The organism is Microcoleus sp. CAWBG27 (genome assembly GCF_020883145.1).
Lineage (GTDB): Bacteria > Cyanobacteriota > Cyanobacteriia > Cyanobacteriales > Microcoleaceae > Microcoleus.
Window position 1 is genome coordinate 1 of the sequence record NZ_JAHREU010000018.1, and the last position, 57,671, is coordinate 57,671.

Genomic DNA, 57,671 nt, shown 5'->3' on the forward strand with positions numbered 1-57,671 from the left:
CGTAAAGTAGCAACAATGCTTGGATTGGATCTAAGTGGAGTTGGTAGAGGTGATTTGTCAGCACCTATAAGACTTAAATTGTGGTCTTGTGAATCCCCTCGCCTTTAGGCATGGGGAGATGTCAACTACCTGATAATCCACCTCGATCGCACTTTCATGTTTTTCGACAATAATCTGACGGGCGATCGCGTAGCGTGGCCCAGGCATATCGCCAATCCGAATCCGGTGCCTTTTCCCGCACCTTTTGTAGCAAACAAACTGCATAATTCCAATGCTACCGGATTTGATCTTATCTGCCGTTGAAAAACAAATCCCTGGCTTTGCGCCAGGGATTACTAATACTAGGAGACAACGGAAGCTACTTTTGCAGCAGTCCGAGGACGACGACGACCTGTTACTGCATTAGCCGGGACTGGTACTGGGGATGGCAATGATGGTGATGATGATGGTGATGATGATGATGCTAGCTTAGGTGCTTCAATCGAAAGCTGAGCTCTTTGCACAAATTCCGATCGCACTGCTTCTTCAGGAATTTGCATCAGGAATACCAGCATCGGATTGCTTTGCAGTTGGCGGCGCAGCACTCGCCCAATTGCTTTTTCGATTTGGGTTTGAACTCCTACCCAGTCAACATTAACTGGCGATTCAGCAGTAGCAGGTAGGACAAATTCCGACCAGCGATCGCTCAAAACTGTTTCAATGGTTTGATTGATTAGTCCGATCGTTTCCGCGCGATCGGCGGATGTCACGACACCTTTTAAGTGGACTTCTGGCTTAGCGACTAACTTGCCTTCCCAGTTCAAAGCTGCCGCTACCGTTACAGCGCCATCTCCGGCTAACTGCTGGCGTTCCTTGAGGACGTTTGCTTTGACTACGCCCGATCGCGAAGAGTCTACTAATTCAACTCCTGAAGGCACTTTACCGCTAACTCGCATCGAATTTTCGGTCAACTCTACGACATCGCCATTGTCGATAATCACCATATTGCTGGCGGGAATGCCCATGCTTTGAGCAGTCTTGGAATGCTGAACCAGCATCCGGTGTTCGCCGTGCACAGGTAAGAAGAACTTGGGACGAGTCATGTTAATCATTAACTTTTGGTCTTCTTGACAGCCGTGGCCGGAAACGTGAATTCCTTTGTCGCGCCCGTAAACTACGTTTGCGCCCAGCATCATCAATTTGTCGATCGTATTTACCACTGCGATCGTATTTCCAGGAATCGGATTAGCCGAGAAAATGACTGTATCGCCCTTTCTAATTTTCACTTCGTGATGTTCGCCGTTAGCAATGCGAGTCATCGCCGCCATCGGTTCGCCTTGGGAACCCGTAGTCAAAATCAAAACCTTGTCATCTGGCAAATTGCGGATTTCTTTCAGCGGTTTGAACAGGCTATCTTCGCATTTGATGTAGCCAAGATTGCGACAGTGAGCGATCACGTTCAACATTGAGCGACCAACCACTCCGACATACCGATTGTTTTTCTTAGCCAATTCTAAAACAATTTGCAATCGGTGTACCGACGAAGCAAAAGTCGTGATCATCACTCTTCCCGTTGCTTGAGCGATAATTCTGTCTAAATTCGGAGCGACAGAACGTTCTGAAGCGGTAAAACCAGGAACTTCCGAGTTAGTAGAATCGCTGATCAAGCACAGCACGCCTCTTTCGCCGTACTCCGCCAGCTTTTGCAAATCAAAATGCTCGCCGTCTACGGGAGTGTGGTCAATTTTAAAGTCTCCAGTGTGAATAATAATTCCGACGGGAGTGTGAATTGCCACAGTGAAACTGTCGGCCATCGAGTGAGTGTTGCGAATGTATTCGACTAAGAAATTCTTGCCAATTCTGACCGTATCCCGCGGTCTAACTGTCCGCAATTCTGTGCGGTGAGACACTCCGGCTTCTTCCAATTTTCCGGCGAGCAAAGCCATCGCCAAACGCGGCCCGTAGATGACTGGAATTTCAAATTCTTTGAGGTGATAGGGGATACCACCGATGTGATCTTCGTGACCGTGAGTCACGATCATACCTTTAATTTTGTGGCTATTTTCCCGCAGGTAAGTCATGTCTGGGAGGACAATATTTACACCGTGCATTCCATCTGTGGGGAAAGCTAAACCTGCATCTAAAAGAATTATTTCGTCGCCGTACTCGAACACACAAGTGTTTTTACCGATTTCGTGCAGCCCGCCGAGGGGAATAACTTTTAGAGCTGATGCAGTTGTATTTTTGATCATGCGTATCCTTTGTTAGTTATTTTTGTTATGAGTCTGTTGTCTTTTGTCTGTCGTCTTTTTTCGGCTGTTGGTTAGTAGGGCGATTTTTTTCCACATATTTATGATGAAAAACTCCCCCGCGGGTTTTGCGAACCCGTACAGTCAGTTGTCTTCAGTCTTGAGTCTTTTATTCCCAGTCTTTAATCCTTGACAGTCAGTTACTTACTAACAGTTAATGACTAATGACTGATGACGTTCGCGAGTTCCGAGGCTCGCACTACTGACCGATGGCAACTAATATTCAGTTGTCTGAAAACTCGTTCTCGCCTATCTAGCTAGCAGATACTGCGGCTAGCTGACTCAGTACGTCCTTTAACTTTTGAGTTACCTCAACGGGCGGAGCGCACAGGGGCGGACGGGTGGAACCCACATCCCAGCCTTGAAGTTTAAGAGCTGCCTTAACAGGAATGGGATTTGTGGTGAGAAAAAGAGCTTTAAACAGGTCAAAAAGTTGCAAGTGAATCTGGGTAGCGACTTGAACTTGACCGGCCTCGAAAGCTTTAATCATCTGTTGCAGTTGCTCTCCTACCAGATGGCTGGCTACGCTAACTACACCAGATCCTCCTACCGCCAACATTGGCAAAGTTAGGGAATCATCTCCAGAATAGATCGCAAATTCCGGTGATGTCAAGCACCGAATTTGACTTGCTTGATCTAGGTTGCCACTTGCTTCTTTGACTGCCACAATGTTGGGGATTTCTGCCAATCGAGCTACTGTCTCGGGCAACATATTCTGGCCAGTGCGACCGGGGATGTTATATAACATTATAGGCAATTCTGGAGAAGATTGCGCGATCGCCCGAAAATGATTGTACAAACCTTCTTGCGGCGGCTTGTTGTAATAAGGAACTACCTGCAGACAGCCGTCTAACCCGAGTTTAGCTGCTTTTTGCGTAGCTTCGATGGCTTCTGAGGTCGAATTCGACCCGGCTCCTGCGATTACCAAAGCTTTACCGGCTACTGCCTTTTGTACCACCTGGAATAATTGGTACTCTTCATCCCAGCTCATAGTGGGAGATTCGCCCGTAGTTCCGCACAGCACTAAGCTATCCGTACCGCGATCGGCTAAATGAATTGCCAATTGTTCTGCTACCGCATAGTTAACACTGCCGTCTTCCTTAAACGGCGTAATCATTGCAGTCAGAACCCGTCCAAACTTTACCACACTTTCTCCGATTTTAGACTGTTGATTTTTGATTTTAAATTTTTGATTTCAGATGCAAGATTTATCTAAAATCTTCATTTCAATTGCCCTATTGTCAGATTAAGTCGATTTTAGATGTTAAATTTTAGATTTTAAATTGACTCCACAGATGAATCTGGGTTCTTCAACTAGGCTCTAAAATTTTGAAATCTCCACTCCTGACGTAGGGGACTTGCATCTATTTTTTTGGCCCAGTCGCCCTAAGTAGAAATAGCCGCTGCTTGTTGGATTTGCAGCAAACCTTTGTCTGCTAGCAACTCAGCTATTTGCACCGCATTTAAAGCAGCCCCTTTGCGAATTTGATCGCCGCTCAGCCACATCTCCAACCCGCAGGGGTGAGAAATATCTTGGCGAATCCTGCCGACTAGCACTTCATCCTTACCGCTGGCCTCGACGGGCATCGGGAAATAATTAGCTTGCCAGTCTTCTACCAGCTTAACGCCGATCGCCTCTTTTAAGATTTCCCTAGCGTCGATCGGGCTAAAAGGCTCTGCAAACTCCAGATTAATCGCCTCCGAATGGGCGCGGAGTACGGGAACCCGGACGCAAGTCGCACTAATTCTAATCTCGTCCGTACCAAAAATCTTCCGAGTTTCGTTGACCATTTTCATCTCTTCCTCACAATACCCTAAATCGTTAATTGGTGTATTGTGCGGAAACAAGTTAAAAGCCAAGGGGTAGGGAAAAATATCGGTTTTGGGAATTTCCCCTGCCAAAATTGCTCGGGCTTGATCTTTCATTTCCTCCATTGCCCTGGCGCCCGCGCCGCTGGCAGACTGGTAAGTCGCTACAACTATGCGCTTGACTGGTTTAACTTTATGCAGCGGCCAAACGGCAACTGCCATCAAAATCGTGGTGCAGTTGGGATTAGCAATGATACCTCGGTGAGTTGCCGCAGCTTGGGGATTGACTTCGGGAACAACTAGAGGTACCGTCGCATCCATACGGAAAGCGCTGGAATTGTCGATTACCACGGCCCCGGCTGCCACTGCTTTCGGAGCCCACAGTTTAGAGATAGAACCGCCGGCGGAGGCGAGAACTAGATCTACATTATCGAACGATCGCTCCGATACAGCTTCGACCGGCAACATCTCGCCGCCAAAGGGCAAAGTTGTGCCTGCTGAACGTTCCGAAGCCAGCAGCTTCAAGTCTGAAATGGGAAAACTCCGGCTGTGCAGGAGTTCTAGTAACTCGGCACCGACAGCGCCGGTGGCTCCTAAAATGGCAACTCGATAGGATTGAGACAAATTAGTTTCCTCCACAAATTAGAGTCTAAACGATCGAAATCTAAAATTTAAATAACTGCAATACTGAATAAGCTTTTGTGCGTCTAGCTAGATTGTTTGTGGTGATTGAGGGCGAGAGGGCGAGAGGGCGAGAGGGCGAGAGGGCGAGAGGGCGAGAGGATTTTTGATCGGTCTAGGAAATATACAATTTAAATCCACAATAGTTAATTAAACTCAATTAATTTTATGCCACATCAGGGCGCGAGCAGATGGCAAGGGTGCAAGTAACCGAGGTGGTCGATCGTACTCAATCTTAGTTTAGCATCTTTTGCCATCTGCTCCCGCCCAATCCACATCTAGTTGGTTTTGGGATACCTGAATTTTAGCAAACGCATCCATTAAAATCGATCGCCCGCTCATGCCGGTCGGATTGACATTCTAGGGCGATATATGCTATGGTGCATCGGCAATTAGTGGACTTAACCTCCACATTCCTACCAGCGAAACCTAGTATCCTCAAACCAAAACAATTTGGCAAGAGCGAAAAAACTAGCCAGAAACGAGTTACAGTCTCATCAGGTAGAGGTGTTGGTAATTATCAAAAATTTGGGTCTAAAACCCCGTCGCGCGGCGAAGCCGAGGACGGCTTGGCTCCGAATTAGGTATAAGCCCAGCGTACAATATAAATAGTCAAGGTGAAACTCGCAATGCTAAGAGTGAAACAGTTGAGGACACACTTTTAAGCATAAACCGAGGGACAAAGAGCAGCAAAAACTCTATAAACAGCTAGGGATTAAAGAAAATAACATCCCATCACCAGAGAACCTAATAATTTGACCGAACACATAGGGCGGGGCACGCCCGAATGCTAGGCTCGTATCCTAGTACGTTTGGGGAGATTGACTCTCTGGGCTTCACCAAGTTAAGCTCGTCAATTGGTGCGATCGCACGGTTGAAAGGTTTAAGCACTGCTCGCCAGTGGATGGGGAATCTTAAAGTCGATCGAAGATCCAAGAATCCCCGTGCGTTAACGCCGGAGAGTGTCAACAAAATTGTTAAATATCACAAAAGCCGGTCAGAAACTCAGGGAATCAACGCCACTGAGCTTGTAAGAGAAATCTTTCACAAGCTATTCTGACGGGCCTAAGTCTTAACTGACTACGTTATTTGAGTCACGATACCGGAGAATGCGACGCTAGTTTTCCGCTCTATCGCTAGTGGTTAAACAGTTTTAAAGTCACTGAAACAGTGCTACTAGCCGAACAAGCTCTTATAACATTGGCGAAGCGAACATTACCCCGCAAGGGAGGCTCCACAAGAGCGACCATTATGCGTACAGGGCTGCGAGGTTTGAAATGGTAATTGTCCCATCGAAAGTACATTACAAAAGTACACCGAACCCTTACAGCTCCAAGGCGGTAATGGGAAGATTTAAGGCGATTGAAATCGCCGAGTCGTTTTCCACGAGCGGGCTAAAGCCGCTGAGTTTCCCACTTACCGAGTGTTTTTTATGAAAGTAACCCAGGAAAAACTTCCAGCCAGTCAAATTGGTTTGGAAATCGAAGTGCCATCAGAAAAATCAAAACAAGCTTACGAGCAGGTAATTAAACAATTCGCTCGCGAGGTCAATATTCCTGGGTTCCGCAAAGGCAAAGTTCCCCGCCAAGTTTTGCTACAGCGCCTGGGCCAGACTCGCTTGAAAGCTACAGCTTTGGAAAATTTGATTAATGATTCACTGCAAAAAGCTCTCGAACAAGAAAAAATTCCGGCAATAGGCAGTTTTGAACTCCGCACTGAGTTTGAAGAATTGCTAGGAAAGTTCGATCCAGAACAGCCTCTGACTTTTTCGGCTAAGGTTGATGTAGAACCCGAAGTAAAAATGGGTCAGTACACCGGCTTGCAGCTTCAAGCAGAAGAAGTTAAGTATGATGAGGCTCAGGTAGATGAGGTACTGGCAAAATATCGATCGGACAAAGCGACTTTAATCCCCGTAGAAGGCCGGTCAGCTCAATTGGGAGACATGGCTTTGGTTGATTTCGCAGGTAGATTTGCCGAAGCAGCCGAAGGTGAAACTCCCGCAGAAATTCCAGGTGGCGATGCCGAAGACTTTCAAGTAGAATTGTCGGAAAATCAGTTTGTACCGGGCTTTATCCAAGGCATGATCGGGATGAATCCGGGAGAAACTAGAGAAGTTTCCGTCCAGTTCCCTGATGAATATAGCAGTGAAGAATTGGCGGGAAAACCAGCAGTATTTACGATTACTCTGAAGGAACTGAAGGAAAAGGAATTGCCGGAGTTGGACGACGACTTCGCCCAAGAAGTTAGCGAGTTTGAAACTTTAGCAGAACTGCGCGAATCCCTCGAAACTCGGTTTAAAACAGAGCAAGAAAACAAGTTATCAGCTAATAAGGAAAAAGCCATATCAGCAGCACTGGTTGAACTAATAGATGTGGAAATTCCCGCAACTATGGTCGATCGCGAAATCGATTATTTGCTCAACCAACAAGCCATGCAGTTGAAAAATTATGGCATAGATATCAACCAACTGTTTACCGAACAAAATATCGGCCCGATGCGGGAACGCTCTCGTCCGGAAGCAGTAGAAAGGCTCAAACAGACTCTAGCTCTGGCAGAAGTAGCCAAGCTGGAATCCTTATCTGTTGAACCAGCAGAAGTATTAGCAGAAGTAGCAAAAGTCAGAAAGCAGTTTCCCAAAGGGAATTTTGACCCTGAAAAGTTGCGGGAATTTGTAGCAGAAGACTTGCTAAAACAAAAAACCCTGAAATGGTTGGAAGAAAAAGGGACAATTGAACTCGTACCTGAAGGCTCTTTGACTCCAGCAGCAGAGGAAGAAGCAGAAGAATCAGACGCCGAAGAGTCTGATGAAGCAGTCACGAGCGCCATCGACGTGGAAGTGGTAGGCCAAGAGTAAAACCTTCTAGTTTTGCTTCTAGAAACTACCAGCGTAGGGTGCGAAACGCGCAGATTTGTGCCAAAAAGCACGTCAAACGCAGTTATAGATTGTTGTTTCATGGTCTAGCCCTGCTCCCCCCCTAGCCACCATGATAGTCGGGGGGACAAGAAGCACTCAAAGTCAACCCCTACTCCCCTTATTAAGGGGGATTTAGGGGGATATAGCCTAGGGGGTAAACGATATTTATCAACTCTTAAGCTTAAATTGACACGAATGTGGCACACCTGATGCTTGCTGCAACAGGGCTGGCGCGCAGGGGCTAGAAACGTTTTTATGTAGGTGTCTCGCCCCCAAAACAAGTTTTTGCAACAGAAACCGGGTTTCGGTTGGCGCGCACTAAAAACAGCCACGATTGGTGAGTAAGTCTTTTAACTCATTCACTCTACCAACGTTACGCCGAGCACAGCCATCAATCTCCCTCACTCCTAACTCCCCATTCCCCCCATCTGGGTTCAGAAGAGGCATAATAGTTAAAAGCTGGCGGCTTAATTTAAAGCTTTCAACAGCAGCAAATTGTCTAGAATCCTTGACTGGTGTCTTATGGTGGTATCTCAATCTTCCAATTACCTAATTACAAGCTACAACGATTTTGATGTCAGCTCTAGCCCCAGCAATGTAGTGCCGATGGTACTAGAACAGTCGGGGATGGGCGAGCGGGCATTTGACATTTACTCGCGCTTGCTGCGGGAGCGCATTGTGTTTTTAGGAACTCCCGTAACCGACGAAGTGGCTGACTCGATCGTAGCTCAGCTATTGTATCTAGATGCCGAAGACCCAGAAAAAGATGTCCAAATGTACATCAATTCCCCGGGTGGCTCGGTAACGGCGGGTATGGCAATTTATGACACAATGCAGCAAATTCGCCCGGATGTGGTGACGATTTGTTACGGTTTGGCTGCGAGTATGGGCGCATTTCTGCTGACAGCAGGAGCTCACGGGAAACGGATGTCTCTTCCTAGCTCTCGGATTATGATCCACCAGCCGCTCGGAGGCGCTCAAGGTCAAGCAGTAGATATTGAGATTCAAGCCAAAGAAATCCTTTATCATAAGCGTAAGCTGAATCAATTGTTAGCGCACCATACCGGTCAACCGATCGACAAATTAGAGGCAGATACAGAACGCGACTTTTTTATGTCAGCCGATGAAGCCAAAGATTACGGATTGGTCGATCGAGTTATCGCAAAAGAAAACCTTCCGGCTGCGGGAGAAAACGTCACTGCACTGAAATAAGAGGCTGTTATGTCTAAGTACGACTCCCATCTAAAATGTTCGTTTTGCGGCAAGTCTCAAGAGCAAGTGCGAAAGTTAATCGCAGGCCCCGGGGTTTACATCTGCGATGAATGCGTTGATTTGTGCAATGAAATTTTAGATGAGGAGTTGTTTGATTCGAGTGCTGTGCCCGCAGCGGCGGCGGTTCCGAAGCAGGAAACAACGCAAAAACGCCGCGCTACCTCGGGCAAAAGTATCTCGATGAGCCAAATTCCCAAGCCGAGGGAAATTAAAAATTATCTCGACGAAAATGCGATCGGTCAAGAGGAGGCGAAAAAAGTCCTCTCGGTGGCAGTTTACAACCACTACAAGCGCCTCAGCTTTATCCATGCCAAAAATAGCGGCAAGCACCCGCCGGAAGAAGTAGAACTACAAAAATCGAATATTTTGTTAATTGGGCCGACGGGCTGCGGCAAAACTCTCCTGGCTCAGACTTTGGCTGATATGCTGGACGTGCCGTTTGCGGTGGCTGACGCGACAACGCTGACGGAAGCGGGCTATGTCGGGGAAGATGTGGAAAATATTTTGCTGCGGCTGCTGCAAGTGGCAGATATGGACGTGGAAGAGGCCCAGCGCGGAATTATTTATATTGATGAAATTGACAAAATTGCCCGCAAGAGCGAAAATCCTTCGATTACGCGGGATGTCTCTGGGGAAGGAGTGCAGCAGGCTTTGCTGAAAATGCTGGAGGGGACGATCGCCAATGTACCACCTCAAGGCGGCCGCAAGCACCCGTATCAAGATTGCATCCAAATTGATACGAGCAATATTATGTTTATTTGCGGTGGCGCTTTTGTCGGTTTGGAAAAAGTGATCGAGCAGAGAACGGGTAAAAAGTCAATGGGTTTTATTCAGCCGGGAGAAGCTCAGCCGAAGGAAAAGCGGGCCGCTGATGTGCTCAAGCAACTGGAACCGGACGATTTGGTAAAATATGGGATGATTCCAGAGTTTATCGGGCGGGTGCCGGTGGCGGCGGTGTTAGAGCCGCTGGATGAGGAAACGCTGATGGCGATTTTGACGGAGCCCCGCAATGCTTTGGTGAAGCAGTATCAAAAGCTGCTAAAAATGGATAATGTACAGTTGGAGTTTAAGACGGATGCGATTCGGGCGATCGCGCAAGAGGCATACCGCCGCAAAACAGGAGCGCGGGCACTGCGGGGAATTGTCGAAGAATTAATGTTAGATGTGATGTACGAGTTGCCGTCGCGCAAGGATGTGACGCGGTGTACGATAACTAAGGAAATGGTTGAGAAGCGATCGACTGCCGAATTGTTGGTGCTTCCGTCTTCGCTACCAAAACCCGAATCAGCTTAAAAGCTCAAGTTTTTAGCCAATTGGTTCGTAGTGAGGACTTCAGTCCTCAGGAAGAAGGACTGAAGTCCTCACTACGAACCTGTGAGAGTTCCAGCGAAAATGATATTACCTAAGTTTAGCCAGATACATTTAACCCGGCAAATCCAGGACTAAGCCTGATACTACCGTGTATGGCAATACAGAAAAAGCTGCAAGCTCTCCTGTCAAGGAGGTATCTCTCAAAGCTTTCAACAAGATATTGAAAGCGCCATTTGAATTTCTGTCCACACTTTGAACGGGTTTTTGATGTGTATTCTTCCGTTATGCCTACTACAAAACTGCCATATTTAACAGCAGCTTGATGCTTCAACATTTGCTGGAAATGATAATGACTCTAAGTGACCATGGTCTTAGCTGTTTTAATCGCTAAAGCATTTTTTTTTCTCAATCTACACTACCAGCTTTTACCTAATTATTCAAGAATTTTCTAGAAAATCATTTACTTTGTATCAACAGTTATGGAATCTCGCATTCAATCATACCTGCGCTTTGCAGCCAGCCAGCAGCGCGACACCCAGCATATCGGGCCTTTCCTCGCTACCTTCAGCCCCCACAGCACCAACCCTTACCTCAATTATGCGATTCCCGAAGATGGCGCCACACCTTCCCTCGCCGATGTTAACGCACTTATTGCTGCGTACTCTGCGCGCGATCGACAGCCACGTTTAGAATATGTCACAAAACTCGCGCCCGCTGTCGAAGAAGTCCTGATATCCGCTGGTTTCACCGTTGAGGGACGCTTACCGCTGATGGTTTGCACTCCGGGCTCGGAGAAATTGCTGCCGATTCCGCCGGAAATCGAGCTAATTCTGCCAGTTTCCGATGAGGAACTTTTGGGTACTGTGGCGGCGCAAAACGAGGCTTACGGAGCGGCTGCACCCAGCCCTGAAGATGTTGACAGTCTTCGGAAAACTCTGGCGGCGGGTGGGATTGCGGTACTCGCCCGCATCGCAGCCACGGGCGAACCTGCGGGCGCTGGAATCTGCACTCCCCCACAAAACCAGACGACGGAAATCGCGGGAATTGGCGTGCGGGCTGCTTTTCGGCGGCGGGGTATCGCAGGGGCTTTGACGGCGCGGTTGGTGCGAGAGGCTTTTGAAGCGGGTGTTACGGTGGCTTTTTTGATGACGCTACACGAGCAGGAATTTCGAGTTTACACGAAGGCGGGATTTTGGGCGATCGACGAAATTCTCCACATTTCGCTCCCGCTTAAGTAAAACGCCTGTCAAATAGGTTTGTAGTGAGGACTTTAGTCCGCATCTAAATTAGCGGACTAAAGTCCTCACTACAAACATCTTGATTGAACTCCCAAAATCAATCGATTACCAATCGATGAAATCATCTTCATCAATCTCAGAAGATAACTCAGGAAAATCCGGCTCAGATTCCAATCTAAAAGTTTCCGAATCCCAAATCTCTAAATCATCCGACAAATCAACTACTTGCCCGTCAAACATATCAGCCCATTGCCTGCTCGTATTCGCGACAGCTTGAGCATCAGCCCGTACCGCTACAGCCTGAGCATTTAACTCATTCTGAGAGTCTGTAGAAGTGTTGCCCTGCCGCAAAGGTGCAGAAACATTTTGCACATTAGTGGCAGTATTTTCGTCCGCCCAAAAGTGTTTTTGCTCTTCTCCTCCGTCCCCCAAAAAATCATCTGCCATCTCAGAATTACCCGGGTGTTCTACCTGTTGACTCTCATCGATCGCAGCAGGAGAATTCCGAGGAGTTTCGGCAACACGTTCGTTAGAATTGGGCAAATCCTGGGCGCGGGAACTATTAGTTGCAGCGGGATTTGTTAAAACTACTTTTACTGCTACTCGACGGTTAAACACTTGCAAAAAAGCTTCTTCAATATTAGGTACTTTGTCTTTAACCATATTGAGCAACGGCTGCGAACTAATCTTAACATAAGCCGTATCATTGCTAAACATTACTAGCTGTCCGTGTTGCCGGAGTAGCGATTGAGTTCCGTGAGGCCGCACGCGATCGAGTACCTGTTGCCACACTTTCTCTAAATCAATTTCGCTACCTAAATTAGTCGGTGAATAATTGGCTTGACTGGTTTCAGCAGTTGGTATAGATGGGGGAATTGGTGCGGAAGGTGGGGTTTCTGTGCGATCGACAACAGGTTGCGAAGTTGGCGCAATATTGGGCGAATTGGGAACAGAAGATTGTTCAATAGGAGCTGTCTGGCTCCCCCCCGATTGTAGGGGCGGTGCCCCCGTGCCCGCCCTGGACTGGGGGGGGTGAATTTGTGGGGAAGCAACTATTTCCGCTTGTTTACCTGCTGGTTGTGGCTGAGTTCTAATGGCTGAAGGCAACAATCCCAATAGCGTTACTTCCAGCCACAGTCGCGGCTGAGTCGTGTTTTTAATTTGTACTTCGTGGGTTTGCAAGTGTTTCTGACTTGCTAAAATTAACTCGGCATTCCAAGTCTGTGCAAAAGTGCAAAGTTTTTCCCAAGTTCCGGCGGTTAAAGCTACTAAATTTGACCGTTGTGGTGCTGCTTTGGCTATGAGTAAATCTCGGTAAAAGCTGGCGAGGCTTTGCAGCACGATTAGCGGTTCCCGTCCGCGATCCATGAGGTGGCGGGTCATATCTATTAATGCTGTAGCGTTATCCGTATCAATAGCTTCTAGCAGTTCCATTAAGTCATTTTCTGGGACGGCGCCGACTAAATCCCAAACTTTTTCGACGGTTATTTGACCGGGAAATAAGCTGAGTTGGTCGAGCAAACTTTCTGCATCTCGCAGCCCTCCTTGAGCGATTTGAGCAACCATTTGTACGGCATCGCTGGCAATATTGATATTTTCTAATTGGGCGATTTTGTGTAAATGAGCGGTCATTGAGTCGAGGGGAATCCGGCGGAAGTCAAATTTTTGGCACCGAGAGATGATGGTTGGCAATACTCTTTGGGGGTCGGTGGTGGCGAGAACGAATACAACGCGATCTGGCGGTTCTTCTAAGGTTTTTAATAGGGCATTGAACGAGGCCACAGTTAACATATGGCAGTTATGTGTACAGAGTCCATTTGCCACAAAGTTGTGATTGTCTTCTACTTCAATATCATAAACCCTCTCGATTCCACCGACTTTTACAGATTCGACCGTCTCCGAACTTGTAATCCATTGTAGGGATTGCATACTGTTTAAAGTTTGACACCCATTTTCTACTGGTTTCAGCGCCCATGTGTATGTAAAGGTCGGAATTTGCCAAGAACTTTTCGGTTCTTGCATCCCAAATTCCATGTCCTTTTTTATATGGATGTCGCTGCCAATAAGACTGAATGGTATTAATTCCTTTGCCTTTTTTTTGTAAAAAGTCTGGTATTTCGAGTTGTTCTCCACAGCCACACGGACAGATAGGTCGGAGGGCTTGAGCCTGTTCGAGAATAGAGGCAATGTCGTAGGATTTTTGTCCGTAGGTATTCCCGTAAAATTGATGTCTTCTGGCAAATCTCCGCAAGCGTCCATCTGTCCCAAATTTGTAAATGACGGTGCCGCACCCACATTCACAGGGGATAGTATCTTCATTCCTTCTTTTACGTCTTTTGCTAGTATCCATCCCTGTTCTGTCCTGATTGGATGATTGCTGGTACATCTAATTTCTCGGTTGGCGGTTTTAATCAAAAGTGTTTGTTTCTCACCCCGTTCTAACCATCTCAAAACTTTTTTAAATTCCCAAATTTCTGAACTTTCGTTATAGCTGAGAACTTGTTTTCCTTTGATGTTGGGATCGTCGATCCGCATCAGACCTTCGCTAGTTTGTACGTGAGAATCACCGCTCAAACATTCGTCGATTACATATACTTTATAGCGACACTGTACGGGGGCAAATTGCGCTCGTTCGATCAAGTCCCGAATGTTGTCTACTCCGGTGTTGCTGGCGGCGTCAATTTCGATGACATCTAGTGTGGAACCTCGGGCAATTTCTTGACAAACGTTGCATTTGCCGCAGGGTGTCGGGGTAGGGGCGCCAGTAGAAATACAGTTGAGGGATTTGGCAAAAATTCTAGCACTAGAGGTTTTACCGGTGCCTCTGGGGCCGGTGAATAGATATGCTGGTGCTATGCGCTGTTGCAGGATGGCGCTGGTGAGGGTTTGGGCGATCGCCTCTTGACCGACTAATTCGGCAAATGTCTGAGGGCGATACTTGTGATGCAGGGGTTCGTAGGTCACGATCGAATATTTGTGGTATTAGCTGTAATCTTAGCTAAGGAGACGTTGTTCGATCGCACGATAGCTCTACTCTCACAGCCAGCCGCCCGGTGAGCTGGCAGGGCGGGAGCGATCGAACAGTAGTAATTAGCACCCGATAGGAGAGTCCGCTTCTCGATCGGTTGTTCTCTAGAAGTGTTTTTGGCGATCGCTGGAGAGAGTTAGTATTGATTTATGTGTACTTATTTTTCTTTTTCTAGAAACGGAGGCTGCGGAACAATTTTTTTTTTGACCTATATTGGTATAATCTATCACAGACTATTCACCATTTCTTTTTGCCAGTGCCAGCGCGGGATTTTCCGATATTTCGGAAACCTGCTTGCAGTTAAAGATAAAGTATTAATTAGAGGGTGCCTGTTCGAGTTGTAGAAATCCAGTTATACCAAGATGGTGGTGGAATGATGTCAATGTTGGTCTATCGAGTTATACTGCCAGCTCTACTCTGGAATCCTGTATAAATATAGCGTCAAAATTTACCCTTTAAAAGCCCATGTCAACCCAAATCATCCTTGTAGAATCAAGGTTGGCAGTAGCCTCTCCCAAACCTAAACAGGCTAAACCAGGATCTCCGTCCCCCGACCAAATCTTGATGGGAGCGTCGGGATTACTGTTATTATTGCTGCTCGGTTTAGCGGTATTTACCAAGCTAAGACTAGATGATTTGAGTAAGAAGCTCAAATTTGAAGAGTTTAGAAATAGAGAACTCCAGAAAAAATACAAAATGGCTCTGGAAACCATATCAAAGATGGAAAAAAACCCCGACCTCATTCACTCGCGAGACTTTAATTTAGACTACCTGAGAATGCGGATGGCGGAAGAAGTCTTTCACTTTGCCATTGTCAACCAGATTAAAGTAAAAGTCAAAGACAAAATTAGTATTGCCCTGCGCCCGACTCAGAGTGCAGTAGGAGATAAAAACGGGACTGCTGGCAGTGGCAGGCAAGTAGATTCGATGTTTGATATCGAATACGAAACTGGCGATCCAGCCGTAAAAATAGAAAGGCGAGTCCTGTTTCGGATTCAAATTAAGCTGATGAAACTGCCGACTCAGGCAACATCGGCGACAATTAATCAAATTATTGATTGTTTGGAAACTTATCTGAGTCCTTCAGACGATCATGATAGTTGGCAGCCAACTATTCAAGGTCGCATCGTTCACATTGAATGGGATCAAAAAGCGAAGCCGACGCCGATGTTGGTGCTGGAACAGTCAAATGAAGGGGTGAATGTTACCTTTAGGACTACGAGAACCCCTGCTGGCAGACCGGCCAATGAAAATGAGAGCCAGTTGGCAGGAGCTAAGGGTCAAAAAAGTGCTAAAAGTAGTTCTAAAAGTGCGGCAAAAGGTGGAACAAAAAGTCCTACGAAGGTAGGAGCAAAACGTCCCGGCTCTCGGAAATAAGTTGAGGTAAATTACAATTATTGTCCTGAAAAAACGTCAGTTGCAGCGGGTGTTTGTCTGTCTTGTGCTAGGTGGTCGTTTTCTATAGCATTTCGAGTTCTCATATGAGGTACAACTTAGATTTTAGATTTTAGATTAGGAGATTGGAGAATTTGGGGATTTGGGGATTTGGGGATTGCGGGTTTGGGGATTGCGGGTTTGGGGAATTGTTTATGAATTGGTAAATACCTCATGTAACTGGGAACCGCGGCGTTGCTGATTTACAGTATGAACCACTCAATAGTGAAAAAATTCAATGTGAAAAAATGAAATAAGCCAGTCAGTCAATATAGCTGAACTTTCAAGCGATCCATTTTCATGCCCGGATTAAGCAACGCCGTTGCTCTCAACTGTCAACTGTCAACTGTCAACTGTCAACTGTCAACTGAATGAACTATTTAGGGTAATCAAACAGTACCTCGGTCATGTAATGTTCTGCCCAATCTTGGCCGAAAGCTTTTTCGAGTACGCGGCGGGTTTTGTCGTTTTGCTGCTGTTGGGTGCAGTAGTAAATTTGAGCGTCGAGAATTTTTGATGCTTCGGCGGCAGAGACTGGTTCGCAAGCGACTGCGAGTTTGCAGTGAATTTCCACGTAGGATTCAACGATATCCAGAAATCGGCTTTCTTCTTCCTGTGAATCGGGGCGGACAAATAGGCAAAACTCTGAGAAAATATCGCCCCAGTCGGGAATTTGGCGGGGACAAGAAAACTGGTTGACGGGCAAAGTTTGCAGTCGAGTGCGGTAGGTTTCCGACAAAGTTCGATCGGGATTGAGGGGAGAAAGGTCTGCGATCGCGGCGCTAATTTGACCTTTGCCTGCTACGATGTCTGTGCCGAACATCGGCAAAGCATAATTCGGTCTGGGAAACATCACGCAGTGGAGGATATCCAGCAGCGGCCCGACTTTAGCCAGTTCCAGGTGTATTTTGCGGAATTGGGGAGTTTGATAGCAGCGATTTTCTATGATCAGCTTTTCTCCTTCCAGCCGCCCTTCCACGTATCCCAACTCAGCGGGGAGGTGGTAGGGTTCGAGGTCGAGGTACCGACGCCATACTGATTCTATCCGATCTGCTAATTCGCGGATAAGGTAGTGCTGTTGGTCGCGCAGGGAAGGCTTGGATGTTTCTAACATTCTTATTTATCGGGCGATCGCTTAATAAAACTTCATTCTACGGTTGCAGGATGCAGTAAACAAGGTAGATACTTTTAAGGATATCAGCAGTTCGACGTGCGATCGAGTAAGTTTTACAAAAAAATCTGCCCAAGATAGAAAGCCCTGTGACATTAGTCTAGGTATTCGCAGTGGCACAGAGCAATAAATTGCCATAAAAACCCGAGTAATGAGTAAGATTTGCGGAAACTCTCCGCTAAAATAAGTGCACTAGCGGTAATTCGCAGGGAAAAAGCAAAGTAGGTAAGCGCGGAGATTTTGTATGTTTGGTCTGGGATTGCCCGAATTGGGCATTGTTGCGGTAGTCGCCATTCTAATTTTCGGCCCCAAGAAAATTCCTGAGTTGGGAAATGCTTTGGGCAAAACGCTGCGGAGTTTTAAGGAAGGGGTCGGTCAAACTGATGATGAATCTACACAGAAGGATAAGGATCGGGACAAGGAGGAAGAGCAAACCCTAGGAAAGTAATTTGCTGAACTTCCTGCAAATAGAAGCAGCAACGCTCTGTCATCGTATATGTAGAGAATGTTTTATTGGGCAGTGTCGATATTTCCCAATAATAAGGCGCTGGCAATCAGCTCGATCTCCTTCAAAAATACCCTGATTTGGACTGTATTTATAGCTAATTTTTGTTGTAGTTTTTTGCAGATAGTTCGTCAGTTTTTGGCAATTTTTCCCTATTTTTGGGCGAGCCTTCGATAATATTTGGGGGTATTTTTTGAGGCTTGTATTTCTGATTGTCGGTTGCCTAACTGTTTGTTGGAAGAGATATACTGAAATTTCCCTAGCTTGATTTTCGCCTTTTCAGGGAAACTGGCAGTTGTATTTTTTTACCGTTGTTACTAAAGCTCGGAAACGTCGATACTCCTAAGTCAAACCTGTAGATTTTCTAACGCCACGGCACAAGGGAGGGAGTTTGAGTTCTAGTTTGATGGCGTATCGGAGTGCGTCGGTTCGGTGTCAAGGTCTGAGTACATTTGAGATTTTACCGTTGTCAGCACAGGAATGGTGCCGATCGCCGTTGCGATCGTCCTGGATGAGAGCCTCCGCAATGTCCGCGCGATCGCCCAAAGCGAATTAAGCCGCTATCTACGTAGTGTCTCTGGGAAAAATTGAGGAGCGATCGAGAACGACTCGAAGTACAGTCCGCTTAGAAGGTGGCTGGCCCGAATCAAGTTCTGATGCTGCGAATCTATTGTGGTAAATGCCTCCCGCGAGGGATGCCGCTGCTCCCAAAATCTGCAATTAGATAAATGGCGCACAAGATAGATTTGGTGGTAAAATCAAATATGGTAACCCCCATAGGTGCCAAAGTTTCGGAAAACGTCAAACTGGCCAGTCCATAGGGCTGTCCCTTCCGATGTAAAACCCAAAGTACGTTACTGCAAACAGGCCATATTTTAAGCAAGTTACACTGCGCAGGAGAACTGACAAATGCTACAGCGCAAAATCTATCAACTCTGTTGTGATGGTCGTGAGGTTTCTATTTTTCTTCGAGATCAGCAACGTTGGATAGAGCGCGCTCGTATCCTAGATATTGAAGGGGATCTAGTCACGCTGCGCTACGAAACCGACGAAGAAGACGAAATTAGCTCCTGGGAAGAAATGGTGCGTCTAGAAAGTATTGGAGCTGTGTCCCAGAAGTTGGCTTCGGTGTCGAGAACTAACTGCGAACCCCTAGTTTCTGACGATTGTCCCGAAGCCGAGCAAATTCGCAATCACTACCCGGACTCGAATTTAGAATAGTTTCGATCTAGAGCTTGAGGCACAAAGAATAGTTGGGGGAAAAGAAAACGACTTTTCTCCCTTTTTTGTCGAGGAATGGGGCAAAACTCGGGTTTTGCCGAAAAATCTGCTGGATTGTCACCAAATAAGCTATTTGGATCAAAATTTGAGTTCGATCGCCCGTTTTCGCCTCTGAGCCACCAGAGCAGTCACAGACGCAGAACCAACGAACAACAAATACTGCGATCGCTCTCATCAGAAAGCGCCCTAAGCTGTCGATCGCCATGACAACAATAGGTTTATTCCGCATCTAATTCCTCATCTATGAAAAATTCAGACTCCGGTATCGCTTCAAACACCGGACAGAAACCGTCGGGAGTGACTTTAAAGCCAAACAAAGCACTGGACTGGTTCCAACAGCGCTGGCCGCGGTAGTGCTGGCAATTGCCGCAGCATTCGAGGTTTGCCTGAACGGCGTTGCCTTGAAATAGCAGTTCCCGCTGGGAGATGCCGCGCAGTACCAGTTCTTCCCCTTGCCAGCGCGCTTCTACCAAACCTGTATCGGCAAAATTTGCCCACCGAGGATCGGCTGTAATCGGACTCGGCAAGCTAATTGCTACCTCTGTCCCCAATTCGCTGAGTTCTCCCTCATAGTTAGTTTCGGGGATAGCGGGCTGCAAAAACATTTCTCCGATCGGCAATTCGACAACTGTTCCTACCGCCGGAGTGTGCAACTGGTAGCGGTTTCGCAGCTCGTCCAGGTTAGCTAAGTCAGCCAAATATGCAGGGGAACCGTGCACTAAAATTACGTGCTGCGGACGCAAATTGTGGATGAGCTGGGTAGTTCCCGGCCCGTCGCAGTGTTCGGCTAGCAGATAAGTTTCAATGAGCCGAACTCCTGATTCCTGCCAGTTGGCAAACCATTCCCTGACGGGATATCCGGGTTTTTGAGGTGCGAGTAAAATCCAAGGATTTGTGCGATCGGCAGCGTACAAACCCAAATCAGCAATTTGGTCGGTAATTACAATACACGGGGTTTTCCCCAATTCGGAGCGCTGTTCGGCAGACAGCCGGCGCACGCGGGGTTTCACCCTTTCGTCCCAAAACAAAGGTTGGTGGAGAGCAAAGTTTTGAACGGCGGTGGGAAAATGGGGCAGTAGTTCCAGATAAGCGTCGCACCCGTCGGCAACAGTGCCGTCCACCCAAATATCCAAGTCGCGCCCGGTGAAGTAGTGGTGGCTGCGGAGCAGCATCAGCAGTTCTTGACCCAAACCGAGGGCGGGTGCGGGTAGCAGTACCGAGTATCCGTCGGCGATCGCGCGGTGGATGCGATCGGCTAACTGATTTTCCAGTTGTCGGCGGTGAGGGTGGCGCGCCGTGCCGTAACTACCTTCCACAATTAACACGTCGGGCTTCATGCCCCGGAGTTCTCCCAGCGGCAAACCTTCCACCAAACGACAATTGGACAGAAAAAAGTCGCCGGTGTAAACCAGGGTGTAGGTGCGATGGGGGGCTTCATAGGTCAAGAGTACAGTCGCCGCTCCGGGCAAATGGCCCGACGGGAACAACTGCACGCTCAGTCCCCGGCGCAGTTCGATCGGCGACTGCCAGGGTAGAGCCTCACAGAAATGTGACTCTGGCTGCTGAGACTGGGCCGGCCAGTTAAGCGGTAGCAGTCGCGCTGTGACTTCGCTGGCGTAAATTGGCAACAGCGGGAAAGCCTGGTGGAGTGCTAGCAAACCTCTGGCGTGGTCGGAGTGGGCGTGGGTGCACACTACGAAATCGGCTGGGGGCGATCGATCTACTGTCGCTGACAGGGGTGCGACATTTTCTATACCGCAGTCGAGTAAAATGCGGTACGGCCCCATTCGCACTAGCAGACAGACCCCTTCCTGGGCGTGGCCTGCGCCGTAAGGTAAACAATCGAGATCCATCACTGCCGTTAGCTCCCTGTACAAGCGCGCAACTTGCAGTATCGCAACATCTAACTAATTGTTGGCTGCGACTGCATTCATTCGATCGAGTTGAGTGTTGGACGCAAAAACCAGGTTTGATGGAGGAAAAGACTGTGTTTCTGTCCTCGTTGTCGGTCAAAAAACCGTCGCTCAAAGTTCTGGTGCGTCAGCTTTGGACTTAAATTTTTCCTTTACACCTGCGGTTCCCGTCGTGCAAGCAAAGTAATTGCATTTAAAATTTGATGAGTGAGATCGACAAGGAAATCGATTTTCCGAAGACACCGGCAGAAATAGGCCTGCTGCCTTCAACAAAGTTAATGCTAGTGGTTCTTGCATCAAAAGTTACATTTGATGGCACCTTGTCAGAGTAACGAATTCCATCTCACAAGCTGAGTTTTAAATTTTTTTTCATAATTGCGCCTGCTAGAAGCTCGTCTTTTTTATGAGAAGATTTTAAGTCAACAGCCCCAAGATGTTGACAAAACATTACAAATCTTCATCTTTCGGGTGTTGAGAGCGGTGTGTAGCCCAACAATTCAAGTTTGAGTAAGCAGGCTCAAACAAGCTAAGTATTTCTGTCAGGCAGATGGTGGCTTTATGAGTGCGATGTTTTTTTTGTAAAAGTTTGATACATTTTTCTAAGCAAACCTTGTGGCGATCGAGGAAACAGTTTAAATATGTACACTGAAAACGATCGCCCACCTAGCGTCGAAAACTTGAGGGCGATCGCTTTTCTACCCAACCCCGCTTGGAGCGGGGCACGATTTTCCTATGATACCAACATCAAAGCCCAAATTAAACTCTCATCCCTGGTGTATAGCGGTTTTCACAAAGATGAGGTACGTTGTTGGGCTTCAGCCCTCTTGATTTCAGCGGTTATGTAAGCTGTCAGCCATACCTCATCTTTTTGAGAAAGGCTATATCGTGCGGCAATTGCCAAATATGCAGCGATTGGTGGTTGCTCGATTTCACCGCCGGGGCGATGCAGAGGGATACATCCAAATTTTACGGCGGTTAGTACCCGCGACTAAACAGGCGATCGTCTTTGATACGACTGGGGCCGAGAAATTGCCGGAAGTGCGATCGACTCAGATGGATCGAATGCTTTAACGGATAAGTGCGATCGCCCTTTTGTGTTTCAATTGACAAGCGATAAATTGTGAAGGGCGATCGGCTTTGGTGTCTTCATTAGTTTGCGATCGTACTTTTTGTCAGAAACCGGGTTTTTTACGACAATTTTTCGTTGGATCGTCTAGATAAAGTAAAAAACCCGGTTTCGAGGAGTCTTAATGCGTAAATCCTGTTCGCGATCGCTTAAAAGGCGATCGATCGACCAAAGAGGCATCTAAAAATTAATTGCACAATCAAACCGCTCGATATTATTGCATTACAATATATCGAGGTAAAGTTGGAACGGTAGTTGATGAATGCGATGCAGAATTTGTTGAAGTTGAGTTTAGCGATTTGCAAGATTGTACCTACGCGCTAGAATCCCTTAAAAAATCGCAGTTAATGATTTTGAATCACAGTCCGCTTGCAGAAACCCAATGGTTAAAAAGTCAGCCATCATTACAAAAACCAGTTTTAAATCGCTAATAATCCCCGTGCAGCTAATAATTAGCCGTTGCCAACTAACAAGATAAGCATTTTTTAGATTGACTGTTTGCGATTTACTTATTATAATTACCAGGTCAAAAATAATAAAAATCTTACGCCTAACAGTTTTTCTCAAATAACAGGTAAAATATTCTAAGTTTGCGCGTACCGAACGCCGCAGGCTCAAACTATTATCTGTTAAGGATTCGTCCTAATTCTTAGGAGCGGGATTTTAAAATATGCATCTCAGCGAACTGACTCATCCAAACCAATTACACGGCCTGTCGATTCATCAACTCGAACAAATTGCCCGACAAATTCGAGAAAAGCATTTAGAAACTGTAGCAGCGAGCGGCGGACACCTCGGCCCAGGATTGGGTGTAGTCGAACTGACCTTAGCACTCTACCAAACCCTGGATCTCGATCGCGACAAAGTTACCTGGGATGTCGGCCATCAAGCTTATCCGCACAAATTGATCACCGGGCGCTACAACCAATTTCACACCCTGCGCCAAAAAGACGGCGTTGCAGGCTATCTCAAGCGCTGCGAGAGCAAATTTGACCATTTCGGCGCCGGTCACGCTTCCACAAGCATCTCCGCAGCCTTAGGGATGGCGATGGCGCGCGACCTGAAGGGCGAAAACTTTAAAACTGTAGCAGTCATCGGCGACGGCGCATTGACTGGCGGCATGGCACTAGAAGCGATCAACCACGCGGGCCATATGCCGAAAACCAATGTGATGGTAGTGCTCAACGACAACGAGATGTCAATCTCGCCCAATGTCGGCGCAATTACCCGCTATTTGAACAAGATGCGACTTTCGCAGCCGGTGCAATTTCTCAAAGATAACTTAGAGGAACAATTCAAACAAATTCCCTTTGTTGGCGAAACTTTTACCCCAGAAATGGAACGCCTGAAAGAAGGTATGAAACGGTTAGCCGTGTCGAAAGTTGGAGCCGTAATTGAAGAATTGGGCTTTACCTACATGGGCCCGGTAGACGGACACAATTTGGAAGAGTTAATTGCGACTTTCAAACAAGGTCATACTATCCAAGGCCCTGTGTTAGTTCACGTGGTGACGGTGAAGGGTAAAGGATATGCGATCGCCGAAAAAGACCAAGTAGGATATCACGCCCAAAACCCGTTTAATCTAGCCACTGGCAAAGGCATTCCTTCCACCAAACCCAAGCCTCCAGCCTACTCGAAAGTATTTGCCCATGCTCTGGTTAAGCTAGCAGAAAATAATCCCAAAATTGTCGGCATCACCGCTGCCATGGCAACCGGAACTTGCCTAGACAAACTTCAGGAAAAACTACCGAAACAGTACATCGATGTTGGGATTGCCGAACAGCACGCAGTGACTTTATCGGCAGGTTTAGCCTGCGAAGGAATGCGTCCGGTTGTCGCAATTTACTCGACATTTTTGCAGCGGGGATACGACCAAATAGTTCACGATGTCTGCATCCAAAACTTGCCAGTGTTCTTCTGTTTGGATCGCGCCGGGATTGTCGGCGCCGACGGCCCAACCCACCAAGGAATGTATGACATTTCCTACTTGCGCTGCTTGCCAAATCTGACAATTATGGCGCCAAAAGATGAGGCAGAATTGCAGCGGATGGTAGTCACTGGCATCAACCACACGACAGGCCCGATCGCCATGCGTTACCCCCGTGGCAACGGTTACGGCGTGCCTCTGATGGAAGAAGGTTGGGAAGAATTGCCGATCGGCAAAGCGGAAATCCTTCGCAACGGCGATGACGTGCTAATCTTAGGTTACGGTTCAATGGTTTATCCGGCGATGCAAACCGCCGAGATGTTGAGCGAACATGGCATTGAAGCAACTGTGATTAATGCACGTTTTGTCAAGCCTTTAGACACTGAATTAATCTTGCCTTTGGCACAGCGAATTGGCAAAGTTGTCACGATGGAAGAAGGCTGTTTAATGGGTGGTTTTGGTTCAGCAGTAGCCGAAGCTTTGATGGATAACAATATCCTGGTTCCATTGATGCGCTTGGGTGTACCTGATACATTGGTGGATCATGCAACGCCGGAACAATCCTTTGCCACCTTAGGATTAAATCCGTCGCAAATGTGCGATCGTATTTTAGCAACATTCAGCCGCAAACAGTCACCAGTTAGCGTCTAATTTCACTCGTTCACTCGTTCCTAGGCTCTGCCTGGGAACGCTGATCCGGAGGCTCTGCCTCGAATTTTCCCTACTTCCAAAACGAGGCAGAGCCTCTAGACATTGGTTCCCAGGCAGAGCCTAGGAACCAGTTAAACGAGTTAAGAAATGCCCACTTTATGAGAGTGTAACAAAACGCCCCTGCAAGTCAGATGGTGTCACACTCAGCACTCTAGCTAAAACTTGACCTGTGGCAGCAATTTGAATCGTAGTACCGTCATAACGGCCGTTTTTATCTACATCTGTATCGGCGGCTGAAATTTTGCCTTCTCGAGGAAACCTCCCTGAAATGAAAATAACATCCGATAGCGCGAAAGAAAAGGGAATAAGTGTAATATTTGCCTCAGTTAAACCGCCAGTCAAGCCAATGCGATCGATCGACCTTTCAAAGTCTAGAATACCATCCCATGCCGAACCACTAAAACTACGGTTAGAGTTACGCCTGGGATCTTCTGCAACAACATCCGTTCTCAGCACAAACACATCACTACCCGTTCCGCCTTTGTAATAAGTGTAACCTCGATCGCCACTCAGAGTATCGTTACCCGCACCTCCATCCAATAAATCATCACCTCTGCCACCATACAAAATATCATCTCCGTCACCACCGGCAAGATAATCATCATCAGAACCACCAATCAAAGTGTCTCTGCCACCTTCACCATATAAATCATCTGCGCCTTTACCGCCTTCCAAGTTGTCATTGCCATCTCTGCCAAATAAAATATCTTTACCAACATTGCCATTGGCGATATCATTCCCAATAGAACCCACGATCGTATCATCGCCATCTAAGCCTAAAATACCTCCAGGAAACTGAGCCATCAAACCAGGATTAATAGTAAAATTATCAGAATTGTTAGTTAAGTTCAAAGTGTTTGCCACGATTGATATCCGAAAAATGTAATTTACGAAACACACCCTAACATCGAACTCCAAGAAGCGTCAAGAGTGACTGAGATCGTGCGATATCAATCGTTACCAGGCAGAGCCTGGTAACGGAGCTCCAGAGGCTCTGCCTCGAATTTTCCCCACTTCCAAAACGAGGCAGAGCCTCTAGACATTGGTTCCCAGGCAGAGCCTAGGAACCAGTTAACCAGTTTATGATATGATTGAATGAAAGTTTCACGATAAGGGAGAATCAACAATGACTTATCTCAACCCAACTCGCAGAGTACCCCGGAAAAGATTGCACGCAAAACGCATACTTTCTCCAGAAGAAATAGCCCAATGGTACGCCGAAAGAGCCGCATTTCGCCAGCGGTGTCAACCCATATTCGATCGCCTCAAACCAGAATTGATTAAAACCCACTACAACTGGTACATGGCGGTTGAACCCGACAGCGGAGAACATTTTATCGAACAAGATTCGTTAGCTGCTGGAAAAATGTGTCGTCAGAAACATCCCAATGCTATCCCGCACGTATTTCGGATTAATGAAACCGGAGTTTGTGGCACGATATGATGGAAGGAATATTTGGCGATAATGACGAGCTGTTTTTTGAAATTTCATTGATTGCCGATAACGGCTTAGAATTACCTGTTGATGCTCTGCTAGATACAGGTTTTTCTGGCTGGTTAGCAATGGATATTCAGGATTTAGAAGGGCTTGATTGGACTTATGTAGACAAAGAAACAATGCAAACAGCTAAGGGAGAATTTGATTTCGATATTTATGCAGGAAAAGTGCGTATTGAAGGTCAAGAGTTTGACATTCCCGTTCATGTGGGTGCGGGAGTACCGGAAATTTTAATCGGCCGCCAGTGGCTGAAAAATCGGCGTTTAATAGTTGATATTTCGGCGGGTATTTTGACATTGGAAGCGAATTAAAAGTAAGATGAATTTAAAAAATTTTGATATAGTAATAGTAGGAGCCGGCCCAGCAGGAGGCCACTGTGCAAGAATTCTAGCCAAATCCGGCCGCAAAGTCTTGCTTGCAGAACAAAACGACAATTTTAATAAAAATGACTTTTCCAGCGCCGCCACACCTTTAGAAACCCTCTCTAAATTCGATTTACCCGAATCAGTTATCGGCAGTTTTTGGCACAAACTGACTATTGAAACTAGCAAAGTTAGTCAAACTTGGGAATCTCCCGAAAGTTTGGGAGTTGTGCTCAACTTTGCTAAATTTAGAGCATTTTTAGCCGACGAAGTTAAGCGATTTGGCGGTGAAGTTTGGCTTGGTTGTCGCTACACCGGACATTCCCAAGCCAACGGCGAAACCACAGTAGAATTTAAACAGTTATCTGACAGTAAACTTATCAAAGTTACCACGAAAGTCTTGGTTGATGCTACTGGCTTTGCTAGGGCGATTATGTACGACAAAGAAAATGATAAGCCTGATTTTTTGTCGGGAACCGGAATCGAATATTTAATTGAAGTTGAACCGGAAGTTTACAATAAATATGCCAATGATTTAATCTTCTTTTTGGGTGATAAATGGATGCCGAAAGGTTATTCTTGGATATTTCCCATGGAACAAAATAGACTGAAAGTTGGTGCGGGACGCATTTTTTTAGATGCCAAAACGGTTAAGCATTTGTCACCGCTGAAACAGTATATTGATTTGCTGATTGATGAATATTTGAAGTCGGAAAATTATAAAATTATTGACAAGCACGGTTCGACGCTGAAATACAGTCCTGGTTTGCGGGATATTTATTGGAAGGATAACATAATTGCGATCGGCGATACTGTCTCGACAGTAAATTTTCTGGGCGGTGAGGGTATCAGACACGGGATGGATGGCGCCGAAATAGCTGGGAAATACATTGAAAAATATTTGGATGGGAAAAGCTCAGATTTTCGGGATTATGAGACCCAAATGCACCGCAAATTCCATCGGAAATGGAATATTTCGGAAAGGTTGGCGGTGAGAAAGTATATTGATGATGTGAATGATGAATTGACGGATAAAATGATTTCTTATTTGAAGTACATGAAAACTAAAGATGTGATGGATATTTTATTTGATTATAAGTTTGAGAAGATTTCCAGAGGATTTGGCGGTTATTTGCGACGTAAATTTCAGGGATTGATGCAGCGGCTGAGAAAAAGTTTCTAGCAATTATCTAAACAATCATAAATTAGGTTCGTAGTGAGGACTTTAGTCCTTGATGAATGCGGACTAAAGTCCTCACTACGAACCAATTTTTCTGAGTGAGGACTTTAGTCCTTGATAAATGCGGACTAAAGTCCTCACTACGAACCAATTTTTCAATCATAAATTAGGTTCGTAGTGAGGACTTCAGTCCTTGATGAATGCGGACTAAAGTCCTCACTACGAACCAATTTTTCTGAGTGAGGACTTTAGTCCTTGATGAATGCGGACTAAAGTCCTCACTACGAACCAATTTTTCTGAGTGAGGACTTTAGTCCTTGATAAATGCGGACTAAAGTCCTCACTACGAACCAATTTTTCTGAGTGAGGACTTTAGTCCTTGATGAATGCGGACTAAAGTCCTCACTACGAACCAATTTTTCTGAGTGAGGACTTTAGTCCTTGATAAATGCGGACTAAAGTCCTCACTACGAACCAATTTTTCTGAGTGAGGACTTTAGTCCTTGATAAATGCGGACTAAAGTCCTCACTACGAACCAATTTTTCTATTATTTGTAGTGAGGACTTCAGTTTTCTTGCGGACTAAAGTCCTCACTACAAACCTAATTCCCAGAAATTTTCTGCTGTTACTTGAATGCGGGGTAGCGACATTAAAGAATCGTAAAAATTGCTCGTACTCGATCTATATGATACACCGAAACTATACCCACTTGCTCCGATTAAATGCGCTACAATTTCATCGACATTCCCGTAGGGATAGGCAAAAACTCTCACAGTTTTCCCTAATCCCCGTTCCAAAGTTGCGCGGGATTTCGCCGCTTCGCGCACAATTTCTGTGGGGGACAATGAAGTCAGAGGCTGATAAGTGGCAGACATGGAACCAAATTCAATCCCTGCATCCCGCAATTGTCTAATTTCCGGCCATTCCATTAACTGTACTTGGTCAAATTCGGCTTTTTCCCAACTATTTGTCTTTCCTATTGACTCGGCTACTAGAAAAACAGTGGCTGTAAAGTCAAGGCGTTTTAGCAAAGGGAAAGCGTAGGTTGAAAAGTCGAGATAGCCACCGTCAAAAGTTATCAATACAGCTTTACCTGGTAAAGGAGTTTTAGTTAGTATTGCATTTTGCCAATCTTCCCAAGTTGCACTGTAATAACCATTTTCTTTCAGATACTGCAACTGTTGTTCAAAAACCTGCGGAGTAATTGCATTTATAGCATCGGGAGAAATGCGACGGTAGGCTAGAATCGAGAGTTTTTCTGTAAAGCTATCAATGTCAAATATTTGAGGTTTCACTGAGTGAGAAACTTCTCGGTGAGGCGATTTTTGCCAAATGATTTCGGGTGCGTAAAATAATTGCTTTGGTAACTCGTTTTCTCGGGGAATTTGCATTATCACTTCCCCTGCGATTGCTGCTGATTTCGTTAATTCCCGCAGCGCCTGGGCAGGGAGTGCGGCGCGACGGCTGATACTGGTTCCTGTGGCACCGTATCGCCTACCAAACATCATCGCATCTTGGGGGTAAATGCCCCTAGAACCCTTTGCATTCAACCAGTCGGGTAGATTCGACCTTTGTTGGGCAGCAGAGGTTAAGTACTCGCGCAGCGATTTCTGATTGTCTAACGGTTTTCCTAACAAAGCTTCTCGCACGGTGGCGACGCACAACTCAAAACCGATATGTCGAGTAATTGTCGATCGCACTTTTTGAGCAGAAACAAAATTATTTTCCACGGTAACAGTTACAATAGCGATCGCCACACCGCCTACTGTCACCAGCACGTCAATTTCAGCAAGCTCAACTTTGATGTTAGGCAATTCTGCGCTAACTTCCACAGCAATCAAGTCTCCATCGAGAGTGATTGTGACTGCTTCATCGGCGGTTTCGGGATTGTAAAAATTAGCCTCAACCCAATTCGGACGATTCCAGATTTCTTGTAAAAATAGCGTCCATTCCAGTTGGGGAGTTTCTGGATTGTGTTGAAAGAAGCGTGAAAGTATTGGCCAAGCAAACTGGGCTGCGATCGCATCTGCCAACACCGCACCCGTCACAATCCCGTCACAGATGGGCAATTCAATAAGGGACTTGCGTAGAAATAAGAGCCCAGCCATGCTATTGTATTGTCGAAGGAGCAGCCAAAGGATTGGTATAGTATTAAGCTCCAAATCCCTAACTTCGAGTTCAACACCTGCTAACTTGATTGTACAGCACAGGCGATCGAATATTTGTGGAACCTTAATATCCGAAATTAATTCGCTCACCTCCACCGTAACCTTGTAGGCAATTCTCGAATTTACCCACTCGATATGAGTTAGAATATTTTTAATTTCACTATCTTTAAAAACTCGATGATATTTGTGAACCTTAGTGCTTTGAATATCCCTGGCAATTCCTTGGTGCCAAGGTAAATTTAAACTCAGCTTAGCTGCTTTTTCCTTATAATTAATCAGCATTTCAGCATCATACTCAATTCCAATGAAATTACAAATATCCTCTAAAACTAATTTTTTGTTTTCTACAAAATCTTCATATCTAACCAATATATGATTAGATTTATCCAGATACTTATGGCTAGTTAATACTGCATATTTCCATCGCTCGATACAGCGTTCTAAATCCCAACCACTACCCCACAATTCGTTAAAATTTCGAGTGGCTTCATACATAGAAGCGATGCAATCCATACTATTTCGCAAAATATGTATAAACTTAACATCCGGCAAAAAGCGCTCTATATCCTCAATAAAATATATGTGTTCCGGCGTTTTTTCCAACCAAATGCTTTTGTTTTCTTCCGCAGCCAAACCATCCAAAACTCTCACAAACCAACTAACTTTAGCTTCCACACTTTGGCTGTCATCAAAACCTTGCAAAAATTCAGGTCGATTAATCTCATCATTGAAAAAAGCTTCTATCCTACTTGGCAACTTTGCCACAAACTTCTCGTACAATAAATAGTGAAAAAACTTAGATTCAGGGAAAGAAATAACTTCGGGATGGGCGGCTAATAAACTTTGCAGAATTGTCGTACCGCTTCTCGGAGCTCCTACTAAAAATATTCGTTTCATTTTTATACTTTACGATCTTTTTTTAAGTGAACCGCAGAGAGCGCAGAGGACACAGAGGAAGAGAAAGAAGAGGTATGATTCATCTTCCTCTCTGCGCTCTCTGCGCCCTCTGTGGTTAAAAACTTTTTTCCTAACTCCAACTAAAATCTTCCTTCAACAAGTCAGAAAGCTCCTGATTGTAATGCTTAAAATAATTTGTTAATTCTTGTTCGATTTCCGCAGGCATATTGCTGTAATCCTCAGCACTATTAGCATGATATTCTTTGACAGCACTAGCCTTGATATCCAAGAATTCTAACACCTGAGAAAACACATCTCCCGGATTTTTTTGAAAATCTTCGCTTTTGAGAATTAGCAACTGTTCCCTGGGGAAATAATCGAGCCAATTCTTGAGTTGTTCGACATAGATTCCCCGCGACAAGTAGGAATAATGCTGGTGGTTGAAACTGTAATAACCTTCATCGGCTTTGATTTTTTCGATCTCACCTTTGAGTCTGTCTGGTTCAGATGCGATCGCCTTTTCAAAATCCAGCTTTTCACAGCCGATCGCCACTTCTAAATGATAGTGCATCCACGCTCTTTGTACCGGGTTGCGGAGCATCACAATCAGCTTAACATCCGGGAAACACTTGTAAACCCGCTCGGCCACCAACGGATGGTAAATATAGTAAGGAGTCATCTCCCACAGCAGCACTTTGTCACCTGCGACACTCCGCGTCAACTGCTTGCTGTACCACTCAACACCGCGCTCGAAATTCAATTCAAAAAAGTGTACTTGCTTAGCACCTTCTTTGATATTTTGCAAGTGATTTTCTAGATAGCCGTATAAAGCTTCGGTGCTGCACTTTTGAGCGCCCAGAATTAAAAAGTCAGGTGACTGCTTATTTTTCAACTGAGTGGAAATCTTGGCGTAGCTGGGATTATTTTTGTTCAAAGCGTGAACTTTGTCAGTTGTTTCTGGCAAATCCAGCACCTCCATTTTGCCGTCAAATTCCCAGCGGTAGGGCGGACAAAGGATCGTTTTTTGGTGTACAGTCGATCGCACGTACAGCGGATAAACGTGCCAGTGATAATCGTAGGCGTAGGCCCAATTCTTCTCGTAAACCCCAGGATTCACGTAATACTGCCCGTTTCCTAAATCCAGCCTGTCTACGTGCAGCCGAATTTTGCCTTTACCTTTCGCCAGCGGTATCAACCGCCCCATTTGATTAGTATTAGTCTCAAAACAACTTTGACCGTCTTCCCGACTGATTGTCACCCCAAAAATAGCAGCAGCAATCGGTTTCGGAACCGTATAATGAATTTCAATAGTAATCGTATCGCCGCTGTCTATTTCTTCATCCGGCAACACTTTGACATCCGTAATTTCTACGTCCAAAGAACCGAAACGGTTTTCATTAACTCGCAATTCCGATCCCGTACTTGTAACTTGAGGAGGACGCATGGGAGTGCGCTTGTCAGTTTCCGATCGCATTTCCGACAAATACTGGCCGACTACGATTTCCGTCTCTCCGTAAGCCATGATTTTACCATCCCGCAGCCACATACCCCGATCGCAAGTTTTTTGAATTTGCGCCGCACTGTGAGAAATTAAAACAATCGCTGCTCCTTGATTTTTAAACTCATCTATCTTTTTCAAACATTTAGTTTGAAAAGCCACGTCTCCAACCGACAAATATTCATCAATTAACAAGACTTCCGGATTGGTATGAATTGCCACTGAAAAAGCCAACCGCATTCGCATCCCCGTGCTGTAAGTCCGCAGCGGGCTGTCGATAAACTGTTCTAATTCCGCAAATTCAACAATCTCGTCAAACCGGCGCGCCGCTTCCCGGCGAGTCAAACCGGCCACCACTGCGCCCACAAACACATTTTCTCTGCCCGTTAAATCCGAGTGAAAACCGGCACCCAAATCTAACAAACCACCAATTCTACCGTTAACTTTAATCGTGCCTTCCTCAGCGCGGCCGATACCGCCAACAAGTTGCAGCAGCGTGGATTTTCCCGCCCCATTTTTGCCGAGAATTCCCAGCATTTCCCCTGGCGCAACTGTAAAGCTGACATCCCGCAGCGCCCAAAAACTTGCCTGGGGTTTCATCCGCCACCAACCCCACAATGCAGCCTCCATAATTGTCAGAGGTCGATCGGCACTGTAGCGGTTGAAACGCTTACCTAAACCGTTAACTACAATAGCGTTACGCATTTACAATTCCTCCACAAATCGATCGCTTTGTCGTCTAAAAATTCCTAGTCCGAGCGGCAAAAGAGCAGCCACAACCAAGCTAAGAATTAGCAGGGTTGGCCAGTTCGGCTGGATACCTTTGAGCAGTATTGCCCGGTAAGCTTCTATCAGCGGCACCATCGGATTTAACTGATAGAAAGGCTGAAATTCTTTGGGTACGCTTTTGAGGTCGTAGAAAATTGGAGTTAGGTAAAAAAGCATCTGCAACAACACGCCCAAAGTGTGCTGGGTGTCGCGGAATGTAACGTTAATGGCCGCTAGGGGATAGGCCAAACTCACAGTCAAAATGAATTGAATAATCATCAAAAGTGGCAGGGAAAGCAGCGCTGAAGTTGGCTGAATTCCGTCCATTGCCAAAAAGATAATTAGCACCGGCAGCGCCAGCAGAAAGTGAATCAATCCGGTGGTAGTTGTCACTACAGGCAAAATAGCTGTCGGAAAATTTGGCTGTCTGATTAGAGCCAGATTTCCCGTAATTAGTCCGGTTGCTTGAAACAGTGCTGTCTGAGTCCAAGTCCAAATTAACAAACCGCTGAATGCAAAGGAAGAAAACTGCGGAATATTTACCGGAATTACCGATCGAAATACAAAGGAAAAAACCGCCAACTGCAACAGCGGGTTGATCAAAGTCCAAGCAATCCCCAGGGTCGATCGCTTGTAGAGTAGTTTCATGTCGCGATCGACCAACTCCCGCAGCAAATCGAAAAAATGAGCAATTTTGCGCCGATTTACCAGTTTTACCGCTTTGATCACTGTAAACCTCCAACGATTATCGGCTGTTCAACTTCCTGCAATTCCTCCTCGGGGAGAGCGGCCAACCGCTGGGCTTGCAACTGCGCTTCCCTGTAAGCAAAAGGACTTTGCAGAGCTCCCATCAACTCGCTCACGATCAATTTGCGAGGAAACCAGCCCGGATGCCTCAAACGCTTCAGCATCCACCCGCTAATCCACTCAGACCAAGCAAAACGCAAAATTTCCAGGCGGCTGACTGTACGGTTGCGATCGCACGTCAACAAATAAGCCCCAAAACCGCGTCCGTTATCCCTTAGCTGCCGGCTCAAAGCCTCGCCGCTGCGCCTGTGTACGTGCCACACTAAAGCTCTGGGTTCGTAGAAAGTCGAGTATCCCTTCGCCAAAATCCGGTGAAACATCTCGATATCCCCAGCCCCCCGAGTCGGAGTCCCCACATCCAAAGCTGGGTCAAAATTCCCAACTTCCGCGAACACTTGACGCCGGAAACCCATATTGGCGCCGACTCCGTAAGCGCTCGACCACAGCAAGCCCTTCGCCGAAAGCTGCCTACCATCAACCTTAAAACAGTGGGTGTATTGCAGCATTCCCCCATAGTCGAATTCAAATTGAATTTGAGCCTCTGTTTCGAGTTCCGCTGGCGCCACTAAACCGCTAACTGCCATAATTTCCGGGTCAGCAAAACCCGCAGCCATTCCTCGCAGCCAACCGACATCCGGTCGCACGTCGTCGTCTGTAAAAACAACAATCTCGTGGCTGGCTTCAGCGATACCGCGATTGCGCGCCCAATCCAATCCTGGCCGTTCTTCCTTGACGTAGCGTACAGGTAATCGCGCCACGAATTCAGCGGTGCTGGTGTTGGAAGGAGCGTTGTCTATAACGATGATTTCGCGTTCGGGATAGTCCACAGCAAGGATTGCTTCCAGAGCGCCTTTAAGTAAGTCTGTGCGATCGCGCGTGCAGATAACCACGCTAATTGGGGGCAGCGGATAATTTGGCTTTCTTTCCAAGCCCAAATGCTCTGGGAGAATTACTTTTGCCAATTCCTTGCCTATTTGTGCCACAATTGTCGATCGCACCCGCTCTGCCGAAATAATTGCCTGCCAAGGATCGTTTAATATTTCCACCCATTTTAGAGGCACTCCCCGATAGAATACCAAGAGGCGGATCTTTTCGTATTTCTCAAGTCCGCGAATCGGATTTATCGGTTCTAAAAACTCGATTTTCAGTAGTTTTATTCCCATAAATTGCTCCTAAAAACAGTTGACAGTTGACAGTTGACAGTTGACAGTTGACAGTTGACAGTTGACAGTTGACAGTTGACAGTTGACAGTTGACAGTTGACAGTTGACAGTTGACAGTTGACAGGTGACAGTTGACAGTTGACAGTTGACAGTTGACAGTTGACAGTTGACAGTTGACAGTTGACAGTTGACAGTTGACAGTTGACAGTTGACAGTTGACAGTTGACCGAAAGAGAGCGCTCTCTATCCTTAAGTTCGAGGATTGAATTAATGAATAGTCCAATCTGAATTTCTCCCGCTCTCGGTTCCGGATTTCAACCAATTCTTTCTGGTAAGAAGAAGGAAGAAGGAAGAATTTACTCGTTACCAGGCTGTGCCTGGTAACGGAGATTAGGAGGCTCTGCTTCATAATCCTGTGCCGAGGCAGAGCCTCTGGATCTAGGTTACTTTCGCTGTGCCTGGGAACCTGTTATTCCCCATTACCAATGAACAATTACGCATTATTCAACTGCCAACTCATAATTTTTTTCCAAAGCAATTAGAGGGTTTTCGAGATCCGTTTCAGCAGTTTTGGGCATACCGTTAACCGCGATCGCAATTAGCAATTGATCCGACACTAGATTAGCCAGAATTGAACGCAGGTGGACGCCCCGCAGCGGCTCGACACCAAATTTGGGAGTGACGTGACCGACAAGCATTTCACCGTAACGGAGATAAATGCCATCGGGCCGTTCAGCGTCGAGCAACCTTTCTGCTGCTTCCCAACCTTGCTGCAAATCGATCTCTATTTCGCGATCGCTCAAATCGGCGCGGGCCACCCCACCCTGCATAAAACTAGAAATTGCCGATCGAGTTTTCAACTCATCAATCACCCCCCGAAAATACCAATAACCGCGCAATTTTCCGCGCAGCCACCGCCAAGTTGTACGCATCCCCAAGTTTTCGAGAACATCCAGAGCTTTTCTCAGTCCCGCAGCCAGCAAATCCACCGCCGCCGGCCAGGAAAACGCGACATTAGTTAAAATTTTGTCTGCCAAGGAATAAGGAATTTCGTAGTCTTTGATGTGCAGTAGGGGTCTGAGTTCCGGGTGTCGCTGACCGATTAAAACATCCGATCGCCCTTCTTGACGAGCTCGGCGAAAAGAGCGATCGAGATTGTTAGTTTCGTGTTCGTAATGATAGCCGACAGCTTCAGTCGCCATCACAAAAGGTACACCAGCTTTCAGCAAGCGCACCCCAAACTCGTAATCTTCGCCGCCGCAGTTCCCGAAAGCCGCATCGAAGCCATTTAGACGAGCAAACAGTTGTGCATCCAGAGAAAGATTCCCACTAACCAAATCTTCGTACTCGAATCGGCGATCGTGGCGGCTCATCAGATAAAATTTTTCTTCCCACCAAGCCCGCACTTCCACATCAAAATATCTAGTGCTTCCTTGCAACTTAGGCGGGTAAGGGCCCATAACCACCGAGCCCGGTCGTTCTTGGTGAGTCCGAACGTGGCTTTCCACCAGTAGCGGCATGGCTTCGATATCGTCATCCAGAAACAGCAGCAATTGTCCGCTAGCAGCCGATGCTCCTGTATTGCGGGCAATTGAAGCACTCCGGCAATTTACCTCGATCGCGTGCAGTTTAAATGGAGCTTTGTAGTCTTGTAGCATTGCCAAAGTATCGTCAATGCAGTTATCTGCGACGACTGTAACTTCCATGAGGTCGATCGGATAAGTTTGCGATCGCAGAGCATCGAGAGCCCGCCGCAGCGAAGAACTGCGATTGTGACTCGGAATAATTATACTAACAGTTGGATTTTCTCTATTCATAAAAAACACTCGGCAAGTGGGAAACTCAGCGACTTTAGTCCTGAGAGGAAAACGACCCGGCGATTTCAATCGCCTTGAATCTTCAAAATGCGTAACTGTAACCATCTTTCCTGTAAACAATTTTGCAGTATTTATGGCTAATCCCTTGCACCAATTCTGATGCCGAGATGTTGAATGAACCTGTCGATCTAACTGCAACTCGACCCACATATTCACCGATTTTTCTGCCACTGGTAACAACTGCTTTTACGATGTCGCCCGTTTGAAAACCTTTGACAAACTTGTTTCTCGGAACGTACCGAGATGGGAAGCCAAACTTGTCTGTGCGACACATTTGACGAGTTCCGTGTCCAGTCGCTTTGATTAGCAGCGGCTTACTCGTTAGTACGGACAAGGATTCAATTTGACCCACACAGACCGCATCAAGCCAATGAGTTTTAGGTAGTTGTAGTCGAGTACGATTGAACTTGGTCAGTCCACCTGAACCAGTTAAAACGGGCAACCCTGTTTCCTTCAGTCGAGAGAGCAACGCCCATCGAGTTGAATTCACGGCAGCAGCATCTTTGAGCGGACGCTTAGCTTGTGCAAGAATCTTCCTCAAAATGTCAGGTTTTTTGACTAAGAATTGCTGAATATCCTGAGTTCCTTTTTTGAGGTTGCACTTCTCACAAGCAAGGCAGAGATTGGAGACTCGACTGCTTCCACCTTTAGCTTTTGGCTGAATATGCTCTATCTGTAAAGGTATATTTTCGGCACTACAATAAGCGCATTTTCTGCTCCATTTGTTGAGTAAATATTCACGAACTTCGTAACCTTGTAGTTCACCCTGTTGGTACTCGACCCCTGAGATTTCAGGATTTTCTAGTTGCTGTAGGTCAAATCTGACAAGCTCTTGAATAATTAAACCAATCGGCGCAAGTTTTCGTAATTTGTTGACCCAAGTCAGGGTGGTTTCTACCCGGTGCTGCAAGGATGGTGCTAACCAACTTTTTTGGCGGGTACGATTTAAAAACCTTGCTTGGCGGTAGCGAGTATGACGGCTTCGTCTTCCTCGACGTAGTGAGTGACGGGAATCAAGACTTGCTTTGATGGCTTGACCTCGGTGAGTTAATTCAGCGCCAAAAATTACTTTTTCGCCCTGTAATAAAGCGATGCCAGTAGTTTTAGATCCTGGGTCTAATTTAAGAGTAATTGATTCAATAGTTGCTGTTACCGCCTTTTTGAGAATAATTGTGAACGGGAATCGTCTAAAAACAGCAGCTTTACCAGCGGTTAACAACTTACGAGCCATTGACGGCTTGCAAGGCGTGAGTGGTTTTTTGTTTGCATCAACTACGAAAATAAAATTGGACATTGTTGCGTCCTCCACTTGCGTGTAATGTTAGCCTCGTCAATGTTATAAAGGCTTTTTCCGGCTGATAGCACTGTCTCAGTGACTTTAAGACTGTTTAACTACCAGCGACAGAGCAGGGGACTGGCTTCGCATCCCAGGGTGTCGTAACCCAAATAACGTAGACCTCTAAGGTCTTAGACTGGTCAGCATAGCTTGTTTGATTTCTCTCGCAAGCTCAGTGGCGTTGATTCCCTGAGTTACTGACATTAGATTTGATTGGGAATTTGTAATTTGTAATTTGTAATCGGTAATTTTTGATTTACTCGTGACTAATGATAGTTCACAATTTGTAGGGGCAGTGTCCCCGTGCCGGCCCTCTCCGCTGACAGTTGACTAATGACCAATGACTAATGACTAATGACTACTGACTAATGACTTCTTCTGGGATTTTTTCAAACTGCTTCCGAGAAGCAAAATAAGCCATCGGCCCCTTAACACAGCCCCGCAATTGAGCTAACAGCAAATCACTTGGAACCGACTCGGGTTGCTTGCGAAAAGAAGCAACTAATTCAGGAATTTGTTTGTGCCGCAGCCATCCCCAAGCTAATAGAGGTACGCTAAATTCTCGGTTGATAAAAAACATCCGAGTCCAAAAAGCATAGACTCCGATGCCGTAACCGTGGAGCGTTTTTTCCAATTCTTCCCAGGTGCGGCGGTGGCGGTGCCAACTCAAGGCTCTCGGTTCGTAGACGATGCGGTAGCCAGCGCGCAAAATGCGAGCAAACAGTTCGCAGTCTTCGCCCCCGACAGTCGGCGTCCCCGCCCCCAAAGCTTCGTCAAACAGGCCTATCGAGTCGATCGCGCTTTTCCGCAAAGCCATACTCGCTGACACACCCACCGAAGCTACAATCAGCGGGTTGCAGTGTGCCCCATCAAAAACTTGGCGATAGAAGCCCCGCCCGTGGGGGCTGTAGCGCTCGAACCATTCTTGTGCTTTGGTTTCGAGTTCTAAAGGCATAATCAGCCCCGTGACGCACATAACTCGCGGATCGCTAAAATTTTGCAAGAGCGATCGCAACCAATTCGGATCTGGCACGGCATCGTCATCTGTAAACGCTACAAAGTCGTGTTTAGCTTCGCGTAAAGCTCGGTTGCGGGCAGCGCTGGAGCCCGGTACGTCCTCGCGCACATAGCGGACTTTTGGATAGTTTTCAACCAGTTCCCTGCTCGCCTCCGTGGCGGGACAGTTGTCAATTACTAAGTATTCCTGACCGTCGTCGGGCAGCCGCATAAACGCGTCGAGACAGCGCTGCAAATCTTCCGGGCGATCGCGCGTGCAAACCGCTACAGTGGCTGTTGGCATTGCCTGTACCGGCCCGCGTTCGTCCCATTCCAGGGTATCGTAGAGCCAATCTTTCCAAAGGCGATCGCCCACAGCATTCATCAGTGTTTCCCGCAATTGAGAACCCTCAATGCGACCTCCGACTAGCGGAAAAAGAGCTTGACCGATCGGTTTTCCGTGCAGTCTAATTAAAACCAAGGCTTTGCTGTAACGCTCCTCAACCGCTATTTCTGGCGGTAGTTGGGAGATTTCCAGGTCGAGAATAGCTGTTGCCATTTTAGATTTTAGATTTTAGATTTTAGATTGCAGAATTGTGAATTTTAGATTGCTGAACAAGGTTCAAAAAAAACATCTATTCTCCGTATTTTACCGGATGTCTTTTAGCCAAAATTGTTGTAGGAGATAGCAATTTATCAATGTCATACTTGTCGCTCACCGATCGCGAATCAAACATAAAGCCTCATTTTGGTGATTGCTGTTATTTATTTTTACTTTCGATCGTCGGCTGATGTCAAGTTTTTTTTCTATACAAATTTTACCCTCGAAGGCGATCGCGCGTTGCGGCTGATGTCAATTGCAGGTGTTAATCGCCCGTGCTGTCGGGGTGACGATCGAATATTTAGTCGAGATTTTGGCAAATTGAGGGCTAACATTGAAAGGGAGCATCTCATTTTTTCAAAAAGCATTTTTTCTTTCAGTGCGAGCGTCCCCGCTCGCGTGGTTTATAAACCACGCGAGCGGGGACGCTCGCACTACAAATGCAAAACTGAGATGCTCCCCATTGAAAGGACTAAAGTCCTTACTACGAACCAGTTTGTAGTAAGGACTTCAGTCCTTCTGCTTCTATATAGCTTCAGTCCTTATGCTTCTATACTCGCGTTTGACTGTGCAAAATTTCTGCTAACAGCATCTCTTGGCTTTTCGCAGGTTCTTTGCAAGTCAAACACTCACAAACTAACCCGATAACACCTTCAGGTAAATCAGCCTCAATCTGACAGACAGCAGTCGGATAATACCGCGAAATCAATCCAGGAATCTGGTCGGGCGACGTGCGAATTAAGGTAGAATGCTGGTACCAATCCAAAGCCGAAAGTAGACTCGGACAAGCTTGGGGACTATCTCGGACAATACTGCTGAAAACTTGCAAAGCTTGTTGGGCGCGATCGAGATATTCTAAATTCTGAGCCAGCAGCGCCAAACGAACCAAAGAGGCGATCGCAATTCCATTCGCCGCCGGAGTGGCATTGTCAGTATAACTGCGTTCCCGCACCAACAAATCCCCGCTAGCATCCTTAGCAGTATTGTAATACCCGCCCAATTCCACGCTCCACAAAAACTCATCAAACTCATCTTGCACCCGCACAGCTTTCTCCAGCCAAAACTGAGAATTCGGCAATTGCTGTACAGATTCCCCGTTTCCTAACATCAAACTCGCTTGATGCAAATCCAACAAAGCTTTCACAAACAAAGCATAATCTTCTGACTGCGCCGCCACAGCAGATTGTCCGTCATAATTCAGTCGCTGAAACCGCCCGTCAATCCACTGATTGTCTAAAATAAAATTAGCAGCTTTCACAGCCAATTCCAAATACTCAAAATTCCCAAAAACAGCCGCCGCCCGCGCCAAACCCGAAATCATTAAGCTATTCCAAGCCGCAATCATTTTCGTGTCAGTAACTGCTGGAATTCTCCCCGGCCAACTGTGGTTTTGCGCTTCTTGATTGTTGCGGGCGGGCGGAAAGGTTTTCACAGCATCTGGATAGTTGCCGTAGCGCAGAGCAAAAAGTTTAGCTAATGCCGTTTCTACCGTTGCATTCAGTTTTCCCGGATGTCGGCGCTGCAATACATTTTTGCCTTCAAAATTGCCGCTGCGACTAATATCAAACGCTTCTTGAATTTCAGCAAATTCCTCGATAGTTAACAGGGTTTGTAGTTCGGTGTAAGTCCAAACATAAAACGCTCCTTCTTCCGGCTCAGAGCCCCCCGTTTCTCCCCCTTGGTAAGGGGGCGTTGGCAGGGTAAAACTGTCAGCATCCTGTGCAGCATAAAAATAGCCACTCGGCGCGGTCATTTCTCGCTTCAACCATTCTACTGTCCGCGCGATCGCACTTTCAAAAGCAGGTTCTTCAATTCCCGCGCTCCACAAATTCGCTAAATACTCTACAATTTGACCGTTGTCGTAGAGCATTTTTTCAAAGTGCGGCACAGTCCAAGTCGCGTCAACCGTATAGCGGTGAAATCCCCCGCCTACGTGGTCGTAAATGCCGCCCAAGGCTAAGTCTAAGCCGCGCTGAGTGCAGACTTGTTTGCTATCGTATTTTGCATCAAAATTAAAGCGCGTTCCCCGCAGTGCTAGCTCAGCATAGGGCATCATTGGAAAACTGGGCCCGGGGTTACTGCCGGCAATAATTCCGGTATTGAGTTCTAAGCCTTTTTGGAAGACTTCGCGATTTAATTCTGCGGTTGCTACTGACAGCAGCGCCGACTGGTGGAGGTTGTCTAAAATTTCTCCTTTGAAGGCTTGCAACTTGCGCTTTTCTGTGTCGTAAAAGCGGCGAATAGATTGCAAAACTTCTAAAAATCCGGGGCGTCCGTAGCGCGGAGTTACGGGGAAATAAGTGCCACCGTAGAAGGGAACTCGCTCGTCGGGAGTGAGAAAAACGTTGAGCGGCCAACCGCCTTGGCCGGTCATCATTTGCAAAGCTTGCATATATATGCTGTCGATGTCCGGGCGTTCTTCGCGATCGACTTTTATCGGTACAAACTGCGAATTCATGTATTCGGCGATCGCGCGATCGGAAAATGCTTCTCCTTCCATCACTGTACACCAGTGGCAACTAGAGTAGCCAATTGACAAAAAAATCGGTTTATTTTGGCGCAGGGCCGTTTCTAAGGCTTCGTCGCACCAGGGCCACCAGTCGATCGGGTTTTCGGCGTGTTTCCGCAGGTAAAGGCTTTGGGATTGAGCAAGACGGTTGACCATAATCAAAGATAATTTAACTCGTGCTGACTGCGCTTGTTACTTCTCTAGCAGTTTAGCGCCAGATGTTGTAGTTGCATCCTTCTCATTCGCCCTCTTTTAAAATTATCACTCAATATACTTGGGTTAACAGTTTTGTGTGTCATTGCTGACCGGAGCGAACAGCGCAGCAATCTCGGTATCTGTGTTTCACCGACTTTTACTTCCGCAACGGTATTATCTCAAGGATATTGTCTGATAGCTTAAGTTATCTGGGTTGAAAATGAGTCGATCGTGTCGGATAGCCTTCAATCAACATAGGTTACACTGTGTTCTTCGCTGATTCCAGCCGTTGCTGCTGCTAAAATCAAAATCTACGTGCGTAAGAGAAAACACCTAAGTACGGTCAATGAATTCACAAATTTCGGTAAATTCCAGGAGCATCTTCATTCCTCAAAAACTTCATCAAAACTTTATCAAAACATATTGCGCCTACCTGTTTTTAGGCTTATATTGAAGATGTGAACGAAACAAACATAAGTCCAGCAAACTTGCAAACATAAGGTATTAATCATGAAATTTCCATTAACATTTGTTCAGTCCATTGTATCTGTTGCCAGTGTCGCTGCTCTTAGTGCTTTGTCCGCTGCACCTGCCTCCGCCTTCACCTTTGGTAATGTCGTGGGTGGCGATACAGTGGGAGACGCCTATAAAGATAGCTTTACCTTTGACGTAACAGGAAATGCATCATCAGTTTTTTTTAAGATTGCCAACTCGGGCAATGCCGCAGCCTCTACTATGTTTATTAGTAAAGTTTTCTTTGATGATAATGGCTATCTGTCTGCTCCCACAGCTAACGTTGGCAACACTGGTGACGTAGCCTTTACTGGTGGTGCTTCTAACGATCAGCTCCCTCAAGGTGGTAATGGCTTCACCACAGACTATGCCTTCTCACGTGACAATGGTGCTGGTAATAAATGGGGCGTCCAAGGTGGCGAAGCTCTGGGATTGAGCTTTAGTGGTAATTATAATAATGTAATTGCCGCCTTGAATAGCGGTGCCTTAAAATTAGGTTTGCACGTTCAAGCGTTGCCCAATGGTGCAAGCGATACTTTCGTCAGCAGCAGTGCCAACACTGAAAATACTCCCGAACCTTTAACCATGCTTGCTGCGGGAGCCGCAGTTGGTTTTGGCGCCATGTTCAAAAAGCAACGCGCTCAAGCTCAAAAAGCTGAATAGACAGCCATCATTTTAAGGGGTTTTGCATCAGGGGTTGACCCCAAATAATTACTTCTAGATATCTCTAAAAATCTGGTTTCATCAAGAAACCAGTTTTCCTAATATCTGGGTATTATTTAAATCACACCATCTAATCTATTAACTAATAACTAATATCAAAATGTTTAAAAGAAAACTTTTTTTGCTAATCGTTATTGCCACAGGTTTAATAACACTGAACATGACACTCCTTTGGAAAATGGGGGATATAGCACATTTTTATATGAGTATAGTTTTTTGGTTGGCTGTGGGTTCCCTACTTTGGGATAAGCAGGATAGTCTAAAACAAGGAGGGGTAAAAAGTGACACAATATCAATAGTTGCTGGAACCATATTAATAGCTTTTATTTTATTAAAAAGTGCTATGGTTTCCAGTCAATCAAGTTATTTTTTAAGACTGGCACCTTTTTTATCTGGTTTAGGTTTGAGCCTAATTGCGGTAGGTTTTAAACATTTAAAACAATATTGGCGTGAATTGCTAATACTATTTGTCCAGGGAGTTCCCAGTGTAATTACATCACCTTTATCGGAGAATATGGCCACACTTACTGCTAAATTTGCTCATGTTATTTTGTGGTATTTAGGTTTTGATGTAATGCGTGAGGGTAATTATGTTGCTTTACCGACAGGAAGGGTCTTTGTATATGGGGGATGTTCGGGTATGGAGGCAATGAATTACTTATTAGGTTTATCTGTAGTTTGTTTAGTGATGTTTCCTACAAAACAAAATAAAGCTTTGGTAATAGGTGTAGCTATCGCTTTGGGTTATATTGTCAATGGTTTTAGAGTGGCTGCAATGGCATTGTTAGTTGCACATAAGCGCCTAGATTTGTTTAAATATTGGCATGATGGTGAAGGTTCTTTAGTGGTGGGGATGATTGCGGTAATTTTGTTTGGGATATTTTATCAATTTCTCTTGAAAAAAGATAGCAAAATTCGTAAATTTTTGGCAAATTAATTAGTTTAAACGTGAAATAATATCACGAAAATATTAGTAGGAATGCCTCATTTTTTTTGAATCTATCAACAGCCAATTATGGTAATTAATATTTTTTTTTGAAGCTCTTATTTTGATTATATTTTGATAGTATTTTATGTATGTTTGCAAAAAAATCCCAGCTTTACTTTTTGATTAATAAGTTATGTCTTATTAATTATTCGTTATTTAACACTCATCTGCGCCTGAAAGACGGGATGGCAGACACGGGGCAATATTTACAAATTTATTTAGACATTTTATTTAGACGCACTCTCGTTAAATTTATTCAGACCGACCGCCTCGATCGTGTTTTAATATGATGATTGATTATTGAGAGCTACAATGAGTTTATCATCTCGAAGAACGTTCAATCAACGGCTCGGAAAATTTTTACTGACTGCCGCATTTCCTCCCGCTATTCTCAAACAGTGCCAAGCTGAACCCTCAAACCAAGCCGAACCATCGAACCAAGCGGCATTAAACAGCAATAGTAAGAAAGTTCCGACTAAAAAAGTAATTCCCGAAGTAGAATTATTCGTGCCGACTTTTTTAGGAAATGACCAGCGCAGGTTTTACGGTAGAGGTGTCCCCAAAGGATTGAAGTTAATCAACAAGTTTGAGCTAGGAAGCGGCCGGACTTTTCTGGGAAGGCAATCTCAAGTTTGGAGTGGTGCCGGTTGGACAGGACAGCCAACAATTACCAGAGACCGGGATAAAACTTATTTGATTATAGGTTCTTTCGACCACTATTTGCACAAAATAGACATGGCGACGAATAAGGAAGTTTGGCGCTATGAATTTGATGATATAATTAAAGGAAGTTCAACAATTTATATCGACAAAACAGCCAACGCTGAAAACAGAATTGTGATTTTGCAAGGCAGCCGCAGCGGCGGTGGTGGCAAAAATGTTGTCCCGAGTTTTAGGGCAATATCTTTTAGAACTGGTAAGGAACTGTGGAAGTTGGACATCCGGAGAACGCCGAGCTACAGTCAGGATAACGATAGCAGTGCTTTGTATCTGGGCGATGGCCTGTTGTTCAATGCGGGGGAAAATGCGATCGGCTATTTTATCAATAGTTCGGTCAGCAAAGCGAAAGTTAAACAAGGAATTAAGCAACCGCAGATCTTGTCAGAAGTGCAGCTTTATGCGCCAGGAGATATCAGCAAGCACGGCGGTAACTTGGTAGCAGAATCATCACCTTCTCGGCTCAAAGATAGACTGTTTATAGCTGCGGGTTCTGGACATATTTATGGGATAAGTATTAAAACAAAAAAGATAGTATGGGATTTCTATACTGGCTCAGATATTGATGGAAGTGCTGTAATATCTAAATCGGGGAAATTGTTTTGTGCGATTGAAAAACAATACATTGCAGGTAACGGCGGAGTCCTCAAACTAAATCCCAACAAAGAACCGAATGCCAGCGTCGAATGGTTTTTACCTACCGGAAATCGCCGACTTTCAGGCTGGGAAGGGGGGATAATCGGTTCGGTGGCGTTGAATGATGAGTACAATCCTGGGGGGTTTCCAGCGCTATTTGCCACAAATGCGATCGATGGCAATTTGTACATCGGTTCCCAAGATACGATTACAGGTAAAAAGAATTCTGTACCTTGGCGAAATCAGTCTTACGATACTCCGGTAATTGTGTTTAAAAAGGAGATTGGTTCTTCGATTTCTACTCCGATATTTACTGATGGAAATAAACTAATTAGTGCGGGATATAATGGTGTTTATTTGTTTGAGTTGAAGTGGGAACGAGCGAAGTCGGGAGATAAGAATGCTTTGAAAAATGCTAAGGGCGAGTTTTACCGTTTGAAGGTAAAAGAATCGGGTAGATTTAAGCCGGGTTTATCGTTTGAGGCGACACCTGTTGTTTGGGATGGCATTGTGAGGATTTGCGCGCGGGATGGCTGGATGTATACTTTGGGTTAGAATTGATATTTTGCACAAGACAGCAGCAACAGGCTTTCTGGCCTGTTCCACAAGACAGCCGCAACAAGCAAGATGCCTGTTCCACAATACAGCAGCAACAAGCAAGATGCCTATTCTACAACTAATCTATTATCTTGTAAAACTGGCTTCTTGCTCGTGCGATCGACTTTCGGCAGTTTCCGGGTGTTGAAATCCGCCAATGGCACCACCTACCGTTTAACAGCGCTTATCTCTATCATGGAAAGGATATCAGGAATTATAGGAAACTTGTTATGGCAACAAATGACAGTCAAATAAATCAAATTTACGGTGCGGAGGATGCTCAAGGTATTTTACAGCTTGCGATCGCACGGCGACAAGATGACGGCGAACTTTCCCGAGTGCAGCTTTTCGAGATTGGGGCGGAATTAGGCATTTCCGAACAGGATATCGTGGCGGCGGAACAGCAATGGTTAGCCACTAGAGGGGAATCTCAAGACAAGCTGGTTTTTAACTCTTACCGTCGCGGCAAATTGCGAAAAAACTTGACAAAGTACGGCATTGTCAATACTTTTTTAGTTTTGTTTAATCTAGCAGGATCCCACGAGCTTTCTTGGTCACTCTTCATTTTACTAACCTGGGGATTGGGATTGTCGCTGAATGCTTGGAATGTTTATCAAACTGAAGGGGAAGATTACGAACAAGCTTTTCAGAGGTGGCGTTTGAAGAAACAGGTGGGACAGTCGATAGGTACGGCGACGGATAAGTTTGTGAAGTGGTTGCAGTCTTGATATTCAGTCACTTGTTTGTCAGTAACAGATTTATTACCTTAACTTCGCAATTACACAGGAAACTAATCAATTTTAACATCAGTCTCCATCGCGCGGAGTTCCGCTTTGAGATGAGGATTTAACCCCCAGGCCTGCTATTGCGAAGCAGCCCAAATCAGTTGCAAATGTAATTAAGTACCCGCAGCGTAGTTATGCCTCTTCGTGAATCGTCCAATCCCAACCTCAAGCAAAAAATGCTATAATACCAACTTTAACTGCTAAAAATATCCGCGAGCCGAAAACACAAGAAAATCTTATGGTGATTATTACCTCACAAGAAATTGCCCAATTTCGATCGCAATTAGCGGAATATCCCGCAGCCCTCAAAGCCCTAGACGAAATCGAAGATTGTGAAGGCAACATCGAAGATGCAGCTATTTCTCTAGCAATTCAAGCTGGACAAGAACCGAATATCTCTGAAAACTGGTTGGACGGATTGGCAAAAAGATGCCGCGTTGCTATTTGCAAATCTGAGATAAAAGAAGATTTGATAAACGGACAATTGAATGCTGCTTTTAGAGATTTAGTTGCTGCCAAAACTTGCCCGCAGATTTTGGTGACATCGGTGATTATTTATGTATTTAAAACTGGGGTAAATGATTTTTGCGAGCCTCTTGAATATCAATTGTAAAGGTATCGATGGAGTTAAGATTCCCCAATTTCCTAAAACATGATACAACGAGGGGATTGCGTAGAGATAGCTACGCTTATCTACTACTGTGCGCGGCTGTAGCCCGCAGGCACGACATCCGGTGACAAACCCAAAGATTTCCCCAGCAAGCGAGCAAGTTGCACTAAAAAATTAGCAGTATCTTCGTCACCTTCCCGGGCCATTGAAGCTGATATCTGGATTAGCATCTGCACAAATCCCGCATCTATTAAATCGGAACAGGAACTTAAAACCTCTGGTTCCTGGCCGTTGGGACAGGTAAGCACTCGCTCGATCAAGTTCAAATAAGCCTCTTGACGTTCTGAATTCATTTTGGGGGGAAATGTACAGTAAATAATTTATTATTACGTTTAACTCGGTTCTGTCAATCAGGCGATCGAATATGCGATCCCCGTCTTTCCTCTAGAAACTCCATTCAGTCAGGAATAGACAGAAGCTTAAAGAAAATCTTAAGTTTTTTGATGCTACTTGAGTGGAACTCTCGGTGGGCAGTACGCGCCCTAAAATTCAAGGGTAAGGTGCTTGTAGCTCTACCTTATACCAATTTTTTATGAGGCTGCATAGAATCCGATCCCCCTTAGCTTGCCCCCTACTCCCCCTTAATAAGAGGGGGGGACAAGATTATTCTCAAAGTCCCCCTTCTTAAGGGGGATGCGAGGGGGATCGAGATATGTGCAACGACCCATTAAATTGGTATTACGATTCAACGGAATTAGGGATATAAAAATGAAAATAGGAATATTTTTAGGAAATCTAGGAAATCCCGCCATCTACTATCCGACACTAGGCAAAATTACTGGGGGAGTCGCAGCGAGCATTTTTCTGTGCCAATTATTGCAATGGCAAACACAACAGTCTAACTCCGGCGAATGGGTGAAAACTAACAGCAGCGAAATTGAAAAAGCTACTGGTTTAAATCGCGAAGAACAGGAATTAGCGATACGGCTGCTGAAAGTGCGATCGCTCCTGAAGCAAAAATCCACAAATCTCAACACTCTGGAACTTTGGGCGGATATTGACGCTTTTGAAGAAAAAGTTAATAACTTGTTGATACCTGATTCCGGGAATAGTATAACACAAACAAGCCGCGAAAACAACAATGTTCCTGTAGAAATAGTAGCCGAAACTTACCCCCCAGAGCGTACAGTTAAAACAGACAAGTTTTTCGGGCAACCCCGCCAGCAAATAGCGGTTGCAGTCAATCCCAATTACCGATTTAGCGGGCCTTGGAATTCCCAAGAAGAACTGCATAACTTTCAACGAGCTTTAGAAGAATATGCCAGACAGCATAACTTATGGTTTGGTAATCCTTCGGGATGGGCTTTTAAAATTATTGATAGCATGACAAAGGGCTTAACTTCGACTTTTTGGGACGAGTTTATCGCGGGAATTCCTTTAGGAGAAAGTCAGAAAGTTAAGCGGGAGTGGGAAATTGAGCCGGAAGTGCCTTATCCGGCGTTTGAGGAGGAGCGAATTCAGTATTACGTGCACAAGGGCGAACCGCTGGAAGCAGCGGTATCTAAAGCCCGCGCTGATTTGAGAAATCCGGTTTTGGGTAAGGATTTGTGGGAGGGTTTTTTGCGAAAGTGCGATCGTATTGCTGATGATGCCCTCAAAGCCAAAAATCTAGGAGTGCAGACACCTTATATGCCACCTTCCTTTACAGAAAAACCTCAATTTACAAAAGAAAGTGTCATGAAGAAACTGGAAGCTATCGCACCTCAAATTTCCCTCACACCATCGACTGCTAACACCCTTTCCCCCAGAACTTTAGTAGAACAACAGGAAAGTAAGGAAAAAGAGTCAGATTCAGTTGTTGAAGCTCCCAGTATTGAACTTTTGCAAAAAGCTTACAAAACTGCGATGGGTCGGAGTATGATTGAAAAACAAATCACCGAACATCCAGAATGGGGCTACGAAATAGTTGACGGTGAGATCGTAGAATCAATTCCTTTTTAGGAGGCAACCATGCAACGAATTAGCGAAATAGATGTATTTGGTTTAGAAAGACCTTCTCTCTCAGAAGCAGAAAGAAAAAGGCTGCGCTGGGAAAGAGGACAGCAAGAGAAAGAGGAAGGATATCAAAAGTTAGCTGAACTGTGTTATTTAGGTGAATATGACATGGCAAAGCAACTTGCAAATAAACACTATAATTGGGGATACGAAATTGTTGACTGTATTGTGATGGAGAGGATAGATTAAAATAAATTAAATGGTGAATGTGCAACTTTACTGAACAAGCTTTAGGAGTTGCCAAAAATCTAATTCCCGGTATTTTATCCAAAATTCAGCAACATTATTTTGTTTTAGTAGCTGGAGAGAGTTGTCATAGTAATCTTTATTCTCAATTTCAGTCATAAACATTTCCCACTCAGCCTCGAAAAAGGGAACTTGTTGAAGTTTTTCTGCTCTAATGATTTCTGCTTGCTGAATCTCTAAGGCAGTTCCTACTAATTCAGGAAGTTTTAAACGGATAGATAATTCTCGTGCTTGTTTGGGAGTCATGATTTTGCTACTTGATTACCCGAATGTCTATGTTACAATTATAGCTAAAACTTAAAGACATATCAAAATATGACAACAACTATTAACGCCAAAAATATAACGCTCGGTGAAGTCAATCAATTTTTGAAATTCCAAGAACAGCTTAATAACGATACGTACACAACCTTTTTATCATTAGAATCCTTAACAGAGATAGAACAGCTAGAACTCGTACAAATCCGCAACGATTTTCGCGAGTACCTCTCTGTTGAAAGAGTCTCTGAAGGACTCGTACAAGCTCTGACTACCTTTCCTTTAATGCGATTGGCTGGGTTTTACCGCCGCCCAATCAAGATGAGTCTAGAACAAGACATTGCTAACATAACTATAGAAGAGGAAGACACAACGATTACAGGCAGATTTGACATTTTAGCAATCAATAAAGAGAAACAAATCGCGACTGATATAGGATTTTGGATTTTAGTAATAGAATCTAAAAACAGTCTAATTGCTCCCCGTGCCGGTTTGCCCCAACTTCTAACTTACGCCTGTAAAAGTTTAGAATATCAAGAGTCTGTCTGGGGATTGGCAACTAGCGGAGAGTTTTATCAGTTTGTCAATATCCGCAGAGGAAACCCCCCAACCTATCAGCTAATGCCATTTCTGACTTTGATGGAACCCGAACCTTCAATTTTGTTGTTGCAAGTTTTAAAAGCTATTTGCAAGCTATAGCCGAAGGATATCATGTCCTATCAATTAGCGACGCGCGATCTATAATGTTTGTAGTGAGGACTAAAGTCCTTCGATTGTAAGGACTTTAGTCCTCACTACAAACCTTTTTTATTATGGTAATCGACCGAACCTGAGATCATTGATAATTGGTAATTGGTAATTGCTGCCAACTGTCAAATGTCAACTGCTATATAGCAATCATAAATCATTTTCAAGCTCGGGAAATTCTGAAACCTTTGCTATAAAATGAGTTTAGGAAGACGAGAGGTAGTCGTACCTTGAAAATCAGATAGGATTGCTATAGATTCGTTTCTTTTGCAGTGCCAGCAGGACGATCTCGCTCTCTGATTGTAAATCATTTTAAGTCGTTAAACAATACTCCCCGATCGACTAAAACTTTCGATCGCCAAGCTAAGATCGGGTAAGCTCAAGGTATTCTGTCACGCCTACACCAAATGAGGAAAAATCATGACGACGCTGCTAATTCAAACCCAAAGCGTCCCAATGACGGTCAATCTCCCTGCGATCGAATCGATGACTGTTGAACAGTTCTATGAATTCTGTCTAGTTAATCGCGATTTGAGAATTGAACGTACTGCCACTGGGGAAGTTATCATTATGTCACCAGCCTTTTCAGATACAGGTAATCGAAACGGTAAGATTTTTCAGCAACTTGCGAACTGGGCAGAAGAAGATGGCACCGGTGAAACGTTTGACTCCAGTGCAGGCTTTACCTTGCCCAATGGAGCAACCCGTTCCCCCGATAGCTCATGGATTAAACTAGAGCGCTGGAATGCCTTAACTGAAGAACAAAAAGCCTCATTTGCACCAATTTGTCCAGACTTTGTGATTGAATTGCGGTCTTCTAGTGACACTCTCAAGGGATTGCAAAAAAAGATGCAAGAATATATTGATAACGGTGTATCACTCGGATTGTTGATCGATCGCAAAAACCGAAAAGTCTACATCTACCGTCCCGATCGAGAAGCTGAAATCTTGGATAATCCTGAAACAGTGAGCGGCGATCCGGAGTTACCAGGATTTGTCTTGCGGATGGCAAAAATCTGGTGATTTAGATTGTTAGATAACAGTTGACAGTTATGAATAGAATAGTACCGGAATCAAAACCGTTTATGAAGCAAGGGTTCAGGGTTCTATTCATGAGGCTATTTATGTCCGCGTTTGATATAGCAATCCTAAATCATTTTTGAATTTCTTACTCCCTCCCCTGATTCATGGGGAGGGTTGGGGTGGGGTCAAAAATTTACGACTCATTTAGGATTGCTATAGTGGCGGTTGCTATACAAAAAAAAGAGGCAGGGAATATTCCCCGCCTCAAATCTGCAATGACTGTTAATCTAAAAGTTAGATTAGCCAGCCAATACTTTTTAGTAGCCTCTGGTGTTTGGCTTGTGCACGATGAAGCTCAGCACTTGGCACTGCTTCACGTTGTCAAAACCCATGACGCGGATGTAGCAGGTGGGGTTTTCAGAGCGGCAAGCTTGAACTTCAGTCATGATTTCTTGGACGCTGCGAGCACCAAACAAAGGCAACTTCCACAATGTCCAGTAGCGCATTTCGGCGGCAGAGGTTTCGTTGAATTCTACGCCGGGAATGTAGCCTTGATCCAAGATGTATTGCAGTTGCTTGGCAATTTGGGCGTCTGTCAGCGGGGGCAAATATGACAGAGTTTCGTAACGACGCTCTTTAGGTAAAGTCTTCATTTTTTGTATCTCTAAGGTGTGTGTTCGATCGCACTTCTCGATCGATTAACTCGACAAATTATCCAGATTCGGTTCAGAATCTATTGAGGATGTTTCAGGATTGCTGCTAGCCACAGACCAATTAAGCTGCGTAATTCGCTCCAAATGCTGGCGTCTGTGTTCCATATTCGCCTGTTGAATGCCAGTACAAACCATTTCTGGCAAAAATTCCGTCACATCGTGAGCCAGATACTCTCGCACAGTCATGATCCGAAATCCTAAATCTTGATTTTCCCTCAGCAGTTCCTCAATGTAAGCTTCTCCATCTTGGATTTTGCCCTTGGTGGAAAAGTCATTCAGCCAGATTGCCAGAGGAGGATTGGTTTCGCTCAACTGAGCTACAACAATCCGCACGGATTGATAGGTTAGGTAACTTGCCAGCACCTTAGCGGTGTCTTTCGCAACTTGTTTGAGATCCATTTGACCCCAGCTCCCTCAAATTTTAGGTTTTGAATTTTAGATTTTGGATGCAAACTTACTTGTAAATCTTCTTCAAAGATAAAGACTTAACAGCAAGTTTGCGACCTAAAACCTAAAATCTCTAACCAAAAATCATCAAACGGTATCCATTGCCTCGAACTCAAACTTGATTTCTTTCCAGAGTTCGCAAGCAACAGCCAGTTCAGGGCTCCATTTGCAAGCTTCGCGAATGATGTCTCCGCCTTCGCGCATCAGGTTGCGGCCTTCGTTACGTGCTTGGACGCAAGCTTCCAAAGCAACACGGTTAGCTGCTGCACCAGGTGCGTTACCCCAAGGGTGGCCCAAGGTGCCGCCGCCGAACTGCAAGCAGGAGTCGTCGCCGAAGATTTCAACCAAGGCTGGCATGTGCCAGATGTGGATACCACCGGATGCAACTGGCATGACACCAGGCATGGAGGCCCAATCTTGGGTGAAGTAAATACCGCGGCTGCGGTCTTCTTCGATGTGGTCTTCGCGCATCAAGTCTACGAAGCCCATCGTGATGCCTTTTTCGCCTTCGAGTTTGCCCACAACTGTACCGGAGTGCAGGTGGTCGCCGCCGGACATCCGCAAGCACTTGGCAAGCACGCGGAAGTGGATACCGTGGTTTTTTTGACGATCGATCACGGCGTGCATGGCGCGGTGAATGTGCAACAGAATACCGTTGCGACGGCACCATTTGGCCAAGCTGGTGTTTGCAGTGAAACCACCGGTTAGGTAGTCGTGCATGATGATGGGGGTTTTGATTTCTTTGGCGAATTCAGCCCGTTCCATCATTTCTTCAAAGGTAGGGGCGGTTACGTTTAAGTAGTGACCCTTGACTTCGCCGGTTTCTGCTTGAGCTTTTTCAATAGCTTCTTGAACGAACAAGAAACGATCGCGCCAACGCATGAATGGTTGCGAGTTGATGTTTTCGTCGTCTTTGGTGAAGTCCAAACCGCCGCGCAGAACTTCGTAAACGGCACGGCCGTAGTTCTTAGCAGACAGACCCAATTTGGGCTTAATTGTACAACCCAGCAAAGGACGGCCGTACTTGTTCAATTTGTCGCGCTCAACGGTAATACCGTGAGGAGGGCCTTGGAATGTTTTCAGGTAAGCAATGGGAATCCGCAAGTCTTCTAAACGGAGAGCGCGCAGAGCTTTGAAACCGAACACGTTACCGACCAAAGAGGTCAGCAAGTTGGTGACGGAACCTTCTTCAAACAAATCCAAAGGATAAGCGATGAAGCAGATGTATTGGTTGTCTTCACCGGGAACTGGCTCGATGTCGTAGCAGCGACCTTTGTAGCGGTCGAGGTCGGTCAGGAGGTCAGTCCACACAGTTGTCCATGTACCGGTGGAAGATTCAGCGGCCACAGCAGCTCCAGCTTCTTCTGGGGGAACTCCTGGCTGAGGTGTGACGCGGAATGCTGCCAAAATATCTGTATCTTTCGGCGTGTAGTCCGGTGTGTAATACGTTAGTTTATAGTCTTGAACTCCGGCTTTATACCCAGCCTTTGATTGAGTTTGGGTTTGCGCGTAAGCCATATCTCGCTTCCTAGTATTCGCTTAATTTTTTTGCCCGATCGCAGGCTCTTAGAAATATATCAATAAAGTGGCGCACTGCAATTTTAATATTCTTTTAATCATCATAAGTATTGTTTATTTAGCTTTACATTAGGAAATTTTATGTAACATATCTTATCAAACAAAAGTGGCGAAGGATGCAGGGCTAAGGGTTGGGGATCGATGAGATTTTAGATTTTAAATTTTAGATTTTAGATTGGAGAAGGAGAAAAAATTAGTCATAAATACTTAAATCATGGTGGAGATCGATTAAATTTTAGATATTAAATTTTGGGTTGAGGGTAGGAAAAAATTAGTTATAAATACTTATAGAACTCCAAAGGTACGTTGTTGGGCTTTAGCCCTCTTCTAATATATGTAAAGAGGGCTGAAGCCCAACAACGTACCTAAAAGTCGGCAGCATAGCACATAATATGGACAGGACTTGTGCGGCAAACCGGGTTTCTGCGTTAGCTGCACGTAAGTCTACTATGGATATCTAGTCCCATCTTTACTCTGGTTGTGCCTCACCCCCCTTCACAAGCCGTCCACTGCATCAATCCAGATTGCCCAAGGCCTTACCCTCAGACTTGGGGCAACAATTTTTGTCAGAGTTGCGGGACTCCGCTGCGGCTAAAAAATCGCTACATACCTCTACAAGGGCTCGGTACTGGGGGTTTTGCAGCTATCTACACAGTTTGGGACGCAGAAACTCAAACCGAGCGCGTCCTGAAATTGTTGCTCGAAACTTCTCCGAAAGCGCTAAAACTGTTCGAGCAAGAAGCTTGGGTTTTGGCTATTTTGCGGCACCCTGGCGTTCCAAGAGTTGAGCCGGACGGTTATTTTCACGTGCAAACCCAAAATTTCGGAGGTGCGGATGGAAATGCCACAGGGAGGCGCTTGCCTTGTTTGGTAATGGAAAAGATTCACGGCAAAACTTTAGAAGAAATTCTCGAAGATCACCCTCAGGGATGCCCGCAGGAATGGGTGTTTAGCTGGCTGAGTCAAGCTGTGCAAATTTTAGAAGAGTTGCATCGGTGTCAGATTATTCACCGCGACATTAAACCCTCCAATTTGATGCTGCGAGACCCGGAGTCGCCCCAAGTGTTGCTGAGCAAGGGTTTGGGCGGTTTGCAGTTGGTGGCGATCGACTTTGGGGGAGTTAAACAGATGGGCGGTGGGGAACCGGCGGGGAAAGATTCTCCTTCTTCGACGCGGTTGATTTCGCCTGGGTACAGCCCGCCGGAACAAATTGTGGGCGGCGGTGTGGTACCGGCGACGGATTTTTATGCGCTGGGGCGGACTTGCATTCATTTGCTGACGGGGAAGTATCCGGCCGAAATTGAAGATCCGATGACGGGGGAGTTGCGGTGGCGACATATTGTGTCTGTGAGTCCAGCTTTTGCGAATTTGTTAGATGATATGGTGCGATCGAATATAAAGCAGCGTCCGGCTTCGGCGTCGGATGTTCGATCGCGCTTGCAGGATATTTATGCTAAGAGTAAGGGCAAAATTGCGTTAGCGCCTGTCAGTCAAGCTATTGTGGAAGTTTGCCGGCAAGTAGTGGTAGCGACGGCGCAAAAAACGGCAAGTTTGACAGTTTTGGTGTTCGGTGCGATCGCCCAAATTGTAGTAGCTTCTCTAGATACGGGCTGGGAAATGGTGCTCGGTGGGGTTGGCGGAAGTGCAGGGGCGATCGGCGGTTTGGTTTTGGCCTATGCTTCGCCTATTGGCCCGGAATTTGCGAATTTTTTGAATGAAGGTTTGCACCAATTAATTCCTTATATGAGTTTTGATGTCGGCCCGGAAGTGCTCTTGTTTGCTTTTGCGGGCTGGGGCACTGCGATAGGTTTGACGGATGCGGGGAGTTTTCGCCAGCAAAAACAGTATTGGCTGTCGGGATTGATGGGTGCTCAGGGCTATTTGTTAGCGAGTTTGTGCTGGATGGAAGCGACTGCTTTTAGCGGCGTGCAGGGGATTATTTTGGGGGCATTTGCGATCGCCACTTTAACGATCGGCATGGGTTTGCGGAGTCACCAATTAGCGCACGCTTTGGTGGTGGCTGGTTGTTCGACGGGAATGTTTCTGTTTTTGAATGCTTTGAGCATTTTTCCAGGGAGTTTCTTAGGGATTTTGGATCTGTCGTCTGGTGCTTCCTTCGGCTGGTTGCAGATTGGGAGTTCAATTGCATTTTTTGGTTTGTTGGGAAGTGCGATCGGGCTTTGTTTGGGAGTCAGTCATTATTTAGTTGTGCCTTTGTTAAGGTGGTTGGGTTGGAAGTAGGAATTAACTAATTAAATATTCAACATTTCACCTCAAATTCAGATCCCCCTAAATCCCCCTTAGAAAGGGGAACTTTGAGAAGGCTCTTGTCCCCCCATCGTAGGGGCGGTGCCCCCGTGCCCGCCCTCTCTCGGCTACGAGGAATCTCCGGGTTTTAAAACTCTTGTGGGGTAGGCTTATAGCGGTTCTCACAAAGATGAGGTACGTTGTTGGGCTTGGGCCCTCTTGGTTTCAGCGGTTATACAACCTGCCAGTCATACCTCATCTTTTTGAGAAAGGCTTCTAGCCCGCCCCAAAATCTACAATTTAGAGGCTAGACAGCTTATAAT

The 57,671-nt window shown here is 45.7% G+C and carries 52 protein-coding genes and 1 pseudogene; 28 read left to right on the forward strand and 25 right to left on the reverse strand.

The genetic code is table 11. The annotated features are described in order from the left end of the window. Positions 1 to 57: 57 nt before the first annotated feature. The 4 genes from QZ938_RS12705 to QZ938_RS12720 all read right to left on the reverse strand — a co-directional run bounded on the left by QZ938_RS12705 (position 58) and on the right by QZ938_RS12720 (position 4,721). Complete coding sequence (locus QZ938_RS12705) at positions 58 to 207, reverse strand: hypothetical protein (protein WP_293155767.1); 150 nt, start codon at positions 205 to 207, stop codon at positions 58 to 60. A 134-nt stretch (positions 208 to 341) separates the two neighbouring features. Further along, positions 342 to 2,231, reverse strand: coding sequence for a ribonuclease J (locus QZ938_RS12710; RefSeq protein ID WP_293351834.1), 1,890 nt, complete (start codon positions 2,229 to 2,231; stop codon positions 342 to 344). Positions 2,232 to 2,541: 310 nt separating this feature from the next. Beyond that, positions 2,542 to 3,435, reverse strand: coding sequence for a 4-hydroxy-tetrahydrodipicolinate synthase (gene dapA / locus QZ938_RS12715; RefSeq protein WP_293155761.1), 894 nt, complete (start codon positions 3,433 to 3,435; stop codon positions 2,542 to 2,544). 239 nt (positions 3,436 to 3,674) lie between these two features. Beyond that, the gene (locus tag QZ938_RS12720) at positions 3,675 to 4,721 is read right to left on the reverse strand and encodes an aspartate-semialdehyde dehydrogenase (protein ID WP_293191041.1); all 1,047 of its coding nucleotides are present in this window, start codon (positions 4,719 to 4,721) and stop codon (positions 3,675 to 3,677) included. Between the two features lie 434 nt (positions 4,722 to 5,155). Here QZ938_RS12720 and QZ938_RS12725 point away from each other — a divergent pair, with 434 nt between their 5' ends. The 5 genes from QZ938_RS12725 (at position 5,156) to clpX (ending at position 10,257) form a co-directional block, all read left to right on the forward strand. Then, complete coding sequence (locus QZ938_RS12725) at positions 5,156 to 5,362, forward strand: hypothetical protein (protein WP_293155754.1); 207 nt, start codon at positions 5,156 to 5,158, stop codon at positions 5,360 to 5,362. Between the two features lie 203 nt (positions 5,363 to 5,565). Then, entirely contained in the window at positions 5,566 to 5,838 is a 273-nt protein-coding gene (locus QZ938_RS12730) for a hypothetical protein (RefSeq protein ID WP_293155752.1), read from the forward strand. A gap of 372 nt (positions 5,839 to 6,210) precedes the next feature. Further along, complete coding sequence (gene tig / locus QZ938_RS12735) at positions 6,211 to 7,632, forward strand: trigger factor (RefSeq protein ID WP_293351832.1); 1,422 nt, start codon at positions 6,211 to 6,213, stop codon at positions 7,630 to 7,632. A 582-nt stretch (positions 7,633 to 8,214) separates the two neighbouring features. Next, a complete protein-coding gene (gene clpP, locus QZ938_RS12740) occupies positions 8,215 to 8,904 on the forward strand; it encodes an ATP-dependent Clp endopeptidase proteolytic subunit ClpP (protein ID WP_293155747.1) in 690 nt (229 codons plus the stop codon). Positions 8,905 to 8,913: 9 nt separating this feature from the next. Further along, positions 8,914 to 10,257 carry an ATP-dependent protease ATP-binding subunit ClpX gene (gene clpX / locus QZ938_RS12745; protein ID WP_293155744.1) on the forward strand — a complete coding sequence of 448 codons (1,344 nt, stop codon included), beginning with the start codon at positions 8,914 to 8,916 and terminating at the stop codon, positions 10,255 to 10,257. Between the two features lie 129 nt (positions 10,258 to 10,386). Here the strand turns inward: clpX and QZ938_RS12750 are convergent. After that, positions 10,387 to 10,657: pseudogene (locus tag QZ938_RS12750) on the reverse strand (RNA-guided endonuclease TnpB family protein); the annotation flags it as partial. Positions 10,658 to 10,754: 97 nt separating this feature from the next. On the opposite strand from QZ938_RS12750, the gene QZ938_RS12755 reads away from it, so the two are divergent. Next, positions 10,755 to 11,513, forward strand: a complete 759-nt coding sequence (locus QZ938_RS12755; protein ID WP_293155741.1) for a GNAT family N-acetyltransferase — start codon at positions 10,755 to 10,757, stop codon at positions 11,511 to 11,513. A 105-nt stretch (positions 11,514 to 11,618) separates the two neighbouring features. Here the strand turns inward: QZ938_RS12755 and dnaX are convergent, their stop codons facing one another. Beyond that, a complete protein-coding gene (gene dnaX / locus QZ938_RS12760; protein WP_293351830.1) occupies positions 11,619 to 14,477 on the reverse strand; it encodes a DNA polymerase III subunit gamma/tau in 2,859 nt (952 codons plus the stop codon). A 529-nt stretch (positions 14,478 to 15,006) separates the two neighbouring features. On the opposite strand from dnaX, the gene QZ938_RS12765 reads away from it, so the two are divergent. Next, on the forward strand, positions 15,007 to 15,918 hold the full coding sequence (locus QZ938_RS12765; RefSeq protein WP_293351828.1) for a hypothetical protein: 912 nt from the start codon (positions 15,007 to 15,009) through the stop codon (positions 15,916 to 15,918). Between the two features lie 433 nt (positions 15,919 to 16,351). On the opposite strand, the gene QZ938_RS12770 is transcribed toward QZ938_RS12765, so the two are convergent. Beyond that, a complete protein-coding gene (locus tag QZ938_RS12770; protein WP_293351826.1) occupies positions 16,352 to 17,089 on the reverse strand; it encodes a phycocyanobilin:ferredoxin oxidoreductase in 738 nt (245 codons plus the stop codon). A 301-nt stretch (positions 17,090 to 17,390) separates the two neighbouring features. On the opposite strand from QZ938_RS12770, the gene tatA reads away from it, so the two are divergent. Both tatA and QZ938_RS12780 read left to right on the forward strand, forming a co-directional pair. After that, positions 17,391 to 17,594, forward strand: coding sequence for a twin-arginine translocase TatA/TatE family subunit (gene tatA, locus QZ938_RS12775; protein WP_293351824.1), 204 nt, complete (start codon positions 17,391 to 17,393; stop codon positions 17,592 to 17,594). Between the two features lie 966 nt (positions 17,595 to 18,560). Continuing rightward, positions 18,561 to 18,872 carry a DUF6679 family protein gene (locus tag QZ938_RS12780; RefSeq protein WP_006633466.1) on the forward strand — a complete coding sequence of 104 codons (312 nt, stop codon included), beginning with the start codon at positions 18,561 to 18,563 and terminating at the stop codon, positions 18,870 to 18,872. A gap of 7 nt (positions 18,873 to 18,879) precedes the next feature. Here QZ938_RS12780 and QZ938_RS12785 read toward each other — a convergent pair whose 3' ends face one another. Both QZ938_RS12785 and QZ938_RS12790 read right to left on the reverse strand, forming a co-directional pair. Further along, the gene (locus QZ938_RS12785) at positions 18,880 to 19,161 is read right to left on the reverse strand and encodes a hypothetical protein (protein WP_293351822.1); all 282 of its coding nucleotides are present in this window, start codon (positions 19,159 to 19,161) and stop codon (positions 18,880 to 18,882) included. Beyond that, on the reverse strand, positions 19,151 to 20,785 hold the full coding sequence (locus tag QZ938_RS12790; protein ID WP_293351820.1) for an MBL fold metallo-hydrolase: 1,635 nt from the start codon (positions 20,783 to 20,785) through the stop codon (positions 19,151 to 19,153). Before QZ938_RS12790 ends, QZ938_RS12785 begins: the two co-directional genes overlap by 11 nt. Before the next feature lie 97 nt (positions 20,786 to 20,882). Between QZ938_RS12790 and QZ938_RS12795 the strand changes: the two genes are divergently transcribed. The 5 genes from QZ938_RS12795 to dxs all read left to right on the forward strand — a co-directional run bounded on the left by QZ938_RS12795 (position 20,883) and on the right by dxs (position 24,549). Beyond that, positions 20,883 to 21,032 (forward strand): hypothetical protein, encoded by a 150-nt coding sequence (locus QZ938_RS12795; protein ID WP_293351818.1) that lies wholly within the window; start codon positions 20,883 to 20,885, stop codon positions 21,030 to 21,032. Between the two features lie 451 nt (positions 21,033 to 21,483). After that, positions 21,484 to 21,690 carry a hypothetical protein gene (locus QZ938_RS12800; RefSeq protein WP_293351816.1) on the forward strand — a complete coding sequence of 69 codons (207 nt, stop codon included), beginning with the start codon at positions 21,484 to 21,486 and terminating at the stop codon, positions 21,688 to 21,690. A 58-nt stretch (positions 21,691 to 21,748) separates the two neighbouring features. Next, on the forward strand, positions 21,749 to 21,916 hold the full coding sequence (locus QZ938_RS12805) for a hypothetical protein (protein ID WP_293363436.1): 168 nt from the start codon (positions 21,749 to 21,751) through the stop codon (positions 21,914 to 21,916). A gap of 246 nt (positions 21,917 to 22,162) precedes the next feature. Further along, complete coding sequence (locus tag QZ938_RS33035) at positions 22,163 to 22,402, forward strand: DUF4926 domain-containing protein (RefSeq protein ID WP_363318831.1); 240 nt, start codon at positions 22,163 to 22,165, stop codon at positions 22,400 to 22,402. A gap of 239 nt (positions 22,403 to 22,641) precedes the next feature. Next, a complete protein-coding gene (gene dxs, locus QZ938_RS12810; protein WP_293351814.1) occupies positions 22,642 to 24,549 on the forward strand; it encodes a 1-deoxy-D-xylulose-5-phosphate synthase in 1,908 nt (635 codons plus the stop codon). A 156-nt stretch (positions 24,550 to 24,705) separates the two neighbouring features. On the opposite strand, the gene QZ938_RS12815 is transcribed toward dxs, so the two are convergent. Further along, positions 24,706 to 25,473: a calcium-binding protein gene (locus QZ938_RS12815; RefSeq protein WP_293155705.1), complete on the reverse strand. Its 768-nt coding sequence runs from the start codon at positions 25,471 to 25,473 to the stop codon at positions 24,706 to 24,708. A gap of 262 nt (positions 25,474 to 25,735) precedes the next feature. On the opposite strand from QZ938_RS12815, the gene QZ938_RS12820 reads away from it, so the two are divergent. From QZ938_RS12820 to QZ938_RS12830, 3 genes are read left to right on the forward strand one after another with little or no spacing between them, the layout of a single operon-like run. Next, on the forward strand, positions 25,736 to 26,053 hold the full coding sequence (locus QZ938_RS12820) for a hypothetical protein (protein WP_293155702.1): 318 nt from the start codon (positions 25,736 to 25,738) through the stop codon (positions 26,051 to 26,053). Next, on the forward strand, positions 26,050 to 26,418 hold the full coding sequence (locus QZ938_RS12825) for an aspartyl protease (RefSeq protein WP_293155699.1): 369 nt from the start codon (positions 26,050 to 26,052) through the stop codon (positions 26,416 to 26,418). Before QZ938_RS12820 ends, QZ938_RS12825 begins: the two co-directional genes overlap by 4 nt. A 7-nt stretch (positions 26,419 to 26,425) precedes the next feature. Beyond that, a complete protein-coding gene (locus QZ938_RS12830; RefSeq protein ID WP_293351812.1) occupies positions 26,426 to 27,652 on the forward strand; it encodes an NAD(P)/FAD-dependent oxidoreductase in 1,227 nt (408 codons plus the stop codon). A 591-nt stretch (positions 27,653 to 28,243) separates the two neighbouring features. On the opposite strand, the gene QZ938_RS12835 is transcribed toward QZ938_RS12830, so the two are convergent. From QZ938_RS12835 to QZ938_RS12880, 10 genes are all read right to left on the reverse strand, one after another. Next, positions 28,244 to 30,715, reverse strand: a complete 2,472-nt coding sequence (locus QZ938_RS12835) for a sulfotransferase (protein WP_293351809.1) — start codon at positions 30,713 to 30,715, stop codon at positions 28,244 to 28,246. Positions 30,716 to 30,845: 130 nt separating this feature from the next. Further along, positions 30,846 to 32,918 carry a Wzt carbohydrate-binding domain-containing protein gene (locus QZ938_RS12840; protein WP_293155690.1) on the reverse strand — a complete coding sequence of 691 codons (2,073 nt, stop codon included), beginning with the start codon at positions 32,916 to 32,918 and terminating at the stop codon, positions 30,846 to 30,848. After that, on the reverse strand, positions 32,919 to 33,710 hold the full coding sequence (locus tag QZ938_RS12845; protein WP_293155687.1) for an ABC transporter permease: 792 nt from the start codon (positions 33,708 to 33,710) through the stop codon (positions 32,919 to 32,921). It abuts the gene before it with no gap. Continuing rightward, positions 33,707 to 34,951, reverse strand: coding sequence for a glycosyltransferase (locus QZ938_RS12850; protein ID WP_293351807.1), 1,245 nt, complete (start codon positions 34,949 to 34,951; stop codon positions 33,707 to 33,709). The genes QZ938_RS12845 and QZ938_RS12850 overlap by 4 nt, the downstream gene beginning before the upstream one ends. Further along, positions 34,890 to 35,234 (reverse strand): hypothetical protein, encoded by a 345-nt coding sequence (locus tag QZ938_RS12855; RefSeq protein ID WP_293365533.1) that lies wholly within the window; start codon positions 35,232 to 35,234, stop codon positions 34,890 to 34,892. The genes QZ938_RS12850 and QZ938_RS12855 overlap by 62 nt, the downstream gene beginning before the upstream one ends. Positions 35,235 to 35,451: 217 nt before the next feature. Next, positions 35,452 to 36,768, reverse strand: coding sequence for a glycosyltransferase (locus QZ938_RS12860; RefSeq protein ID WP_293351803.1), 1,317 nt, complete (start codon positions 36,766 to 36,768; stop codon positions 35,452 to 35,454). Positions 36,769 to 36,850: 82 nt separating this feature from the next. Beyond that, positions 36,851 to 38,122: an RNA-guided endonuclease IscB gene (gene iscB, locus QZ938_RS12865; RefSeq protein ID WP_293334205.1), complete on the reverse strand. Its 1,272-nt coding sequence runs from the start codon at positions 38,120 to 38,122 to the stop codon at positions 36,851 to 36,853. 400 nt (positions 38,123 to 38,522) lie between these two features. Next, on the reverse strand, positions 38,523 to 39,719 hold the full coding sequence (locus QZ938_RS12870; protein ID WP_293351801.1) for a glycosyltransferase: 1,197 nt from the start codon (positions 39,717 to 39,719) through the stop codon (positions 38,523 to 38,525). Positions 39,720 to 39,967: 248 nt separating this feature from the next. Continuing rightward, the gene (locus tag QZ938_RS12875; RefSeq protein ID WP_293351799.1) at positions 39,968 to 40,096 is read right to left on the reverse strand and encodes a hypothetical protein; all 129 of its coding nucleotides are present in this window, start codon (positions 40,094 to 40,096) and stop codon (positions 39,968 to 39,970) included. A 215-nt stretch (positions 40,097 to 40,311) separates the two neighbouring features. Then, complete coding sequence (locus tag QZ938_RS12880; protein ID WP_293351797.1) at positions 40,312 to 42,426, reverse strand: thioredoxin domain-containing protein; 2,115 nt, start codon at positions 42,424 to 42,426, stop codon at positions 40,312 to 40,314. A gap of 549 nt (positions 42,427 to 42,975) precedes the next feature. On the opposite strand from QZ938_RS12880, the gene QZ938_RS12885 reads away from it, so the two are divergent. From QZ938_RS12885 to QZ938_RS12910, 6 genes are all read left to right on the forward strand, one after another. Then, positions 42,976 to 43,641, forward strand: a complete 666-nt coding sequence (locus tag QZ938_RS12885; protein ID WP_293155669.1) for a PEP-CTERM sorting domain-containing protein — start codon at positions 42,976 to 42,978, stop codon at positions 43,639 to 43,641. 160 nt (positions 43,642 to 43,801) lie between these two features. Then, positions 43,802 to 44,638, forward strand: coding sequence for a cyanoexosortase A (gene crtA, locus QZ938_RS12890; protein WP_293351795.1), 837 nt, complete (start codon positions 43,802 to 43,804; stop codon positions 44,636 to 44,638). A 363-nt stretch (positions 44,639 to 45,001) separates the two neighbouring features. Next, a complete protein-coding gene (locus tag QZ938_RS12895; protein WP_293351793.1) occupies positions 45,002 to 46,597 on the forward strand; it encodes a PQQ-binding-like beta-propeller repeat protein in 1,596 nt (531 codons plus the stop codon). A 72-nt stretch (positions 46,598 to 46,669) separates the two neighbouring features. Next, a complete protein-coding gene (locus tag QZ938_RS12900) occupies positions 46,670 to 46,894 on the forward strand; it encodes a hypothetical protein (RefSeq protein ID WP_293154000.1) in 225 nt (74 codons plus the stop codon). Next, entirely contained in the window at positions 46,870 to 47,367 is a 498-nt protein-coding gene (locus tag QZ938_RS12905) for a 2TM domain-containing protein (protein WP_293351791.1), read from the forward strand. Before QZ938_RS12900 ends, QZ938_RS12905 begins: the two co-directional genes overlap by 25 nt. Before the next feature lie 295 nt (positions 47,368 to 47,662). Continuing rightward, the gene (locus QZ938_RS12910) at positions 47,663 to 48,037 is read left to right on the forward strand and encodes a hypothetical protein (RefSeq protein WP_293154004.1); all 375 of its coding nucleotides are present in this window, start codon (positions 47,663 to 47,665) and stop codon (positions 48,035 to 48,037) included. An 83-nt stretch (positions 48,038 to 48,120) separates the two neighbouring features. On the opposite strand, the gene QZ938_RS12915 is transcribed toward QZ938_RS12910, so the two are convergent. Then, positions 48,121 to 48,387, reverse strand: coding sequence for a hypothetical protein (locus tag QZ938_RS12915; protein ID WP_293154006.1), 267 nt, complete (start codon positions 48,385 to 48,387; stop codon positions 48,121 to 48,123). A 415-nt stretch (positions 48,388 to 48,802) separates the two neighbouring features. On the opposite strand from QZ938_RS12915, the gene QZ938_RS12920 reads away from it, so the two are divergent. Together QZ938_RS12920 and QZ938_RS12925 are read left to right on the forward strand one after the other, a co-directional pair. Further along, on the forward strand, positions 48,803 to 50,035 hold the full coding sequence (locus tag QZ938_RS12920) for a hypothetical protein (protein ID WP_293351789.1): 1,233 nt from the start codon (positions 48,803 to 48,805) through the stop codon (positions 50,033 to 50,035). Positions 50,036 to 50,044: 9 nt separating this feature from the next. Next, entirely contained in the window at positions 50,045 to 50,278 is a 234-nt protein-coding gene (locus tag QZ938_RS12925; RefSeq protein WP_293351787.1) for a hypothetical protein, read from the forward strand. Between the two features lie 27 nt (positions 50,279 to 50,305). Here the strand turns inward: QZ938_RS12925 and QZ938_RS12930 are convergent, their stop codons facing one another. After that, positions 50,306 to 50,581 carry a hypothetical protein gene (locus tag QZ938_RS12930; RefSeq protein ID WP_293351785.1) on the reverse strand — a complete coding sequence of 92 codons (276 nt, stop codon included), beginning with the start codon at positions 50,579 to 50,581 and terminating at the stop codon, positions 50,306 to 50,308. Between the two features lie 69 nt (positions 50,582 to 50,650). On the opposite strand from QZ938_RS12930, the gene QZ938_RS12935 reads away from it, so the two are divergent. Together QZ938_RS12935 and QZ938_RS12940 are read left to right on the forward strand one after the other, a co-directional pair. Continuing rightward, the gene (locus tag QZ938_RS12935) at positions 50,651 to 51,292 is read left to right on the forward strand and encodes a restriction endonuclease subunit R (RefSeq protein WP_293351783.1); all 642 of its coding nucleotides are present in this window, start codon (positions 50,651 to 50,653) and stop codon (positions 51,290 to 51,292) included. Positions 51,293 to 51,760: 468 nt separating this feature from the next. Continuing rightward, positions 51,761 to 52,363 carry a Uma2 family endonuclease gene (locus QZ938_RS12940; RefSeq protein ID WP_293351781.1) on the forward strand — a complete coding sequence of 201 codons (603 nt, stop codon included), beginning with the start codon at positions 51,761 to 51,763 and terminating at the stop codon, positions 52,361 to 52,363. 317 nt (positions 52,364 to 52,680) lie between these two features. Here QZ938_RS12940 and QZ938_RS12945 read toward each other — a convergent pair whose 3' ends face one another. From QZ938_RS12945 to QZ938_RS12955, 3 genes are all read right to left on the reverse strand, one after another. Continuing rightward, positions 52,681 to 53,016 (reverse strand): ribulose bisphosphate carboxylase small subunit, encoded by a 336-nt coding sequence (locus QZ938_RS12945; protein WP_293154020.1) that lies wholly within the window; start codon positions 53,014 to 53,016, stop codon positions 52,681 to 52,683. A 45-nt stretch (positions 53,017 to 53,061) separates the two neighbouring features. Continuing rightward, complete coding sequence (locus tag QZ938_RS12950) at positions 53,062 to 53,475, reverse strand: chaperonin family protein RbcX (RefSeq protein WP_293154023.1); 414 nt, start codon at positions 53,473 to 53,475, stop codon at positions 53,062 to 53,064. 135 nt (positions 53,476 to 53,610) lie between these two features. Next, positions 53,611 to 55,041 (reverse strand): form I ribulose bisphosphate carboxylase large subunit, encoded by a 1,431-nt coding sequence (locus tag QZ938_RS12955; protein WP_293154026.1) that lies wholly within the window; start codon positions 55,039 to 55,041, stop codon positions 53,611 to 53,613. A gap of 540 nt (positions 55,042 to 55,581) precedes the next feature. Between QZ938_RS12955 and QZ938_RS12960 the strand changes: the two genes are divergently transcribed. Beyond that, positions 55,582 to 57,342 (forward strand): serine/threonine-protein kinase, encoded by a 1,761-nt coding sequence (locus QZ938_RS12960; protein WP_293351779.1) that lies wholly within the window; start codon positions 55,582 to 55,584, stop codon positions 57,340 to 57,342. Positions 57,343 to 57,671 lie beyond the last annotated feature (329 nt).

What these genes read in the sequence shown, in the direction of transcription:
- QZ938_RS12915 (WP_293154006.1), bottom strand. Translation starts at nt 48,387, where the DNA reads ATGAATTCAGAACGTCAAGAGGCTTATTTGAACTTGATCGAGCGAGTG.
- clpP (WP_293155747.1), top strand. Translation starts at nt 8,215, where the DNA reads ATGGTGGTATCTCAATCTTCCAATTACCTAATTACAAGCTACAACGAT.
- QZ938_RS12935 (WP_293351783.1), top strand. Translation starts at nt 50,651, where the DNA reads ATGACAACAACTATTAACGCCAAAAATATAACGCTCGGTGAAGTCAAT.
- QZ938_RS12885 (WP_293155669.1), top strand. Translation starts at nt 42,976, where the DNA reads ATGAAATTTCCATTAACATTTGTTCAGTCCATTGTATCTGTTGCCAGT.
- QZ938_RS12730 (WP_293155752.1), top strand. Translation starts at nt 5,566, where the DNA reads ATGCTAGGCTCGTATCCTAGTACGTTTGGGGAGATTGACTCTCTGGGC.
- QZ938_RS12705 (WP_293155767.1), bottom strand. Translation starts at nt 207, where the DNA reads ATGCCTGGGCCACGCTACGCGATCGCCCGTCAGATTATTGTCGAAAAA.
- QZ938_RS12780 (WP_006633466.1), top strand. Translation starts at nt 18,561, where the DNA reads ATGCTACAGCGCAAAATCTATCAACTCTGTTGTGATGGTCGTGAGGTT.
- QZ938_RS12905 (WP_293351791.1), top strand. Translation starts at nt 46,870, where the DNA reads ATGGCAACAAATGACAGTCAAATAAATCAAATTTACGGTGCGGAGGAT.
- tatA (WP_293351824.1), top strand. Translation starts at nt 17,391, where the DNA reads ATGTTTGGTCTGGGATTGCCCGAATTGGGCATTGTTGCGGTAGTCGCC.
- dxs (WP_293351814.1), top strand. Translation starts at nt 22,642, where the DNA reads ATGCATCTCAGCGAACTGACTCATCCAAACCAATTACACGGCCTGTCG.
- QZ938_RS12835 (WP_293351809.1), bottom strand. Translation starts at nt 30,715, where the DNA reads ATGAAACGAATATTTTTAGTAGGAGCTCCGAGAAGCGGTACGACAATT.
- QZ938_RS12925 (WP_293351787.1), top strand. Translation starts at nt 50,045, where the DNA reads ATGCAACGAATTAGCGAAATAGATGTATTTGGTTTAGAAAGACCTTCT.
- QZ938_RS12895 (WP_293351793.1), top strand. Translation starts at nt 45,002, where the DNA reads ATGAGTTTATCATCTCGAAGAACGTTCAATCAACGGCTCGGAAAATTT.
- QZ938_RS12805 (WP_293363436.1), top strand. Translation starts at nt 21,749, where the DNA reads ATGCAGCGATTGGTGGTTGCTCGATTTCACCGCCGGGGCGATGCAGAG.
- QZ938_RS12840 (WP_293155690.1), bottom strand. Translation starts at nt 32,918, where the DNA reads ATGCGTAACGCTATTGTAGTTAACGGTTTAGGTAAGCGTTTCAACCGC.
- QZ938_RS12830 (WP_293351812.1), top strand. Translation starts at nt 26,426, where the DNA reads ATGAATTTAAAAAATTTTGATATAGTAATAGTAGGAGCCGGCCCAGCA.
- QZ938_RS12770 (WP_293351826.1), bottom strand. Translation starts at nt 17,089, where the DNA reads ATGTTAGAAACATCCAAGCCTTCCCTGCGCGACCAACAGCACTACCTT.
- QZ938_RS12880 (WP_293351797.1), bottom strand. Translation starts at nt 42,426, where the DNA reads ATGGTCAACCGTCTTGCTCAATCCCAAAGCCTTTACCTGCGGAAACAC.
- QZ938_RS12920 (WP_293351789.1), top strand. Translation starts at nt 48,803, where the DNA reads ATGAAAATAGGAATATTTTTAGGAAATCTAGGAAATCCCGCCATCTAC.
- QZ938_RS12820 (WP_293155702.1), top strand. Translation starts at nt 25,736, where the DNA reads ATGACTTATCTCAACCCAACTCGCAGAGTACCCCGGAAAAGATTGCAC.
- QZ938_RS12850 (WP_293351807.1), bottom strand. Translation starts at nt 34,951, where the DNA reads ATGGGAATAAAACTACTGAAAATCGAGTTTTTAGAACCGATAAATCCG.
- QZ938_RS12945 (WP_293154020.1), bottom strand. Translation starts at nt 53,016, where the DNA reads ATGAAGACTTTACCTAAAGAGCGTCGTTACGAAACTCTGTCATATTTG.
- QZ938_RS12955 (WP_293154026.1), bottom strand. Translation starts at nt 55,041, where the DNA reads ATGGCTTACGCGCAAACCCAAACTCAATCAAAGGCTGGGTATAAAGCC.
- QZ938_RS12785 (WP_293351822.1), bottom strand. Translation starts at nt 19,161, where the DNA reads ATGCGGAATAAACCTATTGTTGTCATGGCGATCGACAGCTTAGGGCGC.
- QZ938_RS12725 (WP_293155754.1), top strand. Translation starts at nt 5,156, where the DNA reads ATGGTGCATCGGCAATTAGTGGACTTAACCTCCACATTCCTACCAGCG.
- QZ938_RS12930 (WP_293351785.1), bottom strand. Translation starts at nt 50,581, where the DNA reads ATGACTCCCAAACAAGCACGAGAATTATCTATCCGTTTAAAACTTCCT.
- QZ938_RS12755 (WP_293155741.1), top strand. Translation starts at nt 10,755, where the DNA reads ATGGAATCTCGCATTCAATCATACCTGCGCTTTGCAGCCAGCCAGCAG.
- tig (WP_293351832.1), top strand. Translation starts at nt 6,211, where the DNA reads ATGAAAGTAACCCAGGAAAAACTTCCAGCCAGTCAAATTGGTTTGGAA.
- QZ938_RS12950 (WP_293154023.1), bottom strand. Translation starts at nt 53,475, where the DNA reads ATGGATCTCAAACAAGTTGCGAAAGACACCGCTAAGGTGCTGGCAAGT.
- QZ938_RS12940 (WP_293351781.1), top strand. Translation starts at nt 51,761, where the DNA reads ATGACGACGCTGCTAATTCAAACCCAAAGCGTCCCAATGACGGTCAAT.
- QZ938_RS12860 (WP_293351803.1), bottom strand. Translation starts at nt 36,768, where the DNA reads ATGAATAGAGAAAATCCAACTGTTAGTATAATTATTCCGAGTCACAAT.
- QZ938_RS12790 (WP_293351820.1), bottom strand. Translation starts at nt 20,785, where the DNA reads ATGGATCTCGATTGTTTACCTTACGGCGCAGGCCACGCCCAGGAAGGG.
- QZ938_RS12765 (WP_293351828.1), top strand. Translation starts at nt 15,007, where the DNA reads ATGTCAACCCAAATCATCCTTGTAGAATCAAGGTTGGCAGTAGCCTCT.
- iscB (WP_293334205.1), bottom strand. Translation starts at nt 38,122, where the DNA reads ATGTCCAATTTTATTTTCGTAGTTGATGCAAACAAAAAACCACTCACG.
- QZ938_RS12800 (WP_293351816.1), top strand. Translation starts at nt 21,484, where the DNA reads ATGTACACTGAAAACGATCGCCCACCTAGCGTCGAAAACTTGAGGGCG.
- clpX (WP_293155744.1), top strand. Translation starts at nt 8,914, where the DNA reads ATGTCTAAGTACGACTCCCATCTAAAATGTTCGTTTTGCGGCAAGTCT.
- crtA (WP_293351795.1), top strand. Translation starts at nt 43,802, where the DNA reads ATGTTTAAAAGAAAACTTTTTTTGCTAATCGTTATTGCCACAGGTTTA.
- QZ938_RS12825 (WP_293155699.1), top strand. Translation starts at nt 26,050, where the DNA reads ATGATGGAAGGAATATTTGGCGATAATGACGAGCTGTTTTTTGAAATT.
- QZ938_RS12875 (WP_293351799.1), bottom strand. Translation starts at nt 40,096, where the DNA reads ATGTTAGCCCTCAATTTGCCAAAATCTCGACTAAATATTCGATCGTCA.
- QZ938_RS12870 (WP_293351801.1), bottom strand. Translation starts at nt 39,719, where the DNA reads ATGGCAACAGCTATTCTCGACCTGGAAATCTCCCAACTACCGCCAGAA.
- QZ938_RS12900 (WP_293154000.1), top strand. Translation starts at nt 46,670, where the DNA reads ATGCCTGTTCCACAATACAGCAGCAACAAGCAAGATGCCTATTCTACA.
- QZ938_RS12910 (WP_293154004.1), top strand. Translation starts at nt 47,663, where the DNA reads ATGGTGATTATTACCTCACAAGAAATTGCCCAATTTCGATCGCAATTA.
- QZ938_RS12710 (WP_293351834.1), bottom strand. Translation starts at nt 2,231, where the DNA reads ATGATCAAAAATACAACTGCATCAGCTCTAAAAGTTATTCCCCTCGGC.